This is a genomic window from Mycobacterium sp. NGS58, assembly GCF_059812385.1.
The window spans coordinates 57672-114352 of the sequence record NZ_JCALCO010000004.1 but is presented as its reverse complement, the minus strand read 5'-3'; the positions used below and the strand labels follow the sequence as shown (position 1 = coordinate 114352).

The window sequence follows — 56681 nt, the reverse complement described above, 5'->3', positions numbered from 1 at the left end:
CATCGGCATCGGCGCGCAGTCACCCGACATCGCCCAGGGCGTCGACACCGCCCACGAGGCGCGCGTGGAGGGCGCGGCGGACCCGCTGGACGCCCAGGGCGCCGGCGACCAGGGCCTGATGTTCGGCTACGCGATCAACGACACTCCCGAGCGGATGCCGCTGCCGATCGCGCTGGCCCACCGGCTGTCGCGCAAGCTCACCGAGGTCCGCAAGAACGGCACGCTGCCCTACCTGCGGCCCGACGGCAAGACGCAGGTCACCATCGAGTACGAGGACGACGTCCCGGTCCGCCTCGACACCGTGGTCGTGTCCACGCAGCACGCCGACGGCATCGACCTGGAGAAGACGCTGGACCCCGACATCCGGCAGCACGTGCTCAACACCGTGCTGGCCGAGCTGGCCCACGACACCCTGGACTCGTCGGCGACGCGGGTGCTGGTCAACCCGACCGGCAAGTTCGTCCTGGGCGGCCCGATGGGCGACGCGGGCCTGACCGGACGCAAGATCATCGTCGACACCTATGGCGGCTGGGCCCGCCACGGTGGCGGCGCGTTCTCCGGAAAGGATCCGTCCAAGGTGGACCGATCGGCGGCCTACGCGATGCGCTGGGTGGCCAAGAACATCGTCGCCGCCGGGCTGGCGGAGCGAGTCGAGGTGCAGGTGGCCTACGCCATCGGCAAGGCGGCTCCGGTCGGGTTGTTCATCGAGACGTTCGGCACCGCGACGGTCGACCCCGTCAAGATCGAGAAGATCGTTCCCGAGGTGTTCGACCTGCGGCCCGGCGCGATCATCCGCGACCTGGACCTGCTGCGCCCGATCTACGCGCAGACCGCCGCGTACGGGCACTTCGGCCGCACCGACATCGAACTACCCTGGGAGCAGCTGAACAAGGTCGACGACCTCAAGCGCGCGATCTAGGGCCGGCCGCCGGCCGGCCGCTGAACCGGTAGTCGTTCAGGTTGAACCGCCGGCTGCGCCAGTACACCTCGGGGGTGGTGCCCGGACGCAGTGGCACGTCGCCGTTCTTGTCGAAGTAGTAGCTGTTGGCGAGCTTGCAGCTGTCTTGCCAGAAGATCTGCCGGGGCCGTCGGCGCATCATCTCGGCGAAGTAGCGATCGTTGGCCTCCTCCCTGACCTCGACGCGTGTGGCGCCGAGGCGCTCGGCCCGCTTGAGGCAGCGCACGATGTGATGCGTCTGCGCCTCGATGAGCGCGAAATACGAAGAGCCGACGTAACCGTACGGTCCGAAGACCGTGAACAGGTTGGGGAAACCGGGCACCGTGACGCCCTCGTAGGCCTGCAACCGGTGTTCGTCCCAGAACCGGCTCAACGACCTTCCGCCGCTTCCGGTCACCGCGAACGTGGGCACGTTGTCGGGGTCCATCACCTTGAAGCCGGTCGCCAGGATCAGCACGTCGATCTCGTGGTTCTCGCCGTCGGTGGTGGCCACCGCGCCGGGCGTCACCTTGTCGATCGGTTCGGTGACCAGCCGCACGTTGTCGCGGTTGAAGGTGGCCAGGTAACCGTTGTGGAAGCCGGGGCGTTTGCAGCCGACGGCGTATTTCGGGGTCAGCTGTTCGCGCACGGCCGGATCCCGAACCTGTTGCCGCAGATAGGATTTCCCTAGCGCAGCCATCCTCTTGGCCAGCGGGATGACCGTGAAGTAGTGGGCCGAGATGGGGAAGGTGAGCTCCACGTAGGCCTGGCTCACTAAGCGTTGCAGGAACTTGCCGCCGGGGATGCGCATGGCCCAGCGCGCGGGCGCGGGCAGCGGGACGTCGAACTTGGGGAAGCACCAGATCGGCGTGCGCTGAAATACGGTGAGCGACGACACGATCGGCGCGATCTCGGGAATCACCTGCACCGCCGAGGCGCCGGTCCCGATCACCGCGACGCGCTTGCCGCGCAAATCCTGGCCGTGATCCCACCGGGCGGTGTGCATGGTGATGCCCCCGAAGGAGTCCACGCCGTCGATGTCGGGCAGGTTGGGCACCGTGAGCACGCCGCAGGCGCTGATCAAGAATCTTGCCGTGATTTCGCCGGCCGGGTCGGTCTGCACCCGCCACAGGCCGCGCTCGTCGTCGAACTCGGCGGTTTGCACCTTGGTGTTGAACCGGATTCGCGATCGGATGCCGTATTTGTCGGCGCAGTGTTCGGCGTAGGCCTTGAGCTCTCGGCCCGGCGCGTAGGTGCGCGACCAGTGCCTGCTCTGCTCGAAGGAGAACTGGTAGGAGAACGACGGAATGTCCACGGCGATACCGGGATAGGTGTTCCAGTGCCACGTGCCGCCGACGCCGTCGCCGGCTTCGATCACCAGGTAATCGGACAGCCCGGCCCTGTCGAGGTTGATCGCCGCACCGATGCCGGAGAATCCGGCGCCGATGATCAGGGTGTGATAGTCGGGGGCTTCCGCTTCGTTGGGGACCATCGTTGCCTGCCTAGGAGTGCAGCGCCTTGTGGAGCGCCGCCAGGCCGCGCTCGGCGGCCTCGGCGGCGGCTGGTATCGCCAGCGCGAAACTGACGAACCCGTGCACCAGGGTGGGCTCGTTGCTCAGCTCGACCGGCACGCCCGCGGCGTCCAGCAGCTCGGCGTAACGGGCCCCGTCATCGCGCAGCGGATCGTGTTGGGCGGTGGCGATGTAGGCGGGCGCCAGCCCGGACAGGTCCGCGGCGTTCGCCGGAGCCATGGTGGTGGGCAACGCCTTCGGCTTGGTGATGTCGAGGCCGGGCACGTACCAGGACAGAAACGCGTCGATGACTTCACGGTTCAGAATCGGCGCATCGGCGTTGTCGGTGTACGACGGTAGGGACAGATCCGCGGTGACCGTCGGGTACCACAGCAACTGGAAGCGCAGTTCCGGCCCACCGTTATCGGCATTGTCGCGGGCCAACAGTGCCGTCACAGCGGCGAGGTTGCCGCCCGCCGAGTCGCCGGCCACGGCGATGTTGCTCGCGTCGCCGCCGAGCTCGGCCGCGTTCTCGGCGACCCACCGCAGGGCGGCCCAGCAGTCGTCCACCCCGGCGGGGAACGGGTGCTCGGGGGCCAGCCGGTAGCCGACGGACACCACGATGGCCTCGGCGCCGACGGCATGGGCGCGGGCGACCGGGTCGTGGGTGTCCAGGTCGCCGAGGCAGAACCCGCCGCCGTGGTAGAAGACAACCACGGGCAACGGCGTGAGGTCGCTGTCGGGCCAGTAGATGCGCACCGGGATGTCGGTGAGCTCGCCGTGGGAGATTGTGCGGTTCTCAATCCGCAGCTCCGGCAGCATTTCGGTCGGCACCTTGAGCAGCCGGAGCCGCTTGCGGGCGACCTCGACGCCGTCGGCCTCGCGAAAGGTCATCGGATAGGCGTCGAGCAACGCCTTGAAGGTCGGGTCGATCCCGGGGCGGGCGGTGGTCGGCTCGCTCATGCGTTCACCGTACGCCGCGGGGTCACGGGTGCAGCGCCGTTCGCAGCGCGGTCAGCCCACCCTCGAGCGCCGCGGTGGCGGCGGGCACCACGCCGGCATAGCCGAGGTAGCCGTGCACCAGCGTCTCGGCGTTGTGCACCTCGGCGGCGACACCGGCGGCGGTCAGCAATTCGGCGTAGCGGATGCCGTCGTCGCGCAGGGGGTCGTACCCGGCGACGGCGATGTAGGCCGGCGCCAGATCGCTCAGGTCCTTCGCACGCCCCGGCGCCATGTCCGACGGCGGATCGGACACGTCGACTTCGCCCGCGTACCAACGGGAGAACGCCGCGACGGCCCCGACGTCCAGGATCGCCGCCGCGGCGTTTTCGGCGAACGACGGCAGCGACGCATCCCACATGGTCGACGGATACCACAACAGCTGGAACGCGATTTGCGGCGCGCCGTTGTCGCGCGCCCGGTGCGCCACCGCGGCGGAGATGGTGCCGCCGGCCGAATCCCCGGCCACCGCGATCCGGCCCGGATCGCCGTGCAGTTCGGCCGCGTTCTCGGCGACCCAAAGCGTTGCGGCCCAAGCGTCTTCGACTGCGGCGGGGTAGGGGTGCTCCGGGGCGAGCCGATAGTCGACGGCTACCACGATCGCGTCGGCGCCCACCGCGTGCTGGCGCGCCGTGCCGTCGTGGGTTTCGAGGTCGCCGATGACGAAGCCGCCGCCATGAAAATACAGCACGACGGGCGCGCCGGCGCCCTGCCGGTCACTGTCGAAATAGCCTGGCGGCCAATAGATCCGGAGCGCGATCGAGCCCGTGGGGCCGGTTATCGTGCGGTTCTCAACCCGCAGCTCGGGATGCATTGGCCGGCGCGGCAGGTCGCGGAACCGCTGGCGTGCTGCGCGGATTCCGTCCTCAGTGGATAGCCGGAAGGGAACCGCATCCAGTACCTTCTGCAGGATGGGGTCGATAGCGGGTTTCTCGTCGGCTGTGTTATCCAAGCTGCGCATGGACGTACCGTACGCACCACGTCTGGTGGCTGGCGCCTGGGTTGTGGCCGGCTGGGTGGCCCTCGGCTACGGCATCTACCTGACCGTGCTGGCGCTGCGCTCGCCGCCGGGAATCGAGCTCACCGGTCACTGGGTGTTGCAGCCGGCGTTCAAGGCCTCGATGGCGTTCCTGCTCGCGCTGGCCGCGGCGGGCCACGCCATCGTCCGCGAGCGGCGGTGGCTGATGCTGGCGCTGCTGCTCTCGGCCATCGGCGACTGGGTGCTGGCGATCCCGTGGTGGTCGCTCTCCTTCGAGGTGGGGCTTGGGGCATTCCTGTTGGCGCACTTGTGCTTTATCGCCGCCCTGCTGCCGCTGGTTCCGGCGTTTTCCGGCGCTTCGGAGAATGATCGCCCGTCGACGGTGCGTGTGGTTGCGGTGGTCCTGATGTGTGGGGTGTCGATCGCATTGCTGGCCTGGTTCTGGCCGCATCTGGGAGCGGAAAAACTGACGCTTCCGGTGACGGTCTACATCGTGGTGCTGACCGCCATGGTGTGCACGGCCCTGCTGACGAAACTCCCGACGATCTGGACGGCGGTGGGGGCGCTGTGTTTTGCGGCGTCGGACTCGATGATCGCCATCGGGCGCTTCATTCTCGGCAACGAGGCCCTCGCGGTGCCGGTCTGGTGGTCCTACGCGGCGGCCCAGATTCTGATCACGGCCGGCTTCTTCTTCGGCCGCGAGCTTCCCGCCGAGCCTGCCGGGGACGCCCCGGCGCCCGCCGAGAGCTGATTTGTCGCCGGTGTCCGGTACGCTGCGGACCGGACGGTAAAGCATTGAATGACAACATGATTCGCGGTCTGGGGACGCCGTGAGTCCCAGCGCGCGCACGCCCGTCGAGGTGGAGCCCATCGCCCGGGTGCTGCCGATGCTGTCGGTGCCGCATCTGGACCGGGAATTCGACTATCTGGTGTCGGCCGAACAGTCCGACGACGCCCAGCCGGGGGTGCGGGTGCGGGTGCGCTTCCACGGCCGGCTGGTCGACGGGTTCGTGCTGGAGCGCCGCACTGACACCGATCACCCCGGCAAGCTGGGCTGGCTGGATCGCGTCGTGTCGGCCGAACCGGTGCTCACCCCGGAAATCCGCCGGCTGGTCGACGCGGTCGCCGCGCACTACGCCGGCACCCGCCCCGACGTGTTGCGGCTGGCAGTGCCGGCCCGACACGCGCGGGTCGAGCGCGAACCCCTGGTCAGCCGCGATGCCGCGGTCCCGGAGCCCGTCGATCCGTCGGGCTGGGGCAATTACGGCCGCGGCGCTCAGTTCCTGGCCGCCCTGGCCGAATCGCGGGCCGCCCGGGGCGTCTGGCAGGCGCTTCCCGGCGAGTCGTGGACCGACCGGTTCACCGAGGCCGCCGCCCAGACGGTGCGGACCGGCCGCTCGGTGTTGGCGATCGTTCCCGACCAGCGCGACCTGGACGCGCTGTGGCAGGCCGCGACATTGCGGATCGACGCGGACAGCGTGGTGGCCCTGTCGGCCGGCCTGGGGCCTGCGGCCCGGTACCGGCGGTGGCTGGCGGCGCTGCGCGGCTCCGCGCGGTTGGTGATCGGCACCCGCAGCGCCGTGTTCGCCCCGCTCAGTGATCTGGGGCTGGTCATGGTGTGGGCGGACGCCGACGACAGCCTGGCCGAACCGCGCGCGCCGTACCCGCACGCGCGCGAGGTGGCGATGCTGCGCGCGCATCAAGCCCGGTGCGCGGCGCTGATCGGCGGCTACGCGCGCACGGCCGAAGCCCACGCGTTGGTGCGCAGCGGCTGGGCGCACGACATCGTCGCGGCGCGGCCGGTCGTGCGCTCCCGCACGCCGCGGGTGATCGCGCTGGACGACACCGGCTACGCCGACGAGCGCGACCCGGCGGCGCGCACGGCGCGCGTGCCGTCCATCGCGCTGCGCGCCGCCCGCTCGGCGCTGCAGGCCGGGGCGCCGGTGCTGGTTCAGGTGCCCCGGCGCGGGTACATCCCGGCGCTGGCCTGCGCGCGGTGCCGCACGATCGCCCGTTGCCGGCGCTGCACGGGCCCGCTGTCGCTGCTTGAGGGCGGCGCCGCGCTGGTGTGTCGCTGGTGCGGACGTGTCGACCCGGCGCGACGATGCGCGCGCTGCGGGTCGGATGCGGTGCGCGCCGTCGTGGTCGGTGCGCGCCGCACCGCCGAAGAACTCGGCCGCGCGTTTCCGGGCACGGCGGTGATCACGTCGTCGGGCGACGGCGTGGTCCCCGAGGTCGCGGCCGACCCGGCCCTGGTGGTGGCCACCCCGGGCGCCGAACCGCGGGCGCCGGGCGGTTATGGGGCGGCGCTGCTGTTGGACACCTGGGCGCTGCTGGGCCGCCAAGACCTGCGCGCTGCCGAGGATGCGTTGTGGCGCTGGATGACCGCCGCAGCGTTGGTGCGTGCCCGCGGCGATGGCGGTGTGGTGATGATCGTCGCCGAATCATCGCTTCCCACAGTGCAATCGCTGATCCGTTGGGATCCCGTGGGTCACGCCGAGGCCGAAGTGACCGCGCGGACCGAGGTCGGCCTGCCGCCCAGCGTGCACATCGCGGCCGTCGACGGGACGGCCGGTGCCGTCACGGCGCTGCTCGACGAGGCCCGGCTGTCGGATCAGGAGTCCCTCCACGCGGATCTGCTCGGGCCGGTGGACCTTCCAGCCGGCGTGCGCCGCCCGGCCGGAACCCCCGCCGGCGCCGCGGTGACGCGCATGCTGGTGCGCGTTCCCCGTCACCAGGGCCTGGCCCTGGCGGCGGCGCTGCGACGCGGCACCGGCGTGCTCAGCGCCCGGCAAACCCATGAGCCGGCCCGGGTGCAGATCGACCCCCTGCACATCGGTTAACCTTCACCGATCATTACCCTAGGCGACAATATGCACGTGCAATAATCTCTTTTTACGACATTAGAGTGTTGCTACACTTTCTAATCCTTAGCCGCCGAAAGGCCGGAAACCATCCGGAGAGGGGCGTTATGGCAGCGGATAACACCGCGGTTGACGAGTCGTTGGACGTCATCACGGATGCCCTACTTACGGCCTCCCGTTTGCTGATGGCCATCTCGGCCCGCTCCGTCGGGCAGGTCGACGAGACCATCACCATCGCGCAGTTCCGGACGTTGGTGATCCTGTCCAATCGCGGCCCGGTCAACCTGGCCACCCTGGCGGGTCTGCTGGGGGTGCAGCCGTCGGCCACCGGCCGGATGGTGGACCGGTTGGTCGCCGCCGGGCTGATCGACCGCCTGCCGCACCCGACGTCGCGGCGCGAGCTGCTCGCCGCGCTGACCACCCGCGGCCGCGACGTCGTCCACCAGGTCACCGCGCACCGGCGCGCCGAGATCGCGGCCATCGTGGCGAAGATGCCCCCGCCGGAGCGGCACGGGCTGGTGCGGGCCCTGACGGCCTTCACCGCCGCCGGCGGCGAGCCCGACGTCCACCTGGACGCCGACATCGACCTTTAGCAGCCCGTCCGCTTCCGGGCGGTCAGCAGCAGGTACTCCCAGCCCATCGTGCCGTTGGCCAGGTGCTGCTGCGCGAGTTCGACGAGCTGGGCGTCCAGCTCGGCCGTCAGCACGGGGTTGTGGCCGATGTTCGCGTATGCCTCGATCGTCGGGCCGTAGTGCCGCTTGAAGTACGCGTGCACGGCCTCGGCGCTGTCGAACCGGTTGACCGCCAACATGCCTCGCGCCGTGGTGATCTCGCCGATCTCGCTGCCGAGCAGCGCGGCGACGTAGCCCGGGCGCCCCCAGAGCGCAGCCGGCGGCACTGGGTGCGACAGGCTCGGCCGATAGGGGCGAATGGTGGCGAGCATGCGGCCGAAGAACCCCTCGGGGGTCCAGCTGATCACGCCGATGGTGCCGCCCGGCCGGCAGACCCGCACCAGCTCGGAGGCGGCGCGCTGTTGATCGGTGGCGAACTGCACGCCGATCGCGGACAGGACGACGTCGAACTCGCCGTTGCCGAACGGCAGCGCATGCGCGTTGGCTTCGCGGTAGTCGATCTTCAGGCCCCGCGCCTCGGCCCTGATCCGCGACCGCTGCAGCAAATCCGGGGTGAGGTCGGTGGAGACGACGGTGGCACCGGCGGCGGCGGCCGGCAGCGAGATGTTGCCCGAGCCGGCGGCGACGTCGAGGACCCGCAGGCCGGGCCGGATGCCGGTGGCTTCGACCAGCGCGGGGCCAAGGGGCGCCATCACTTCCTCGGCCATCAGGGCGTAGTCGCCCAGCGCCCATACCATGCGGGACGTTGCGGCGGCCGAAGCGTCGTTGATCGGGGTGTCGAGGGTCATGGAGACCTCCTGCAGAAGGGAAAAGGGTGGCCTTTCGACCTCGTTGCCGACATGATTTCGCGGTGCTTTCGCAACCGCTAGTTAATGGCTGTAAGAAATAATAGCCATAGGCAATAGTGTACGCACGCACATTCCCCACGCTCGGCCGGGTCGGATGCGGGTCCGCCGCTTCCTAGACTGGGCCGGTGCGTCTTGTATTCGCCGGAACCCCCGAACCCGCGCTACCCGCACTGCGCCGTCTTAGCGATTCACCGCGGCACGAGGTGATCGCGGTGCTGACGCGGCCCGACGCGGCGGCCGGTCGGCGCGGCAAGCCGGAGCCGTCACCGGTCGCCCGCGAAGCGCTCGATCGCGGCATTCCGGTGCTGCGGCCATCGCGGCCGAACTCGGACGAATTCGTCGCGGAGCTCTCGCAGTTGGCGCCCGACTGCTGCGCCGTCGTGGCCTACGGCGCGCTGCTGCGCGACGGCCTGCTGGCGGTGCCACCGCGGGGCTGGATCAACCTGCACTTCTCGCTGTTGCCCGCGTGGCGCGGCGCCGCCCCGGTACAGGCGGCCATCGCGGCGGGCGACAGCATCACGGGCGCCTCGACGTTTCAGATCGAGCCGAGCCTGGACTCCGGCCCCATCTACGGGGTCGTGACCGAGACGATCCGGCCGACCGACACCGCCGGGGAACTGCTTGAGCGGCTGGCTGTTTCGGGTGCGGCGCTGTTGTCGACCACGCTGGACGGCATTGCCGACGCGACGTTGACGCCGGTGCCGCAACCCGCCGACGGCGTCAGCATCGCGCCCAAGGTCACCGTCGAACAGGCCCGGGTGCGCTGGGACCTGCCTGCCCTGGTGGTCGATCGCCGCATCCGCGCCGTCACGCCGAATCCGGGCGCCTGGACGCTGATCGGTGACCTGCGCATCAAGCTGGGGCCGGTGCGGGTTTCCCAGGACGGCGCTCTGCCAGGGCCATCAGAACCCTTGTCGCCCGGCGCTATTCATGTCGATCGCAAGAGTGTCTGGATCGGCACGGGTTCGGATCCGGTCCGGCTGGACCAAGTTCAGCCGCCCGGAAAGAAATTCATGAATGCGGTCGACTGGGCGCGCGGCGCGCGGCTTGACGCCGCGGTGCGGGCCACATGAGCGGCGGGCGCGACCGAGCGCAGCGTGGCCGGCCGGAACGCAACCCGCAGCGCCGCGACCGCGGCCCCCGGCAACGGGACCGCCGACCACCGCGCCGGCCGCTGGACCCCGCCCGCGCCGCCGCCTTCGAGGTGCTTCGGGCGGTCAGCGAGCGCGATGCCTACGCGAATCTGGCGCTGCCCGCGCTGCTGCGTGAACGCGAAATCACCGGGCGCGACGCGGCATTCGCGACCGAGCTCACCTACGGCACCTGCCGCGCCCGCGGCCTGCTCGACGCCGTCATCGGCGCGGCGGCGGGACGCTCGCCGCAGGCAATCGATCCGGTGCTGCTCGACCTGCTGCGCCTCGGCGCGTATCAATTGCTGCGCACCCGGGTCGACGCCCACGCCGCGGTGTCCACCACCGTCGAGCAGGCTGGAATCGAATTCGATTCCGCGCGAGCGGGTTTCGTCAATGGAGTGCTTCGTGCCATCGCCGGGCGCGACGAGCAGTCCTGGGTCGCCGCGTTGGCCCCGGACCCGGCGCAGGATCCGATCGGGCACGCCGCGTTCGTACGTGCCCATCCCCGGTGGATCGCCCAGGCTTTCGCCGATGCGCTGGGTGCCGCCGCGACCGAACTCGACGCGGTACTGGCCAGCGACGACGAGCGGCCGCAGGTGCATCTGGCCGCCCGCGCGGGCGCCCTGACCACCGCCGAGTTGGCCGACGCGGTTGGCGGGACGGTCGGCCGATATTCGCCGTACGCGGTGTACCTGGCGGGCGGTGATCCCGGGCGGTTGGCGCCGGTGCGCGACGGCGTCGCGCTGGTGCAGGATGAGGGCAGCCAGCTGGTGGCCCGGGCGCTGACCCTGGCGCCCGTCGACGGCGACGGTGGCCGGTGGCTGGACCTGTGCGCCGGGCCGGGCGGGAAGACGGCGCTGCTGGCCTCGCTCGGTGCGCAGCAGCACCCGGGGTCCGGGTTCCGGCTCACCGCGGTGGAGCCCGCGCCGCGGCGCGCCGATCTGGTGGCCGAGAACACCCGTGGGTTGCCGGTCGACGTGCTGCGCATCGACGGGCGACACACGGATCTGGAACCCACCTTTGACCGGGTGCTCGTCGACGCGCCCTGCACCGGGCTGGGGGCGCTGCGCCGCCGGCCGGAGGCCCGCTGGCGGCGTCAACCCGCCGACGTGCCCCCGCTGACCAAGCTGCAGCGCGAGTTGCTCGGCGCCGCGATTGCGCTGACCCGTCCCGGCGGGGTGGTGCTGTACGCCACCTGCTCGCCGCACCTGGCCGAAACCGTCGGCGTGGTCGCCGACGCGCTGCGCCGCCACCCGGTGAGCGCCCTGGACACCCGGCCGATGTTCGCGCCCGTCGCCGACCTGGGCGACGGGCCGCACGTGCAGCTCTGGCCGCATCGGCACGGCACCGACGCGATGTTCGCGGCCGCGCTGCGCCGCGAGGCGGGGTAGCGCGCGGCCGCGCCGGATGTGAACCGGGCCGCGCGGCTCAGTAGTCTGGCGCTCATGCCTCGCAATACGGAACCGTTGAAGGGGCCTTTGATCGCGCCGTCGATCCTTTCCGCCGACTTTTCCCGGCTCGCCGACGAAGCCGCCGCCGTGACCGGCGCCGACTGGTTGCATGTCGACGTGATGGACAACCACTTCGTGCCGAACCTGACCCTCGGGCTGCCGGTGGTGGAGAGCCTGCTGGCCGCCACCACCATCCCGATGGACTGCCATCTGATGATCGAGGACCCCGACCGCTGGGCGCCCCCGTACGCCGAGGCGGGCGCCTACAACGTCACCTTCCACGCCGAGGCCACGCAGAATCCGATCGCGGTGGCCCGCGATATCCGCGCCGCCGGCGCCAAAGCGGGCATCAGCGTCAAGCCGGGAACCCCGCTGGAGCCCTACCTGGAGATTCTGCCGCAGTTCGACACCCTGCTCATCATGTCTGTGGAGCCGGGGTTCGGTGGCCAGAGCTTCATCCCCGAGGTGCTGAGCAAGGTGCGTACCGCGCGCAAGCTCATCGAGGCGGGGGAGTTGACGATCCTGGTCGAAATCGATGGCGGCATCAACGAGGACACCATCGAGCAGGCCGCCGAGGCCGGCGTCGACTGCTTCGTCGCGGGGTCGGCCGTCTACGGCGCCGAAGACCCGGAGGCCGCGATCGACGCGTTGCGCCGCCAGGCGGCCGACGCGTCCCCGCACCTGCGTCGATGACGGTCCCGCCGGGCGACAGCCTTGACGCCGCGATGCGCCTGGCGATCGACCAGTCCAATCACGTCAAGGGGACCACGTATCCGAACCCGCCGGTGGGCGCGGTCGTCTTGAACGCCGCTGGCGAGGTGGTGGGTGTCGGCGCCACCGAACCGGCAGGGGGCGATCACGCCGAGGTCCTGGCGCTGCGTCGGGCCGGTGATCTGGCGGCCGGCGGCACCGCCGTGGTCACCCTCGAGCCGTGCAACCACTACGGCAGAACCCCGCCGTGCGTGAACGCGCTGCTGGACGCGAGGGTGGGCACCGTTGTGTACGCCGTCGGCGACCCGAACCCGGAGGCCGCCGGTGGAGCGGCCCGCCTCGAGAAGGAGGGCGTGGCGGTGCACTCCGGCGTGCTGGCCGACGAGGTGAGCGGTGGCCCGCTGCGGGAGTGGCTACACAAGCAACGAACCGGGCTTCCGCATCTGACCTGGAAATACGCCAGCAGTGTCGACGGCCGCAGCGCGGCCGCGGACGGCTCCAGCCAGTGGATTTCCAGTGAGGCCTCGCGGCTGGATCTGCATCGCCGCCGCGCGGCCGCCGACGCGATCGTGGTGGGGACCGGCACCGTGCTGGCCGACGACCCGGCGTTGACCGCCCGGCTGCCCGACGGCTCACTGGCCAACCGGCAACCGCTGCGCGTCGTCGTCGGGAAGCGTGAAATACCCTCGGAAGCAAAGGTTCTCAACGACGATTCGCGAACCATGCTGATTCGCACGCACGACCCACTAGAGGTGCTCAAGGCGGTGTCGGACCGTACCGATGTGCTGCTGGAGGGCGGCCCGACTCTGGCGGGCGCGTTCCTGCGGGCCGGGCTGGTCAACCGGATTCTGGCTTACGTCGCGCCGACCCTGCTGGGCGGCCCCGTCACCGCGGTCGACGACGTGGGGGTGACCACGATCGCGCGAGCGCTGCGCTGGCAGTTCGACGGCATCGACCGGGTCGGGCCCGACCTGTTGCTCAGCCTGGTGCCGCGAAGCGCCTAGCGCTCACCCAGCGAGACCGCTTGCGGCTCGGGAATTTCCGGCTCTTCGGCGTGCTCTTTACGCCCACCGAGCAGCAGGCCCAGCAGGGCACCCGCGATACAGATCACGACCGTGGCCAGGAAGATGTCGCCGTACATCTGGGCGAAGGCCTTGAGGTACAGCGTGCCCTGCGCGGCGATGCGCTCCAACAGGGTGGCGTTGGGCGGGATCTCGGCAGTCAGGTTCGCGACGATCTGGTTGAACCGGTAGAGGCCCCACGCGCTGAGCGCGGCCACACCGATCAGCATGCCGGTCATCCGGGCCACCACCACCGCAGCCGAGGCGATGCCGTGCTGCGCGGAGGGCACCACGCGCAGCGCGGCAGAGGTGAGCGGCCCGATCACCAGGCCGAGGCCGATGCCTGCCACCAGCAGGTCGGCGTGCAGCACGGGCACGCTGAACAGCCCGAAGATGTTGTGCTTCTGGTCCATCACGTCCTGGCGCCAAAAGTGAATCAGCCAGTACCCGTAGGCGGCGATCAGCAGCCCGGCGAAGGTCATGATCCGGTCACCGACCCGGGTGGCGATCCAGCCGCCCAGCACCGCCCCGATCGGCAAAGCGATCAGGAACCACAGCAACAGCCCGGCGGCCTGGGCCTGGTCCTCGCCCAGCACGCCCTGGCCGAACAGCTCCACGTCCACCAGCGTCACCATCAGCGCGGCACCGGCGAACAGTGAGGCGCCCAGCGCGGCCAGGAAGGGGCGGAAGTGGACGCCCGCCGGTTCGATCAGCCGAGTGCGCGCGAAGCGCTCCCAGAGCAAAAACAGCACCGCCACCACGACCGCCCCGATGACCAGCGGCAACCCGTAGCTCGGGAGGATCTGCTTGCCGTCGGGTTGGGGGTTGTAGAGGCCGATCACGGCCAGACCGAGGGCGACCGCCAGCAACACGCCACCGACCAGGTCGACCTTCTCGGGCTCCTCGACCCGTTGGTGTGACGGGAGGCTGAACTGGATCATCACCATCGCGATGAGGGTCAGCGGGACGTTGATCCAGAACACGTATCGCCAGTCGTGGAACAAGAAGACGATGAAAATCCCGTACAGCGGGCCCAGCACGCTACCGAGTTCCTGGGCGGCGCCGATGCCGCCGAGCACACCGGCCCGGTTGCGCTGAGCCCACAAATCGGCCCCCAGCGCGAGGGTGACCGGCAACAGTGCGCCACTGGCCACACCCTGGATGGTGCGGCCGCCGACCAGCAGGTGGAAATCGCCCCAGTGACCGGCCAGCGCGGTGACCACGGAGCCGACCATGAACAGCGCCAGGCTGACCTGCAGCACCAGCTTGCGGCCGAATCGGTCGGAAGCGCGGCCCAACAGTGGCATGGCGGCGATGTAGCCCAGCAGGTACATCGTGATGATCCAGGTGATGCGCTGCAGCTGGTTAATCGGGATGTGAACGTCGGTCATGATGTCGCGCATGATCGTCACGACGACGTAGGCGTCCAGGGCGCCCAGCAGGACCGCAAGGCTGCCCGCGCTGATCGCTACGCGGCGTCCGGTCTGGTGCCCGGCCAGGGCCTCGGTCCCGGCGGTCACTGGCTCACCGGGGGCTTGGTGACCTGAACCTGCTCGCCCCAGTTGGACAGGGTGATCTGGGCGGTGTTGCCCGAGCTCTTCTGCAGATTGGCCTGGACCAGCTGGTGGTCACCGCTCTCTTGGATCCACACCGTGCTCGGCACCGGCTGCGTCGCGTTGAACTGCGGCACGATCTTGTTCACCGCGTCCGCGGAGACGTTCCCGCTGATCCTGACCGTGTTCTGGCCGTTGATGTTGTCGCGGCCCTCGGACTTGGCGTTGGTGAAGTTCGCGAGCACGTTACCGAGCCCGGTGTCGGGGTTCAGCAGCACCGACACGTCGTAGATGTCGGACGCCTTGCCGAAGTCACTCCACTTGTTCGGGGTGAGGGCGGCGTACAGGGTCCCGTCGACCACCACGAAGTTCGCGTCGATGTCGGACCCGCCCAGGGTGATCGTCGCGTTGCCCGATGCGGCGGTGGAAGGCGCCGTGGTGAGGTCACCGGTCAGTGTCTTGAGCGGTAGCCCCTGGATCTTGCCCTGAACGCTCAGCACGAGGTGCGCGCTCTTGACATTCTTGGTCGCGGCGGACGACTGCTTGACCAAGGTCGAGGCATCGGGAAGCGGTGCGCCGCTCTGCTTGGAGCCCGACGAACAGCCTGCGATCAAGGCGGTGGCGAGGGTCAGGGATGCGATGACGGCCGATAGACGGCGGCGGGTCTGCATACTGTGCATCGTAAAGGGTGCCGGTGACTGCTCTGGTGAACGCGGGGTGCCGGTGTCGCCGGGGCGCTGGTCTTTGCCTGCTCATCAGCGTGCATGCGGGCCAATTAGCCTAAGCAGATGTTTACCGGGATTGTCGAGGAACTCGGCGAGGTGACTGCTCGTGACGTCCTTCCCGACGCGGCGCGGCTGACCATCCGCGGCGCCGTCGTGACGGCGGACGCGGGCCACGGCGATTCGATCGCGGTCAACGGTGTGTGCCTCACGGTCGCGGAGCTGTTGCCCGACGGTCAGTTCACTGCGGACGTGATGGCCGAATCGCTCAAGCGGTCCAACTTGGGCGAATTGCAGGTCGGCAGCCGCGTGAACCTGGAGCGCGCCGCGGCCGTCAACAGCCGGCTGGGCGGACACATCGTGCAGGGGCACGTCGACGGGACGGGGCGCATCGTGTCCCGGGCGCCGTCCGACAACTGGGAAGTGGTGCGAATCGAGATGCCGGCCGAGGTGGCCCGCTACGTCGTGGAGAAGGGATCGATCACCGTCGACGGGATTTCATTGACGGTGTCCGGGCTGGGCGGCGACCCGGGGAACTGGTTCGAAGTCTCGTTGATACCCACCACCCGCGAATTGACCACCTTGGGCCGCGCTGCGGTCGGGACGCCGGTGAACCTCGAGGTCGACATCATCGCCAAGTACGTTGAGCGGCTGCTCTCGCGGCCAGAAGGGCAGGCCGGGCATGGCTCAGGCCGCCCTGGCGAGCGGGTTATTCCACTCTGATTGCGTCAAGGTCGATTGTGATGACGCCCGACGACACCAGCATCACGCCTCCGGTCAGCGCCGCGGCCAGCGCGACGGCTTTCAGCATCTTTTTGCTGCTCTTGGTCTTCAGCGGTCACACCTTCTGCTCGTGAGCTGAGGCGGCACGTTGACTGCCGCCGGGCGGCCCGACGGTATCGGCCTATTGACGGATGTGCAAATAATTGGCGCAGTCGGCGCGAATGACTTTCTTCGTGACTGAGCACGCCCCGCAGCCCTCGGAGGCGCGTCATTCGTCGGGATTGCGGGCGCCCGCTACGAGCCGAACGCCGCTGAATCGCCAACTACGTTGAGCGATTCATGAAAACAGGCCGCTGGCCGCGGCGTCTCGCACCGCGGCTGCGGCCTGTCTGGGATCAGCGGATTGCTCGGCTGATTACACGGGGCGCCAGTTGGGGCCTTCCCAGTAGCCCCAATGGTTCATGCCGGGGTCCCAGACGATCTGAGCCCACGGTGCCCACGGCGGCGGAGGCGGCGGTGGCCCCGCCCACGGCGGAGCCCCGTAGCCGGCCGGGCCGCCGTAATTGTTGTCGTCCCAGTCACGGCAGTTGTTCCAGTTCTGATAGGGGCCCCAGCCCGGGTCCCACTGCTCCCCCGGGCACCAGTGATGGTGATACATAGGTGCAGGCGGAGGCGCCGCGGCAGCGGTGCCGGTGGACAGTCCGAGCGCGGACATGGCCAAACCGCCGGCCGCGAGCGCGCCGGTACACAGGCGGACCCACGGTCGTTTTTGTGTGTTGGTATTCATGCGGGCTGTATTGCCCTTGGCAATGCGCGCGAAACCCTATTTATCCTTTGCTTGTGTCAAATTTTGGGCACAGCCAACACATATCTGGTGCAAAGGCTTTCGGTGTATAAAGCCCTGTCCTGGCGATATTTTGGCACCTAGTGACGGTATCGCCGGACGGCAAACCATTCTCGGCATCGGCATCTTGTTTGCGGGCGACCTCGGGGACAATTAGAGGCTCTGCCATTTACGGCTGCGAAAAGTATTCCGGCGCCACGGTCTGCCCCGCCCGGCCGTTGAAGCCGCGTTGGCCGTCCCGTCGGGCGAATCTGTGATTCCGGCAACGATTAGGCGACGCCTCTCACGGCGACCAACCTTGGTCCGGCACCGGGACGCCAATGGATTCCGCGGCGACGGGATCGCTGCGGGGGCATCGGAAGTGGTCAGGCCATCGGCACCGCCCACCGGCTCGGCGGCGCAATGCCTTCCGGAGCCGTCCCGCTGATCGAGCCGCGGCAATAACGGGGGCGCCCCCGTGGTTCATACTGAATGCAACACGTGGGCTTCTCGTGTGAGCGGTATCGACAGTGTTCTCCGTCGGACGGCGGGAACGGCGAGGTAGCAAAGATGACGAGGTTGGACTCCGTCGAGCGGGCGGTTGCCGACATTGCGGCCGGCAAGGCCGTCATCGTCATCGACGACGAGGATCGCGAGAACGAGGGCGATCTGATCTTCGCCGCCGAGAAGGCGACGCCGGAGATGGTGGCGTTCATGGTGCGCTACACCTCGGGCTACCTGTGCGTGCCGCTGGACGGTGCCATCTGCGACCGGCTGGGGCTGCTGCCGATGTACGCGGTGAACCAGGACAAGCACGGCACGGCCTACACCGTCACGGTCGACGCGCGGCGGGGCGTGGGCACCGGAATTTCCGCCTCGGACCGGGCCACCACAATGCGCCTGCTGGCCGATCCCACCACCGTCGCCGACGACTTCACCCGGCCGGGTCATGTGGTTCCGTTGCGCGCCAAGGACGGTGGCGTGTTGCGCCGTCCCGGTCACACCGAGGCCGCCGTCGACCTCGCTCGGCTGGCCGGGTTGCAGCCCGCGGGCGCGATCTGCGAGATCGTCAGCCAAAAAGACGAGGGCTCGATGGCGCAGACCGACGAGCTGCGGGTGTTCGCCGACGAACACGACCTTGCGATGATCACTATCGCCGATTTGATCGAGTGGCGACGCAAGCACGAGAAGCACATCGCCCGGATCGCCGAGGCCCGGATTCCGACTCGGCACGGGGAGTTCCGTGCGATCGGCTACGCCAGCATCTACGAAGAGGTCGAGCACGTCGCGCTGGTGCGCGGCGACATCGCCGGGCCCAACTCCGAGGGTGACGACGTGCTGGTGCGCGTGCACTCCGAATGCCTGACCGGCGATGTGTTCGGTTCGCGCCGCTGCGATTGCGGCCCGCAGCTAGACGCGGCGATGGCGATGGTCGCCCGCGAGGGACGCGGCATCGTGCTGTACATGCGCGGCCACGAGGGCCGCGGCATCGGACTGATGCACAAGCTGCAGGCCTACCAATTGCAGGATGCCGGTGAAGACACCGTCGACGCCAATCTCAAGCTCGGATTGCCGGCTGATGCAAGGGATTACGGCATCGGCGCGCAGATACTGGTGGATCTCGGGGTGCGCTCGATGCGGCTGCTGACCAACAACCCGGCCAAGCGGGTCGGGCTGGACGGGTACGGCCTGCACATCATCGAGCGCGTGCCGTTGCCGGTGCGCGCCAACGCGGAGAACATCCGTTACCTGATGACCAAGCGGGACAAGATGGGCCACGACTTGGCCGGGTTGGACGATTTTCACGAATCCGTCCATTTGCCAGGCGAATTCGGCGGTGCTCTGTGAGTGGTGGCGCCGGCGTGCCGGAGATGCCGGCGGTTGACGCTGCGGGTGTGCGGCTCGGCATCGTGGCAAGCACCTGGCACAGGGAGATCTGCGACGCGCTGCTCGACGGCGCACGCAAGGTCGCCGCCGAATCGGGCGTCGACGACCCTACGGTGGTCCGTGTGCTGGGCGCGATCGAAATCCCGGTGGTGGCACAGGAATTGGCCCGCAATCACGATGCCGTCGTCGCGCTGGGGGTCGTGATCCGCGGGCAGACACCGCATTTCGAATATGTCTGCGACGCGGTGACTCAGGGACTGACCCGGGTCTCGCTGGACGCCTCGACGCCGGTCGCCAATGGCGTGCTGACCACCGACAACGAGCAGCAGGCCCTGGATCGCGCCGGGCTTCCCGCGTCGGCCGAGGACAAAGGGGCCCAGGCGGCCGGCGCGGCCCTGTCCGCCGCGCTCACCCTGCGTGAGTTGCGCGCTCGGTCGTGACGTCGCCTTCGGACCGCGAGACCTGGGATGCGGTGTTGCGTCCCCATCGCACACCGCTGTTCGCCTATGGGGCGGCGTTCCTCATCGCCGCGGCGCACATCGTGGTCGGCCTGCTGCTCAAGGTGAGCTCTACCGGGGTGGTCTTTCAGACCTCCGATCAGGTGGCGATCGCGGCGCTGGGTCTAATCATCGCCGGAGTCGTGCTGTTGTTCGCGCGGCCGCGGCTGCGAGTGGGACCGGCCGGTGTTTCGGTCAGAAACCTGTTGGGCGACAAGCTGATCGAATGGCCGGATGTTGCCGGAGTGTCGTTCCCGGTGGGCCACCGATGGGCACGAATCGACTTACCCGATGACGAGTACATACCGGTGATGGCCATCCAGGCCGTTGACAAGGGCCGCGCCGTGGACGCCATGGACACGGTGCGCTCGCTGCTGGTGCGCTATCGACCGGACCTGCAGACGCGCTGAGCGCTGTACCATCGGCCGATGGCACTTCGGGCACGCGCGGCCGCGGTTGCCGTCGCCGTCGCCGCCATGCTGGCGCTCAGTGGTTGCAACGTTGTGGTGGGGGGACGGGCGGTCGGGGCGTCCGGTCAGTCGGGGCGAGCGCCGTCCGCCCCGGTGAAACACCCGACGCCCCGCGCGCAAGACCTGCTGCTGCAGACCGGGGACGACACGCCTTTCGGAGCGGCGACCGCGATGCCGGTGGGCGACGACTACTTCACCACGGCCCAGCCCCCGAATTGCGAAGCGGCCGTGGTGTTCGAGAACTCGCCCCTGCGGCCGCCGGGCGCAGCTGAGCACGCCGAATCCGCTTACCGCTTCGCCGGTTCGGCAACCTACGGTGAGTCGGTCGACATCTACGGCGACCCGTTGGACGTCCAGCACGTGGTGGTTGACGGTTTCATCGCGATCGGCCAGTGCCGCGGCGACGCCGTCGGGGTGACCCGAGACGGAAGGTCAGCGTCGATGCACCTCAGCGACGTCGATACCTCGTCGCACGTCGCCGTGGTGTGGACGATGACCCAGCCGGGATGGACCTGTGACTACGGGCTGGCGGCCCTGCCGCGAGCGGTCCTGCTGCTGTCGGCTTGTGATGCCAAGCCCGGGTTCCCCATGGCGGACTGGACTGCGAAACGCCTCGCGCAGATCAGCGGGCGTACCGCGTAGAAACCGGGGCCGGCCACGACCGCGGCTCCCCTCACGGACCGTCTGATTCCCCTTCTTCGGTCTCGGGACTCCAGCTGCTCGGCAGCAGAGGCCGATTCGGGCTGTCCGCCAATGAAGTGCCGGCAAGTGTGGTCAAGCCCGCCGGAGCGGCGTCGGCCTCGCGGGCGGTGCCGGCGAACCCCATACGCCCCGCACCCAGATCGGAAGCCCCTGAATACTCGGCGGATTCCGCGCCGGAACTTTGGTCGAGGTATTCGTAGCGGCGACCCGGGTCGATCACGCCCGGCCGGGCGCGCCGGCGCCGCCGAGCCTGTTCCCGTGCGGCCGGGACGGCGGGCGCCGCGACCGCGTCGGGGTCCGGCGACTTCTGCCCGGCGGGGGAGCCGATGGTCATGTTCGTGCCGGCCCCCAGACCGGGAGGCCCGACCACGTACGGGTAGCTGAATGCCGGGGCGCCGGGGGCGGGCGGCGCCGGTGCCGCGACCGATGGCGGCCCCGCGGCGGGGGCGGGCGCGTGCATCGGGGCGGTGGCAGGGGTCGAAGCGGGCGCGCCGAGCCCGGGAGCCATCGCGACCGGCACTCCGGTGTGTGACGGAGCCGGCGCGGGTGCCACGGCCGGCAGCGTGGGGGCGGGTTGGGTGACGCCCGCCAGCCCGGCCAGCCCGGCCAAGCCCGGGGCACCCGCGACGGGGATGAAGGGCGCGATCAGGCCGAACGAGAGTTGCGTCAACTCCGGCACTTGCGGGGCGAAGTAGAGGAGCGACTCGCCCGCCCAGTGGGGAACCTCGGTCACCAGTAGCGGGTCGGTCATCAAGTCGGAGAGGGTCGCGGACGGGTTCGAGGGCGACTGGCTCAGGTCACCGCTGATGGCCCTGGCCACTTCCTGCACGCGAGTTACCCACCAGCTCAACTGAGTTGGGTTTCCGCCGGCATCCTGGTTGGGAAGATCGGTTTTCTGAATCGCCGGCGGTGGGGCGGTGGGCGGTTTCCACGTCATCGCGGTCTCGGCCACGGCTTCGTAGATCGCCATCGTGGTAGCCGCCTGCAGCCACATCTGCAGATACTCGATCTCGTTTTGTGCGATCGGAATCGTGTTGACACCGAAGAAATTCGTCGCCACCAGTTGCGCGAAGACGGCGTGGTTGGTGGCCAGCTCCTCGAGCGTCGGCATGGCCGACAGCGCGGCGGTATAGGCTGCGGCCACAGTCTCGGACTCGCGGGCCGCCGCGGTGCTGTTGGCGCTGTTCTGCAAAAGCCATGCCAGATATGGCACATGGGCGGCCACGAAGGCCTCGGCGCTGGGGCCCTGCCACGTGCCGGCCTGCACCGCCGCCAGCAACTCGCCGAGTTCCTGTGCGGCGGAGTCATATTCGGCACTGAGTGCCTGCCACGCCTGCTCCGCGGACAGTAAGGAGCCGGGCCCGGGTCCGCTGGACAGCGCCGCCGAATGCACCTCCGGGGGAAACGCGGCCCAGATCGGCATGGTCATCGTCGGCCGCCCGCGTGCGCGCGTGCTGCCATGTTGCGCTCCTCCCGAAACGAAGGCGGTCCCGCGACAGTTGCGGGCCCGTCGAGCACATAGCGGCCGCTATCGCGTCGTGAGCGAACCGCCGCGTCGACGTGCCGCGACGGGCCGGCTAAGCGATATCGCCAACGTAGCAGCCCGCATATGCCAAATTTTACGCTGTAAACAACCGGAAATGCGGATATAAACCGGGAGATTCACCGGAGATGCGAAGCTGATTGTCAGCCATCGGACAGGCGGACGAGGAACCCGTTCAGAATCAGAGTCTGCGCCAGCCCCGTTTGCTGCGGCGCGCTCAGCCCGGGCAGATCCCCGACCCGAAAAGGCCCTGTACTGCCGGCCAGGAACAGCATCGCCGCTTCATGGTCGGCGCCGGCGCCCACCGCCAGCTGAGCGAACTGCAACACGACGCGGTCCTCGACCTGTGCCACTCGCGCATAGAGCGGCTCGTACTTCGCGACGAGCGTTTCCCCGTCGATGCCGACAGTGTCGCCGACCCGCCCGACCGGAGGGCATCGGCCGCGCCGGACCAAGACGTCGGCCAGCGCGTCGAGGCCTTCGGTGAGGACCTCGGGATCCTCGACTGCCCGCAGGCTGTCCCGCACGATGTCGCCCAGGCCCTCGCGGGCGGTTACGTCATCCAGGTGCCGCGGCGACAATCGGGCGTGCACGCGCGGGTCGCGCAGGCTCAGCGCGTACAACGCGTGCGTGACGAGCGTGAGCACGGTGGGAGCGTGGAGCCCGATCGTCAGATGGACCGACGGCTCGGAGCGCGTCTCGGCCGAATGCACTTGGCCGCGCGGCAAATACAGCACGTCGCCGGGCCGCATGCACATGTCGGTCGACGACGTGAGCCCGCCCGTCCCTACCCCCTTTCGTCGCTGGATCTCGTGTGGCGGCACGGCGGCGGTACTGGACACATGCCACGTCTTGGATCCCTGGATCTGCAAAACCAGTACGTCGTGTGGGTCGTAATGCGGGACGAAGCCGGTCGATTCCGGCGGCGTGACGTAGGCGTTGACCCGGGTCGGGAAGTTCAGCTCGACTTCGATGGAGTGAGACAACCACGCGATCGTGCGCGAGTACCGCTCGAGTCCGTTCACGACGATGGTGTAGCCGTCGGCCAGGCCGTCGCGCACCCGGACCGGATCCAGGCCGCCGTCGGCGCGGCGATAGGTCTCCGGATCCTTGTCCTCGCCGCCCTTGACGAGTCGCACGGCCGACGGTTCGGGCTGCACCTGCTCAAGGAGCCCGCCGACGACCGAAGGCCCGGGCAGCAGCCGGTCGAAGTAGCCCGGCTGGCATCGCTCGATGTGGTGGTGCCTGCTCGCCCAGATCTCGTCGAGGAAGGTGTCGACGCCGACAGGCTGCAGCAACCAGGCTAGCGAGGAATCGACGGTAATCCCCCCCAAACATCGTGGCGACCGGTATGCACCACAGTAGACCGGCACCCGCACGGGCCCCGCCTTTCTCGGCACGTCGCCGGCGGCTACTAGCCTGGATCTGTGCCCGATCCCGCCACCTACCGCCCCGCGCCCGGGTCCATCCCGGTCGAGCCTGGCGTCTACCGTTTCCGGGATCCGCACGGGCGAGTCATCTACGTCGGCAAGGCCAAGAGCCTGCGCAGCCGGCTGACGTCATACTTCGCCGATATCTCCAGCCTGCACCCGCGAACCCGGCAGATGGTGACCACCGCGGCGAAGGTCGAGTGGACGGTGGTCAACACCGAAGTCGAGGCGCTGCAGCTCGAATACAACTGGATCAAAGAGTTCGACCCGCGGTTCAACGTCCGGTACCGCGACGACAAGACCTATCCGGTGCTGGCGGTGACCCTCAACGAGGAGTTCCCGCGACTGATGGTCTATCGCGGCCCCCGCCGCAAAGGGGTGCGATATTTCGGCCCGTACTCGCACGCGTGGGCCATCCGGGAAACGCTGGACCTGCTCACCCGGGTGTTTCCGGCTCGTACCTGCTCGGCGGGAGTGTTCAAGCGGCACAAGCAGATCGACCGTCCCTGCCTGCTCGGCTACATCGACAAGTGCTCGGCGCCGTGCATCGGCAGGGTCAGTGCGGAGCAGCACCGCCAGATCGTGGACGATTTCTGCGACTTCCTGTCCGGCAAGACCGACCGGTTCGCGCGGGAGCTGGAACAGCAGATGAACGCCGCGGCCGAGCAACTCGATTTCGAGCGGGCCGCGCGGCTGCGTGACGACCTGGGCGCGGTGAAGAGGGCGATGGAAAAGCAGGCCGTCGTCTTCGGCGACGGCACCGATGCGGATGTGGTGGCCTTCGCCGACGACGAGCTCGAGGCCGCGGTCCAGGTGTTCCACGTCCGCGGCGGCCGGGTCCGCGGCCAGCGCGGCTGGATCGTCGAAAAGTCCGCAGACCCGGGCGATTCCGGTGAGGAACAATTGGTCGAGCAGTTCCTGACCCAGTTCTACGGTGAGCAGGCCGAATTGGGCGGCGCCGCAGACGAATCGGTGAACCCGGTGCCGCGCGAGGTGCTGGTGCCCTGCCTGCCGTCCAACAGCGGGGAGCTGACCAGCTGGCTGTCCGGCTTGCGCGGCTCCCGGGTGGCGCTGCGGGTGCCACAGCGTGGCGACAAGCGTGCGCTCGCCGAAACCGTGCAGCGCAATGCGAAAGACGCGCTGCAGCAACACAAACTGAGGCGGGCCGGCGATTTCAACGCCAGATCCGCTGCGCTGCAGAACATCCAGGAGGCCCTCGGCCTGTCCGACGCGCCGCTGCGCATCGAATGCGTCGACATCAGCCATGTGCAGGGCACCGACGTGGTGGGCTCGCTGGTGGTGTTCGAGGATGGCCTGCCGCGCAAGTCGGACTATCGGCATTTCGGCATCCGGGAAGCAGCCGGACAGGGGCGCTCCGACGACGTCGCGTCCATCGCCGAGGTGACCCGTCGCCGCTTCGCGCGGCACCTGAGTGAGCAAAACGACCCCAATATGCTTTCCCCGGAAGGAAAGTCGCGCCGTTTCGCGTACCCGCCGAACCTCTACGTCGTCGACGGCGGTGCGCCACAAGTCAACGCGGCCAGTGCGGCGCTCGAGGAACTCGGCGTCACCGACGTCGCGGTGATCGGCCTGGCCAAGCGGCTGGAAGAGGTGTGGGTGCCCTCCGAGCCCGACCCCGTGATCATGCCGCGCAACAGCGAGGGGCTTTATTTGCTGCAACGGGTCCGTGACGAAGCGCACCGGTTCGCGATCACCTACCATCGCAGCAAGCGGTCCAAGCGAATGACGGCGTCGGTGCTGGATTCGGTGCCAGGATTGGGAGAACATCGCCGCAAGGCATTGGTAAGCCATTTCGGATCGATAGCCCGCCTCAAGGAGGCCACCGTCGACCAGATCACCGCGGTTCCCGGCATCGGGGTGGCAACCGCCACCGCCGTCCTGGAGGCGCTGCGACCCGAGCAATCCGAGGCTGCCCCATGACGGGCCAAGGTGAGTTCGCGGGCGGTCACTCGGTGGACGCCCCGGCCGGTATCGACGTCGTTCTGGTGACCGGGTTATCCGGCGCCGGGCGGGGTACCGCAGCCAAGGTGCTCGAAGACCTCGGCTGGTACGTGGCCGACAACTTGCCCCCGCAGCTGATTACCCGGATGGTCGATTTCGGTCTGGCCGCCGGCTCGCGGATCACCCAGCTGGCGGTGGTGATGGACGTGCGGTCGCGTGGCTTCACCGGCGATCTGGACTCGGTGCGCACCGAACTGGCTACCCGAAACATCGCCCCGCGCGTGGTGTTCATGGAAGCATCTGACGACATGCTGGTGCGCCGCTACGAACAGAATCGTCGCAGCCATCCGCTGCAGGGCGATCAGACCCTGGCCGAGGGCATCGCCGCGGAGCGCCGGATGCTGGCATCGGTTCGCGCCACCGCCGACCTGATCATCGACACCTCGACGCTGTCGGTGCGCGGCCTCCGCGAGACCATCGAGCGGGCGTTCGGCGGCGCCGCCAGCGCGACCACTAGCGTCACGGTCGAGTCGTTCGGCTTCAAGTACGGCCTGCCGATGGACGCCGACATGGTGATGGACGTGCGGTTCCTGCCGAACCCGCACTGGGTCGACGAGTTGCGTCCGCTGACCGGGCGGGACCCGGCGGTGCGGGACTACGTGTTGAGCCAGCCCGGCGCGGCCGAGTTCCTCGACGCATACCATCGATTGCTGTCTCTGGTCGTCGACGGCTACCGCCGGGAGGGCAAGCGCTATATGACGGTCGGCATCGGCTGCACCGGCGGCAAGCATCGCAGCGTTGCGATCGCCGAGGCATTGATGCAGTTGCTGAACGCCCAGAAGGGGGACGCGCAACTGTCGGTGCGGGTGCTGCACCGGGATCTGGGCCGCGAATGACCGAGCCGATGAACCGGGGCATCGTCGCGCTGGGCGGCGGACACGGCCTGTACGCGACGCTGTCGGCGGCCCGCCGGCTGACTCCTCATGTGACCGCGGTGGTAACCGTCGCCGACGACGGTGGCTCCTCCGGCCGGCTGCGCAGCGAACTGGACGTCGTGCCTCCCGGCGATCTGCGAATGGCATTGGCGGCCTTAGCATCTGACAGCCCTCACGGGCGGCTGTGGGCGACCATCCTGCAGCACCGGTTCGGCGGCAGCGGCGCCCTGGCCGGGCATCCGATCGGCAACCTGCTGCTGGCCGGCCTGTCCGAAGTCCTCGCCGATCCGGTGGCCGCACTTGACGAGCTGGGGCGCATCCTGGGTGTCAAGGGGCGGGTGCTGCCGATGTGCCCGGTCGCGCTGCAGATCGAGGCCGATGTCTCCGGTCTGGAAAGTGACCCGCGGATGTTCCGGCTGATCCGCGGCCAGGTGGCGATCGCGACCACGCCGGGCAAGGTGCGCCGCGTGCGTCTGCTACCCGACAACCCCCCGGCGACACGGCAGGCCGTCGACGCCATCATGGCCGCGGATTTAGTCGTGCTGGGCCCCGGCTCGTGGTTCACCAGCGTGATCCCGCATGTTCTGGTGCCGGGACTGGCCGCCGCGCTACGGGCAACCACCGCGCGGCGCGCCCTGGTGCTCAATCTGGTGGCCGAGCCGGGGGAGACGGCCGGCTTCTCCGTCGAGCGTCATCTGCACGTGCTGGCGCAGCACGCGCCGGAATTCGGCGTGCACGACATCATCATCGACGCCGAACGGGTGCCCAGTGAGCGCGAACGCGATCAACTGCGCCGCACCGCCACACTGCTCTCGGCCGAGGTCCACTTCGTCGATGTGGCCAGACCTGGTACACCTTTACATGATCCAGGCAAGCTCGCGGCGGCCCTGGACGGGGTCCGGGCGGCCCGTAAAGCTCCGGGAGCGTCTCCGGTCACGGCCTCCGCGGATATTCGGGTGGGCGGTGCAAACCCACAAGCCGGGGGTGGACCGGCCGGCAGCGGACCAAGGGGTGACGACGCGTGGCGATGACGACCGAAGTCAAGGACGAACTGAGCCGCCTCATGGTGAAATCGGTCAGCGCGCGCCGGGCGGAAGTGACTTCCCTGCTGAGGTTCGCCGGCGGGCTGCACATCGTCGGCGGCCGCGTCGTGGTCGAGGCCGAGGTGGACCTCGGCAACGTCGCCCGGCGGCTGCGCAAGGACATCTTCGAGCTCTACGGATACAACGCCGTCGTGCATGTGTTGTCGGCCAGCGGGATTCGCAAGAGCACCCGATACGTGCTGCGGGTGGCCAATGACGGTGAGGCGCTGGCCCGCCAGACCGGCCTGCTCGACAATCGCGGCCGCCCGGTTCGCGGTCTGCCGGCGCAGGTGGTGGGGGGCAGCGTCGGTGATGCCGAGGCCGCATGGCGGGGAGCCTTCCTGGCGCACGGGTCGCTGACCGAGCCGGGACGTTCGTCGGCGCTGGAAGTCAGCTGTCCCGGCCCGGAGGCGGCGCTGGCGTTGGTGGGGGCCGCGCGCCGGCTCGGTGTCAGCGCCAAGGCCCGCGAGGTGCGTGGCGCCGACCGGGTGGTGGTGCGCGACGGCGAGGCGATCGGCGCATTGCTCACCCGGATGGGCGCCCAGGACACCCGGCTGGTGTGGGAGGAGCGCCGGATGCGGCGCGAGGTCCGGGCCACGGCCAACCGGCTGGCCAACTTCGACGATGCCAATCTGCGCCGATCGGCCCGGGCGGCGGTCGCGGCGGCCGCCCGGGTGGAACGGGCGCTGGAGATCCTGGGCGACACCGTTCCGGACCATCTCGCGTCGGCCGGGAAGTTGCGCGTCGAGCACCGGCAGGCATCACTTGAGGAACTCGGCCGGCTCGCCGATCCTCCGATGACGAAAGATGCTGTGGCGGGCCGTATTCGGCGGCTGCTGTCGATGGCCGATCGCAAGGCGAAGGTCGAGGGCATCCCCGACACCGAGTCAGCGGTCACGCCGGATTTGCTGGAGGACGCCTGATCGCGTCCCGCTGATTGTTGGGCATTCGCTGGTGGGGACGGGCTTGGGGGGACTACGTTCAGGGAATGAAACGGCTTTCGAGTGTCGACGCGGCATTTTGGTCGGCAGAAACCGCGGGCTGGCACATGCACGTGGGGGCGTTGGCGATTTGCGACCCGAAGGAGTCCTCCGAGTACAGCTTTCAACGCCTCCGTCAATTGCTGATCGAGCGCCTGCCGGAGGTGCCGCAATTGCGGTGGCGGGTCACCGGCGCGCCACTGGGCCTGGACAGGCCCTGGTTCGTCGAGGACGAAGAACTCGACGTCGACTTCCACGTTCGCCGAATCGGTGTTCCCGCGCCGGGCGGTCGCCGCGAGCTCGAGGAGCTGGTGGGCCGGCTGATGTCCTACAAGCTGGACCGCTCCCGGCCGCTGTGGGAGATGTGGGTGATCGAGGGCGTCGAGGGCGGCCGGATCGCCACGCTGACCAAGATGCACCACGCCATCGTCGACGGAGTCTCGGGTGCCGGCCTGGGTGAAATTCTGTTGGACGTCACTCCGGAACCGCGTGCGCCGCAACAGGAAACGGTCGGATCACTGGTGGGTTTCAAACTGCCGGGACTGGAGCGGCGCGCCGTCGGGGCCCTCATCAACGTCGGGGTCAAGACGCCGTTCCGCATCGCGCGGCTGATGGAGCAGACCGTGCGTCAGCAGGTCGCCACCCTGGGTGTGCGCAGCAGGCCGCCGCGCTATTTCGAGGCGCCCAAAACCCGCTTCAATGCGCCGGTCTCGCCGCACCGGCGCATCACCGGCTGCCGCGTCGAACTGGCCCGCGCCAAAGTCGTCAAGGACGCCTACGGCGTCAAGCTCAACGACGTCGTGCTGGCGCTGGTGGCCGGCGCCGCGCGCGACTACCTACAGAAGCGCGGTGAGCTGCCCGCCAAACCGCTGATCGCGCAGATCCCCGTGTCCACCCGCACCGACGAGAACAAGGACGACATCGGCAACAAGGTGAGCTCGATGACCGTCTCGTTGGCCACCGACGTCGACGACCCGGGGGAGCGGCTGCGGACCATCCACGAAAGCACCCAGAGCGCCAAGCTGATGGCCAAGGCGTTGTCGGCGCATCAGATCATGGGGCTGACCGAGACCACCCCCCCGGGGTTGCTGGGGCTGGCCGCGCGGGCCTACACGGCCAGCGGTCTGTCACGAAACCTGGCTCCCATCAACCTGGTCGTCTCGAACGTCCCCGGCCCGCCGTTCCCGCTGTACATGGCGGGCGCCAAGCTGGATTCGCTGGTGCCGTTGGGACCGCCGGTGATGGACGTCGCGCTGAACATCACCTGCTTCTCCTATACCGACTACCTGGACTTCGGTTTCGTGACGACGCCCGAGGTGGCCAACGACATCGACGACATGGCCGATCGGATCGAGCCGGCGCTGACCGACCTGGAGAAGGCCGCCGCGCGGGAGAGCAGCTAGTCGCGCTCGGGCGGATTCGTCGCGTACACCCACGACAGGAATCGACCCACCGCCTCGGCGGACCGATGAGCCCGCGGGGAACTGAATATGTCGAAAGCGTGTTGGGCGTGCGGTAATTCGGCGTAGGCGACCGGGTTCTTGGATACCCCACGCAGTTCCTGGACGAACTCTTCGGCCTCGCCGACCGGGATGAGCGAATCGTCGTGGCCGTGCAGAACGAAGAAGGGCGGCGCGTCGGCGCGCAGCCGCCGGATCGGTGAGGCGTCGACGTAGGTGTCGCGGTGTGTGGCGAATTTCTTTTTGACAACGAACTTTTGGAGCAGATCCACGAATTCGCGCCGGCCTTCGCCCTCGGTGGAGAACCAGTCGTAGCGCCCGTACACCGGCACGGCGGCGACCACCGAGGTGTCGGCGTCCTCGAAGCCGGGCTGGAACTTCGGGTCGTTGGGCGTCAACGCCGCGAGCGAGCAGAGGTGGCCGCCGGCGGATCCGCCGGTGATCGCCACGAAGTTGGGATCCCCGCCGTAGCGGGAGATGTTCTCCTTGACCCAGGCCAGCGCGCGTTTGACGTCGACGATGTGGTCGGGCCAGGTGTGTCGCGGCGACACCCGGTAGCCGATCGACACGCAGACCCAGCCGCGCGCGGCCAGGTGGCTCATCAGCGGGTAGGCCTGGGGGCGGCGCATGCCGATCACCCAGGCGCCGCCGGGCACCTGCAGCAGCACCGGCGCCTTGCCGTCGCGCGGCAGATCGTGGCGGCGCCAGATGTCGGCGAGGTTGGCCCGGCCATGCGGACCGTAGGACACCACGTTGGTCTTCTCGACGTAGCGGCGGCGCGCGATGGTGTTGCCCAGCGGCAGAGTGCGCCGTCCGCTGCGCGTCGGTGTTGTCTGGGGCAGCTTGCTCAGCGCCTCTTCGTAGTCATCGCCCAGTTGGTCGCGCAGCCCCGCCTCCAGCACCGGCCCGGGAGTGGTGACGCCGCGATACTTGATCACGCCCAGGACGGCCCAGGAAGCCACGGTCAGCGCCAGGGCGGCCCTTCCGCGCCGTCCCGTGAAGTCGCCGCGGCGACCGCGCCGCAGCGCGTCGAGCAGCGAGGCGGAGAAGTAGACGCCGGGCACCTCCGAGGCCGGCCAGCCGAACCAGAAGACCAGCACGGTGCTGTATCCCTTGCGGGCCAGCGGACGTAATCCGTTGGCCGCGTTGGCCAACTCGAGAGCGGCCCGCGCCAGCGGCCGGGGCTTTCTGATCGTCCGCGCCAGCCGCGTCACCCCTGCACCCGCGCTTGCAAATCGGCGCGCAGGATCTTGCCGGTGCTGCTGCGTGGAAGTTCGTCCAGCACAGTGATTTCGCGGGGGGTTTTGTAGTTGGCCAGGTTCTCCCGCACGTGCTGCTTGAGCGCCTCGGGAGCGGCGGCCGCGTCGAGCGTGGCGCCGGGCTCCAGCACCACGAAGGCCGCCAGCCGCTGCCCGTATTGTTCGTCGTCCACGCCGATCACCGACGCCTCCGCCACGTCGGGGTGCGCAGCCAAGGTCTTCTCCACCTCGATCGGGTACACGTTCTCGCCGCCGGACACGATCATCTCGTCATCGCGTCCGACGACGAACAGGCGACCCGCCTCGTCCAGGTAACCCACGTCGCCCGACGACATGAATCCAGCGTGGAAGTCCTTCCCTTTGCCGGTGGAGCCCTCGGTGTAACCGTCGAACTGGGTGTTGTTGCGCACGTAGATGCTGCCGACCTCGCCGGTCGGCAGCTCGTTGAATTCCGGGTCCAGGATTCGTATTTCGGTTCCCCCCGCGGGCCGGCCCGCGGTGTCGGGCGCGGCCCGCAGGTCCTGCGGGGTTGCGGTGGCGATCATGCCGGCCTCGGTGGCGTTGTAGTTGTTGTAGATCACGTCGCCGAACTCGTCCATGAACGCGATGACCACGTCGGGCCGCATCCGCGATCCCGATGCCGCGGCGAATCGCAGGGACCGGCCGTTGTAGCGGCGTCGCACCTCGGCCGGCAACTCCATGATGCGGTCGAACATCACCGGCACCACGGCAAGCCCGGTGGCCTGGTGGCGGTCGATGAGATCCAGGGTCGCCTCGGGGTCGAATTTGCGCCGGGTGATCACCGTGCAGGCCATGGACGCGGCGAAGATCAACTGGGAGAAGCCCCAGGCGTGGAACATGGGCGCGACGATCACGACGTTTTCCTCGGCCCGCCACGGCGTGCGGTCCAGGATCGCCTTGAGGGTGCCTATTCCGGCGTTGCCCCCGGTTTGGTTGGCGCCCTTGGGCGTTCCGGTGGTGCCGGAGGTGAGCAGGATCATCCTGCCCTTGCGGCCCGAGCGCTGCGGCTGTTGCCCGGAGTGCCTCGCGATCATCTCCTCGACGGTGAGATCGTGCTGCCCATCGGTCCACGCCACGATGCGGCCGGCGTCCGGCCTGTCGGCCAGCGCGCGGTCCACCGTCGGGGTGAACTCCTCGTCGTACACCACGGCGTCCACGCCCTCGCGGTTGACCACCTCGGCCAGCGCCGGCCCCGCGAACGACGTGTTGAGCAGCACGACGTCGGAGCCGATCCGGCTGGCAGCCACCACCGCCTCGACGAAGCCGCGGTGGTTGCGGCACATGACGCCCACGACCTTCGGCTGGCCCGCGGGCAGGCGTTGCAGCGCGGCGCCGAACGCGTTGATCCGTTCGTCGAGTTCCCGCCAGGTCAGCGTGCCGCGTTCGTCGATCAGCCCCGGACGGTCGGGGCAACGCTGCGCCGCACTGGCGAAGCCCACGGTCATGCCCATGCCCTCGCGGCGCATGGCCGCGGCCATCTTGAGGTAGCGGTCGGGCCGCATCGGCGCGATCATGCGGGCGCGGCTCAGCGTGGTGACCAGTCCGAGGGTCTCGCTCAACGGATTCGGCATCGCTCAGCCCAGGATCGGGAAGCGGCGCTTGGCGGCCAGCTCGGTCAGGGCCTCCTGCATCACCGACCGCACGTATGCGTCGACCTCATCGACGTCGGGGTCGTCGCCGAACTGCTGGGCGATGTCGATGGGTGGGAGCACCTGGGTCACGATCTTGGTGGGCAGCGGCAGGTTCGGCGGGATCACCGCGCTCAGGCCGAAGGGGAAGCCGAACGACAACGGCAGTATCGCGCTGCGCAGCAAGCGTTTAATGCCCAGCCGCTCGGCCAGCCAGGTGCCCCGGGTCAGATACAGCTGGGTCTCCTGCCCGCCGATGGACACCGCCGGCACGATCGGGACGCCCGCCTCGATCGCCGTGCGGATGTATCCCTTGCGGCCGTTGAAGTCGATGACGTTCTCCGACAGGGTGGGCCGGTAGGCGTCGTAGTCTCCGCCGGGAAACACGATCACCACCCCGCCGGACCGCAGCGCCTGGGCGGCGTTCTCCCGGTTGGCGCGGATGTATCCGGTGCGCCGGAAGAAGTCTCCGGTGGGCCCGGTCATGAGAATGTCGTGGCTCAGCGTGTAGACGGGGCGGTCATAACCGAGCTTGTCGTAGAAGTGGACGCTGAAGATCGGGACGTCCATGGGGAACATGCCGCCGGAGTGGTTGCCGACCACCAGCGCCCCGCCGGGCGGGAACGCGTCCAGGCCGTGCACCTCGGACCGGAAATAGGTTTTCAGGACCGGGCGCATGACCGCCATCAGTCGCTGGGTCAGGCCGGGGTCGAATTTGCCGATGTCCCCGCCGCCGGGTTTGCCGTTGTCGGTCACGTTCCTCCCTTGACGCTCGCGGGGCCGCTTCGCCGAGTCGAATCGATGGTAGCGACCGGGGCCCGGCCGCTGTCATGGTGTTTCGTCTTTGAAGGTCCGAAGGTGTGGTGTGGGTCGGGCGGGGGCGCTATCGTTACGGCGCCCTAAGCAATCCTCGAGCAAAGGGGATCCCGATGGACGTAGCCGGTCTGTCACCCGAATCTGGCGCGCGCTCGAGCGTTACACGCAGACCTGGCGCCGTCCGCGACCGCCGCAGACGGCGCTCGCATGCCACGGTCCGGGCGGAGGCGGCTCGCCGGAGCCAAGTACCGTCCCGGCGCGCACCGGCCGTCGAACGGGCCGCGGGTGCGCTCGCGGAGGCCGCCCCGGAGACGGCGGACCGGTTGCAGGCCGAATACTTCGTGCGACTGCTGACTAGGCGGCGCGGCCTCATCGATCAGCGCATCGACGAGTATCAGCGCAAGATCGCCGCCGCGGAAGCCAAGGGCGACGCCGACGCCGTGGCTGATTTCCGCCGCCTGGTGCGCGTCGCCGACCAGGATCGGGAGACCCTGGACGTCCTGATCGACAAGCTGCGTCTGCGCTTTGTCCGCCCGGCACCGGCGTAGGCACCCCCTGCGGTCCGCCGGGCCCCGCTGGCGTGTGCTGAATCATCGGTTGCAGCAGCTAGTTTCGTGATCGCTCCGCTGACGGCTAGCCCGGCGCAGATCGCCGGCACGGGCAAATCGGCCCGCCCGCATGGTGATGCCGATACATTTTATGGGCCAGCTGGTTTCTAGACAGGAACGAGGCCGCCCATGGGATTCATGGCTCCGCAACTTCCGGACGTCGATCACGAAACCTGGCCGACCCTGCCCCGGGCCATCCGACTGCAAGTGGTGACGCGGCACTGGGCGGAGCACGGCTTCGGGACGCCGTACGCGGTGTATCTGCTGTACCTGCTCAAGATTCTGCTTTACATCGCGGCGCCCGCCGCCATCATCTCGCTGACCCCCGGCTTCGGCGGGCTGAGCCGCATCGGCGACTGGTGGACGCAACCCATCGTGTACCAGAAGGTCGTCGTCTTTACGCTGCTGTTCGAGGTCATCGGCCTGGGCTGCGGATCCGGGCCGCTGACCGGGCGGTTCATGCCTCCGATCGGAGGCATCCTTTACTGGTTGCGGCCCAACACGATTCGTTTGCCGGCCTGGCCAGGCAAGGTTCCCTTCACCAGCGGCGACAGCCGTACCGTCGTCGACGTCGCACTGTATGCCGTCGTGCTGGCCGGTGGGGTATGGGCACTGCTGTCACCCGGTCACGGCGGGCCGGTCACCGCCACCGGCGACGTCGGCCTGATCGACCCCGTCCGAATCATCCCGACGATCGTCGCCCTGGCGCTGCTGGGTCTGCGCGACAAGACGATCTTCTTGGCCGCCCGCGGCGAGCACTATTGGCTGAAGCTGTTCGTGTTCTTCTTCCCGTTCACCGACCAGATCGCGGCCTTCAAGATCATCATGCTGTGCCTGTGGTGGGGGGCGGCGACCTCCAAGCTCAACCACCACTTCCCCTACGTGGTCGCGGTGATGACGAGCAACAACGCGCTGCTGCGGCCCAAGCTGTTCGCCCCGATCAAGCACCTGCTCTACCGCGACCACGTCAACGACCTAAGGCCCACGTGGTTGCCGAAGTTGATGGCTCATGTCGGTGGCACGACAGCGGAATTCATCGTTCCCACGGTTCTGGTGTTCTTCGCAGGCGATCAACCGTGGCGGTGGTTCCTGATCGGGTTCATGGTGGTCTTCCACCTCAACATCATTTCCAACCTCCCGATGGGAGTGCCGTTGGAGTGGAACGTGTTCTTCATCTTCTCGCTGTTCTACCTGTTCGGGCATTACGGCGGGATTCGTGCTACCGACCTTTCCTCGCCGCTGCTGCTGACGCTCGTGGTGGTCGTGGTGGCGATCGTGATCGCGGGAAACATGTTCCCCGAGAAGATTTCGTTCCTGCCTGCCATGCGCTACTACGCCGGCAACTGGGCCACCAGCCTGTGGTGCTTCCGGGCGGGCTCCGAGGAAAAGGCGGACGCCGAGATCGTCAAAAGCTCCGCGCTCGTGGTCAATCAGCTGGCCCGGCTCTACGACCCGGAAACCGCCGAGATCATGGCGGACAAGGTAGCGGCGTTCCGCGCGATGCATATTCACGGCCGGGCGCTCAATGGCCTGTTGCCGCGGGCGATCGGCAACGAGGCCGACTACAAGGTGCGCGAGGGCGAGATCGTGGCCGGGCCCCTGGTCGGGTGGAACTTCGGTGAAGGCCATTTGCACAACGAGCAGCTGCTCGAGGCGGTACAGCGGCGCTGCAACTTCGAGGACGGCGACCTTCGCGTGATCGTCCTCGAGGGTCAACCGATCCATATCCAAAAGCAGTGGTACCGCATCCTGGACGCCAAGACCGGATTGATCGAGGCGGGCTACGTCACCATCGAGGACATGGCGTCGCGTCAGCCGTGGCCCGAGCCGGGTGACGAATTTCCGGTTCACCTCACCACGCAACCCGTCGTTCACGGAGAGTCGTGACGACGGCGGTGGTGGTCGGTGCCGGGCCCAACGGCCTGGCCGCCGCGCTCCGGCTGGCCCGGGAAGGCATCGACGTCCAGGTGCTGGAGGCGCGCGAGACCGTCGGTGGCGGGGCACGCTCCGGTGAGCTGACGGTGCCCGGCGTCATCCACGACCACTGCTCGGCGTTTCACCCGCTGGGTATCGGTTCGCCGTTCTGGAAGCAGGTGGACCTGCAGCGCTACGGGCTGGCGTGGAAGTGGCCGGAGGTCGATTGCGCGCACCCACTCGACGACGGGACCGCCGGCGTGCTGTACCAGTCCCTCGATGAGACGACGGCCGGCATGGGACCCGACGCCTCCCGGTGGCGCCGCGCGGTCGGGGACCTTGCGGCCGGATTCGATGCCCTGGCCGAAGACCTGCTGCGTCCCGTGATCAACATTCCGCGTCACCCGGTTCGCCTCGCCGCCTTCGGGCCGCGCGCAGTGCTGCCGGCCACCGTGATGGCCCGGTGGTTCCGTACCGAGCAGGTGCGCGCGCTGTTCGGCGGATCGGCCGCGCACGTCTACACCCGCCTGGACCGCCCGCTCACCGCGTCGCTCGGGCTGATGATCCTGGCCAGCGGCCACCGATATGGGTGGCCGGTCGCCGAGGGAGGATCGGGTTCGATCACCAAGGCGCTCACCGCCGCCCTCGACAAGCACGGCGGGGCCGTGACCACCGGAGTGACGGTCACCCGCCGCGATGACATTCCCGACGCCGACATCGTCATGCTCGACCTGACTCCGGCCGCGACGCTGAAGATCTACGGCGACGCCATGCCCGGGCGCATCAAACGCTCGTATGCGCGCTACCGCCAGGGCTCCTCGGCGTTCAAAGTCGACTTCGCCATCGAGGGCGACATCCCGTGGACCAACGCCGACTGCGGCCGAGCCGGCACCGTCCATCTGGGCGGCACGTTCGCCGAGGTCGCCGACACCGAACGTCAACGCGCGCAAGGCAAGATGGTGCGGCGGCCCTTTGTGCTCGTCGGGCAGCAATACCTGGCCGATCCCTCCCGGTCGGCGGGCGGCATCAATCCGATCTGGGCTTACGCGCACGTGCCGTTCGGCTACACCGGCGACGCCACCGGGGCGGTGGTCGACCAGATCGAGCGATTCGCGCCGGGATTCCGCGACCGAGTGGTGGCGACCGTCAGCAAGGGCACCGCGGACCTGGAGGCCTATAACCCCAACTTCATCGGCGGCGACATCATCGGCGGCGCCAACGACAGGCTCCAGGTGATGTTGCGGCCGCGCATCTCCGTCAACCCGTACGCCACCGGGGTGCCGGGCGTCTACCTGTGTTCGCAGTCCACGCCGCCGGGAGCGGGCATCCATGGCCTGTGCGGGTACTACGCCGCCGAGGCGGCGCTGGGCTGGCTGCGCGAGCGCCGTCGATAGCCCCGGCCGCGTGTGGTCGACGTCACGGGTGATGTACCGGCGCGGCAACGGAAGGCGTCACTGATCTAGGCTGGCGACGAGCGCAGATCAGCGGACGCAGGAAAGACAGGGAGAGACAAGTGACGGTCCGAGTAGGTATCAACGGCTTCGGTCGAATCGGGCGGAACTTCTACCGGGCCCTACTGGCTCAACAGGAGCAGGGCACCGCTGACATCGAGGTGGTCGCGGTCAACGACCTCACCGACAACGCCAGCCTGGCGCACTTGCTGAAATTCGACTCCATCCTGGGCCGTCTGCCCCAAGACGTCAGCCTCGAGGGTGACGACACGATCGTCGTCGGCAGCAAGAAGATCAAGGCGCTCGAGGTCAAGGAAGGCCCGGCGGCGCTGCCCTGGGGCGACCTGGGCGTCGACGTCGTCGTCGAGTCCACCGGCATCTTCACCAACGCCGCCAAGGCCAAGGGTCACCTGGACGCCGGCGCCAAGAAGGTGATCATCTCCGCGCCCGCCACCGACGAGGACATCACCATCGTGCTGGGCGTCAACGACGACAAGTACGACGGCAGCCAGAACATCATCTCCAACGCCTCGTGCACCACGAACTGCCTGGGCCCGATCGCCAAGGTCCTCAACGACGAATTCGGCATCGTCAAGGGCCTGATGACCACCATCCACGCCTACACCCAGGACCAGAACCTCCAGGACGGGCCGCACAAGGATCTGCGCCGGGCGCGTGCCGCCGCGCTGAACATCGTGCCGACCTCCACCGGCGCCGCCAAGGCCATCGGTCTGGTGCTGCCGGAGCTGAAGGGCAAGCTGGACGGGTACGCGCTGCGGGTGCCGATCCCCACCGGCTCGGTCACCGACCTCACCGCCGAGCTGCGTAAGCCCGCCACCGCCGACGAGATCAACGCCGCGATGAAGGCCGCCGCCGAGGGGCCCATGAAGGGCATCCTGAAGTACTACGACGCGCCGATCGTGTCCAGCGACATCGTCACCGACCCGCACAGCTCGATCTTCGACTCCGGCCTGACGAAGGTGATCGACGACCAGGCCAAGGTGGTGTCCTGGTACGACAACGAATGGGGTTACTCCAACCGCCTCGTCGACTTGGTCGCCCTGGTCGGCAAGTCGCTGTAAACCGTGGCTGTCCACAACCTGAAAGACCTGCTCGCCGAAGGGGTTTCCGGGCGCGGCGTGCTGGTGCGCTCCGACCTGAACGTGCCGCTTGATGACGGCAAGATCACCGACGCCGGCCGCATCACCGCCTCGGTGCCGACGCTGAAGGCGTTGGTGGACGCGGGCGCCAAGGTGGTGATCACCGCACATCTGGGGCGGCCCAAGGGCGGTGCCGACCCGAAGTTGTCGCTGGCGCCCGTCGCCGCGGCGCTCGGTGAGCAGCTCGGCCGGCACGTCCAGCTGGCCGGCGATGTCGTCGGCACCGACGCGCTGGCGCGCTCCGAGGGCCTCACCGACGGCGACGTCCTACTGCTGGAGAACATCCGCTTCGACGCCCGGGAAACGAGCAAGGACGATGGCGAGCGGCTGGCACTGGCCAAGCAGCTAGCCGAGTTGGTCGGGCCGACAGGCGCTTTCGTCTCTGACGGCTTCGGCGTGGTGCACCGCAAGCAGGCCTCCGTGTACGACATCGCCACCCTGCTGCCGCACTACGCCGGCACCCTGGTGGCCGAGGAGATCGGCGTGCTGGAGCAATTGACCAGCTCCACCAAACGCCCCTATGCGGTGGTGCTCGGCGGGTCGAAGGTATCCGACAAGCTCGGCGTCATCGAGTCGCTGGCCACCAAGGCCGACAGCATCGTCATCGGCGGCGGCATGTGCTTCACTTTCCTTGCCGCTCAAGGCCTCTCGGTAGGCACCTCACTGCTGGAAACCGAGATGATCGACACCTGCCGGCGGTTGCTCGACACCTACGGCGACGTGCTGCGCCTGCCGGTGGACATAGTGGTGGCCGACGAGTTCGCCGCCGATTCGCCGTCGAAGAGTGTTCCCGCATACCGCATCCCGAACGACAAGATGGGGCTGGATATCGGTGTGGGTTCGGTGACGCGGTTCACCGCGTTGCTGTCCAACGCCGAGACCATCTTCTGGAACGGCCCGATGGGCGTGTTCGAGTTCCCGGCGTTCGCCGCGGGCACCAAGGGCGTCGCCGAGGCAATCGCCGCGGCGACCCGCAAGGGCGCCTTCAGCGTGGTCGGCGGCGGGGACTCCGCGGCCGCGGTGCGCGCGCTGGGCATCCCGGAGGGCGACTTCTCGCACATCTCCACCGGCGGGGGAGCGTCGCTGGAATACCTTGAGGGCAAGACGCTTCCGGGTATCGAGGTGTTGGCCCGACCCCAGCCCGACCACAACTAGGGAGGCCCAGAGCCGTGAGCCGCAAGCCGCTGATCGCCGGCAACTGGAAGATGAACCTCAACCACTTCGAGGCCATCGCGCTGGTGCAAAAGATCGCATTCGCCTTGCCCGACAAGTACTACGACAAGGTTGACGTGACGGTTCTGCCGCCGTTCACCGATCTGCGCAGCGTGCAGACCCTGGTCGACGGCGACAAGCTGCGGTTGACCTACGGCGGGCAGGACTTGTCCCAGCACGACTCGGGCGCCTACACCGGCGACGTCAGCGGCGCCTTCCTGGCCAAGCTGGGCTGCACATTCGTCGTCGTCGGGCACTCCGAGCGGCGGAGCTACCACCACGAGGACGACGCGCTGGTGGCCGCCAAGACGGCGGCGGCGCTCAAGCACGAATTGACCCCGATCGTCTGCATCGGTGAGCACCTCGACGTCCGCGAGGCGGGGAATCACGTCGGCCACTGCGAGGAGCAGTTGCGCGGCTCGCTGGCCGGGCTGTCCGCCGAACAGATCGGCAAGGTCGTCATCGCCTACGAACCGGTGTGGGCCATCGGCACCGGGCGGGTGGCCAGCGCGCGCGACGCCCAGGAGGTGTGCGCGGCGATCCGCAAGGAACTGGGCGTGTTGGCCTCACCGCAGGTCGCGGAGGGCGTGCGCGTGCTCTACGGCGGATCGGTGAACGCCAAGAACGTCGGCGAACTGGTCGGCTGCGACGACATCGACGGCGGTTTGGTCGGGGGCGCGTCGCTGGATGGGGAGCAGTTCGCCACGCTGGCGGCGATCGCCGCCGGTGGGCCTCTTCCGTAGGGCGCTGCCCTGATAACGACTCCGCCCCGGTAGGCTGGCCGTCATGCAGTTGGCTTTGCAGATCACCCTGGTCGTCACCAGCATCCTGGTGGTGCTGCTGGTGCTGCTGCACCGCGCCAAGGGTGGCGGCCTGTCCACGCTGTTCGGTGGCGGCGTGCAGTCCAGCCTGTCGGGCTCCACCGTGGTGGAGAAGAACCTGGACCGGCTGACGTATTTCATCACCGCCATCTGGCTGGTGTGCATCGTCGCCATGGCGCTGTTGATCAAATACCGCTGACGGCCGATCACCTCGACGGGCGGACGGTGACATCCGCATCGATACTGGGTCACATGGTTGAGGCTTCCGAGAGCACGCTGGAACCGATTGGCGCCGTGCAGCGCACCCCGGTGGGTCGTGAGGCGACGGAGCCCATGCGGGCCGACATCAGGCTGCTGGGCGCCATTTTGGGCGACACCGTGCGCGAGCAGAGCGGGCAGGAGGTGTTCGAACTCGTCGAGCGGGCCCGTGTGGAATCGTTTCGGGTGCGGCGCTCCGAGATCGACCGGGCCGAGTTGGCGCGGATGTTTGACGGCATCGACATTCATCGGGCCATCCCGGTCATCCGGGCGTTCAGCCACTTCGCGTTGCTCGCCAACGTCGCCGAGGACATCCATCGCGAGCGGCGCAGGGCGATTCACATCGCCGCCGGCGAAGCGCCGCAGGACAGCAGCCTGGCCGCGACCTATGCCAAACTCGACCGGGCGCAGCTGGATTCGGACTCCGTCGCCGACGCACTGAAGGGCGCGGTGGTGGCTCCCGTGATCACCGCGCACCCCACCGAGACTCGCCGGCGCACTGTCTTCGTCACCCAGCACCGGATCACCGAACTGATGCGGCTGCGGGCCGAGGGACACAAGGAGACCGACGAGGGCCGCAACATCGAACTCGAGCTGCGCCGCCAGGTCCTGACGCTGTGGCAGACGGCGCTGATCCGGTTGTCCCGCCTGCAGATCACCGACGAGATCGAGGTGGGGCTGCGCTATTACGCCGCCGCGTTCTTCCACGTGGTCCCGCAGGTCAATGCCCAGGTGCGCGACGCGCTGCGGACCCGCTGGCCCGACGCCGGCCTGCTGAACCAGCCGATCGTGCAGCCCGGGTCCTGGATTGGCGGTGACCGCGACGGCAATCCGAACGTGACGGCCGACGTGGTGCGTCAGGCCACCGGCAACGCCGCGTTCACCGCGCTGGCGCACTACCTGGCCGAGCTGACCGCCCTGGAACAGGAGCTGTCGATGTCGGCGCGCCTGGTGGCGATCACTCCCGAATTGAGCGAGCTGGCAGACGGTTGTGCCGAGAAAGCCCGCGCCGACGAGCCGTATCGGCGCGCGGTGCGGGTGATCCGCGCCCGCCTGACCGCGACGGGCGCCGAGATCCTGGACCGGCGACCGCAGCACGAGCTGGACCTCGGTTTGACGCCATACGTCTCGCCGGCCGAACTGCAGGCCGACCTGGACACCATCGATGCGTCGCTGCGCGCGCACGGTAGCGCACTGCTGGCCGACGATCGCCTGGCGCTGCTGCGAGAAGGTGTGCGGGTCTTCGGGTTTCATCTGTCCGGCCTGGACATGCGGCAGAACTCCGACGTGCACGAGGAAGTGGTCGCCGAGCTGCTGGCCTGGGCGGGGGTGCATCCCGATTACGGTTCGCTGTCCGAAGACGAGCGCGTCGAGCTGTTGGCCGCCGAGCTCGGCACCCGCCGTCCGCTGGTCGGCGACCGGGCGGAACTGTCCGAGCTGGCCCACAAAGAGCTGGGCGTGGTCCGCGCGGCCGCACACGCGATCGAGCGCTACGGGCCCTCCGCCGTGCCGAACTACGTGATCTCCATGTGTCGATCGGTTTCCGACGTCCTGGAGGCCGCGATCCTGCTCAAGGAGGCGGGCCTGATCGACACGTCCCGGGACGCGCCGTACTGCCCGGTGGGCATCTCACCGCTGTTCGAGACCATCGACGACCTGCGCAACGGCGCGACGATCCTGCACGCGATGCTCGAACTCCCGATCTATCGCGCGCTGGTGGCCGCGCGCGACGACAGCCAGGAAGTGATGCTGGGCTATTCCGACTCCAATAAGGACGGCGGGTACCTGGCCTCCAGTTGGGCGGTGTACCGAGCCGAGCTGGCCCTGGTGGAGGTGGCGCGCAAGACCGGGATCCGGTTGCGCCTCTTCCACGGCCGCGGCGGCACCGTCGGCCGCGGTGGCGGGCCGAGCTACGAAGCCATCCTGGCGCAGCCGCCCGGGGCGGTGAACGGTTCGCTGCGGCTCACCGAACAGGGCGAGGTGATCGCCGCGAAATACGCCGAACCGCAAGCGGCGCAACGCAATCTGGAGACATTGCTGGCCGCCACGCTGGAGTCCACGCTGCTGGATGTGGAGGGACTCGGCGATGCCGCGGAACCGGCGTATGCGGTGCTCGACGAGGTGGCCGAGCTGGCGCAGCATGCCTATGCCGAATTGGTGCACGAGACACCGGGTTTCGTCGACTACTTCATGGCCTCCACGCCGGTCAGCGAGATCGGGTCGCTGAACATCGGCAGCCGGCCCACCTCGCGCAAACCCACCGAATCCATCTCGGACCTGCGCGCCATCCCGTGGGTGCTGGCGTGGAGCCAGTCGCGCGTCATGCTGCCCGGCTGGTACGGCACGGGGTCGGCGTTCGAGCAATGGATCGCGGCGGGCCCGGAAAGCGAAAGCGAGCGGGTGGAAGTCCTGCACGACTTGTACCAGCGCTGGCCGTTTTTCCGCAGCGTGCTGTCGAATCTGGCCCAGGTGCTGGCCAAGAGCGACCTCGGCCTGGCGGCGCGCTACGCCGAACTGGTGGACGACGAGGAATTGCGGAACCGCGTCTTCGATAAGATCGCCGACGAGCACCGGCGAACCATTGCGATGCACAAGCTCATCACCGGCCAGGACAACCTGCTCGCCGACAACCCGGCGCTGGCGCGTTCGGTGTTCAACCGCTTCCCGTACCTCGAGCCGCTCAATCACCTGCAGGTGGAGTTGCTTCGCCGCTACCGTTCCGGCGATGACGATGAGCTGGTGCAGCGCGGCATTTTGCTGACGATGAACGGGCTGGCGAGCGCGCTGCGAAACAGCGGCTGATTACCCGCGATTCGGTCACCGGGCCGGGCCGCTCGCGAATACCCTGGATCGACGCCACGCCGACCGAGGAGACCAGTGAACGGATCCGGACTACCCCTGTGGCTATTTCTGGTTTCGGTTGTGGCGGTCGCGATCGCGATCGCGGTGGGCTCCATCTGGCTGGGCAACCGCGTCCTGCGACGGTACGACAGTGAGCAGAATCCGCCGATCGCGTCGTTCCTCACCGTCGTCGGATTCATCTACGGTGCTCTGCTGGGCTTTACCGTGGTGGCCACCTGGGAGCACTTCTCGTCGACTCAGGTCGTCGTGTCCGGCGAGGCGTCGGCCCTGACGACGATGTATCGGCAGACCGTCGCGATGCCCGAGCCCGAGCGCACCGAGGTTCAGGAGTTGTTGCGCAAGTACGCCGGCGCGGTGGCCGGCCCGGAGTGGAACAAACAGCACAACGACGGCGCGCGCGCCGCGATCACCAGGATGTATCGCACCGTGGGCCGCCAGCAGCCCAACGTCGCGGCCAAGCCGATCAATCAGCAATTCCTCAACCAGCTGAGCGAGCTGGCGTCCGACCGGAACGAGCGGATCGTGGGCACCAAGCCCCGGATACCCGCCCTGATGTGGGCGGGCCTCATCTTCGGTGCGGTTGTGCTGGTTGCGTTTACGGGTTTCCTGCGCATGGGCAGCACCGTCGGTCACGTCATCGTGTCGAGTACGGTCGCGGTTCTGTTGGGCCTGCTGCTGTGCGTCGTGTTCCAGCTCGACCACTCGTATGCGACCGATCAACGGATTACGTCGGGGCCGTTTCAGCACGCTTTGGACATCTTCGATTCCGTCGACAACGACAGCCGATATTTTCCGCGCTGAGCGTTGACGTTGCGGGCCGAAACGAGTTGGCTCAGCCCTTCAGCAACTCGCCGACGTGCGCGGTGACCGAATCGGTGAGGCCTTGCAGGTCGTAGCCGCCTTCGAGCACCGCCACCAGCCGGCCGTCGCACAGCTTTTCGGCCGACGTCATCAACTCCCTTGTGACCCAGGCGAAGTCGGCGGCCGTCATGGTCAGTGAGCCGAGCGGGTCACGTTCGTGGGCGTCGAAACCGGCCGACACGATGATCAGCTCGGGCGAAAATGCCTGCAGCGCAGGCATGATCCGGTCCTGGAATGCCGCGCGCAGTTCGGCGCCGCCATCACCGGGAGCCAGCGGCGAATTGAAGATGTTGCCGACGCCGGTTTCCCGCACCGCACCGGTCCCGGGAAACAGCGGCATCTGATGCGTGGACGCGTAGAGCACACTCGGGTCGGAGTAGAAGATCTGCTGGGTGCCGTTGCCGTGGTGGACGTCGAAATCGACGATCGCGACGCGTGCCAGCCCATGTTTGCGCTGCGCATGACGCGCGCCGATGCTGATGTTGTTGAACAGGCAGAAGCCCATGGCGCGTTCGGTCTCGGCGTGATGGCCCGGCGGGCGGCTCGCGACGAACGCGTTCTGCGCGTCACCGGCCAGTACCCGGTCCACGGCCTGCAGCGTCGCACCCACCCCGCGCAGCGCCGTCTCCCAGGACGAGGGCTCCATCATGGTGTCGCCGCCGTCGAGGTAGACGTACCCGTCCTCGGGACGCGCGGCTTCCAGTGCGTCCACGTAGCGGTTGGAGTGCACGTAGCGCGTCGTCGCGAGGTCGGCCGGCTCGGCCTCCTCGCGCACCAGGGCATCGAACCGCGGCCGGCTCAGCGCCGCTTCCACCGCGCGGTAGCGGTCCGGCCGTTCCGGGTGGCCTGGAGCGGTCCGATGGGCGGCGAAGGCGGGGTGGTGCAGCAGCAACGTGGCCATCGGAATCCTTGACCGCCTAGTGCACGGTTCGGTTGCGCAGCCTGTCCACCAAGCCGCGCACGGCGTGCTCGGTGACCGCCAGCGGAGAGATCATGGTCTCGCCCACCCGCACCATGTCGTCGACCCGCGCGACGATGGCCTCCACCGGTTCGACCAGCGCGATCAGCCGCTTGGCCAGGTCGTCCAGGCTGGCCATGGTGCCATCCAGGTGGTCCAGCCCGGTTTCCAGGCGTTCGACCGTGGCGTTCAGGCTGGACAGTGAACTGCTGAGCTCCTTCATGGTGGTGCTCAAACCGTCGAGGACGTCTTCGACCTGCTCCACCGTTTTGTCGGCGTTCAGCGCGGCCTGGGTGAGCGTTTTGATCCGGCTTCGCTCTTGCCCTCCGCGCACGGTTCTGTCTGCCATGTCCGTCATTATGACCCGGCCCGGGCCCGCGGGAACCCGAAGGGATCGACGAGCTCGAAAGCGCTGGCGAATCGCGCGAGCGGGTCGCCGGGCCGGACGCCGGTCAGTCGCGCTCTGAAGAGCGCGACGGCAGCTTGGCCGCGGCGTCCTCGTCGAGCAGCCACAGCGTGGTGTCCCGCCCGACCGCCCCGGCCGCCGGCACCGAGACGGGTGCGGCGCCACCGATCGCGGCCGCCACCGCATCCGCCTTGCCGCCGCCGGAGACCATCAGCCAAACCTCGCGGGACCGGGTAACGGCGGGCAGCGTCAAGGTGATTCGCTGCGGCGGCGGTTTGGGGGAGTCGTCGACCGACACCACCATGCGGGTGGTTTCGAGCACGGCCGGGGTGTCGGGGAACAGCGAGTTGATGTGGCCCTCGGGGCCCATCCCCAGCAGGTGCACGTCGAAATTCGGAACCGGTTCGCCGGGCGGGGCATTGGCCGCGAGCAGCTGCTCGTAGGCCAGCGCCGCCGCGGCGAGATCACTGCCGAATTCCCCGTCGCTGGCCGGCATCGGATGCACCTGGCTGGACGGGATGTCGACGTGGGAGAGCAACGCGGCCCGTGCCTGCTTGTCGTTGCGCTCGTCGTCGTCCTCGGGGACGTAGCGTTCGTCGCCCCAGAACAGATGCACGGATGCCCAGTCGATCTCCCGTCCCACCAACGACTGCAGCAGCCCGATGCCGTTGCCGCCGCCGGTCAGCACGACGAGCGCTCGGCCGCGCGCCGCCACGGCGTTGGCGATGGTGTCGGTCAGTCGCGCTGCGGCGGCGTCGACCATGGTCTGGCTGTCCGGGAAAATTTCGATGCTGGTGCTCACACGTACTGCACTTTCTCAATGCCTTCGAGCGCTGATTGGTATATCTCGTCGGGATCCAGTCGGCGCAGGTCTTCGGCGAGGCACTCACCGGTTTCCCTGCGCGCCAACGGGAGCAGGGCGTCCGGCCGGGCCGTCCGGCTCAACGTGGCCGTCCTTCCTTCCTGCGGCCGGCTCAAGACGATGGTCTCGCTCTTGCGTACCAGTTCGATCTTGAGCTCGCCGACGGCCCGGCGCACCGGGCCGTCGATGCGGCTGGCCAGCCACCCCGCCAGGACGTCCAGGGCGGGCTCGGTCCCCAGGCCCGACACCAGCGCCGACTCGATGGGTTCGTGCGGCGTCAGATCCACGGCCGAGGTGAGCAGCGCCCGCCAATAGGTGATGCGCGCCCAGGCGAGGTCGGTGTCACCCGCGGTGTATCCCGGCAGCCGGCTCTTGATGGCGGCCAACGGCTCAACCCCGTTGGTCGCGTCGGTGATGCGTCGAATAGCCAACCGGCCCAACGGATCCTGCGCCGGGACCGCCGGCGCGACGTCGGGCCACCAGACCACCACCGGGATGTCGGGTAACAGGAAGGGGGTCACCACGCTGGCGGCGTGCCCGGACAGCGGCCCGGACAGCGAAAGCACCACGACTTCGCTCGCGCCGGTGTCACCGCCGGCGCGCAGCTGCGCATCCAGCCGCGGTTTATCCGCGTACGGATCGCCCCTCATCGTCACGATGATCCGGCTGGGGTGCTCACGGCTGGCGTCGTTGGCGGCTGCCAGCGACTCCTCCAAGATCTCTTCGCTGTCCGGCGCGATGATCAGGGTCAGCACCCGGCCCATCGCGACGGCGCCGACCTTTTCCCGCAGTTCGTCGAGCTTCTTGTTGACCGCCGTGGTCGTGGTGTCGGCCATGTCGATGATCATCAGGGCCGCCGCCATTCCCGGCCGGTGCGGCGCAGCATCTCGAAGGCGGAGTCCGGACCCCAGGTGCCCGACTCGTACGGTTCGGGTTTACCGCCGGCCGCCCAGTTGTTGAGGACGGGATCGAGTATGTCCCAAGCCAATTCGACCTCTTCGTTGACCGGGAACAGGGACGGCTCGCCCAGCAGCACGTCAAGGATCAGCTGCTCGTAGGCCTCCGGCGATTCCTCGGCGAACGCCGAGCCGTAGGAGAAGTCCATGTTGACGTCGCGGACCTCCATCGCGGTGCCCGGCACCTTGGAGCCGAACCGCAGCGTGACGCCCTCGTCGGGCTGCACCCGGATCACCATGGCATTGGTACCCAGCTCGTCGGTCATGGTCGCGTCGAACGGCAGGTGCGGCGCCCGCTTGAAGATCAATGCGATCTCGGTCACCCTGCGGCCCAGGCGTTTTCCGGTGCGCAGGTAGAAGGGAACACCGGCCCAGCGGCGGGTGTCCACCTCCAGCGTGATGGCGGCGAACGTCTCGGTGGTCGAGTCCTTGGCGAACCCCTCCTCGTCGAGCAGCCCGACGACCTTCTCGCCGCCCTGCCAGCCCGCGGCGTACTGTCCGCGGCTGGTGGTCTCGTCGAGGGGTTCGGCGAGGTGGGTGGCCGAGAGCACCTTGATCTTCTCGGTCTGCAACGCCGTCGGGTTGAAGCTGACCGGTTCCTCCATCGCGGTGAGCGCAAGCAGCTGCATCAGATGGTTCTGGATCACGTCGCGCGCGGCGCCGATGCCGTCGTAATAGCCGGCGCGACCGCCCAACCCGATGTCCTCGGCCATGGTGATCTGCACGTGGTCGACGTAGTGCGCGTTCCAGATCGGGTCGAACAACTGGTTGGCGAACCGCAGGGCCAGGATGTTGCGGACGGTCTCCTTGCCCAGATAGTGGTCGATGCGAAACACCGCCTCCTCCGGGAAGACGGCGTTGACCGCGTGGTTGAGCGCCTGCGCGCTCTCCAGGTCGTGTCCGAACGGCTTCTCGATGACCACCCGGCTCCACCGCTCGCCCTGCGGACGCGCCAGGCCCGACTTGTGCAACTGCTCGCACACCACCGGGAAGGACTTGGGCGGGATGGCCAGATAGAAGGCGTGGTTGCCGCCGGTGCCGCGCTCGGCGTCGAGTTTGTCCAGGGTCTCGGCGAGCCGGCCGAACGCGTCGTCGTCGTCGAAAGCTCCCGGCACGAAACGGAATCCCTCGGCCAGCCGATCCCAGTTCTCCTGCCGAAAGGGCGTGCGGCAGTGTTCCTTGACGGCCTCGTGTACCACCTTGCCGAAATCCTGGGTGCTCCAGTCCCGGCGGGCGAAGCCCACCAGGGAGAAGCTGGGCGGCAGCAGGCCGCGGTTGGCCAGGTCGTAGATCGCCGGCATGACCTTCTTGCGGGCCAGGTCGCCGGTGACGCCGAAGATCACCATCCCGCACGGTCCCGCGATCCGCGGGAGCCGCTTATCGCGCTTGTCCCGTAACGGGTTATGCCATTGTTGCGCGGTGCGGGCTGGGCTCATGTGGAGGTGGAATCCAGCTGCTTCTGGGTTTCCTCCATCAGCTCGGTCCAGGAATCCACGAACTTCTCCACGCCCTCGTTCTCCAGCACCTTGAAGACGTCGGTGAGGTCGATGCCGACTCCCGAAAGCTTGTCGAACACCTCCTGCGCGGCGTCGGCGGTGCCGGTCACGGTGTCACCCTTGATCTCGCCGTGGTCGGCGACCGCGTCAATCGTCTTCTCCGGCATGGTGTTCACCGTGTTCGGCGCGACCAGTTCGGTGACGTAGAGGGTGTCGGAGTAGTCCGGGTTCTTGACGCCCGTCGACGCCCACAGCGGACGCTGGACGCGGGCCCCGTCGGCCTTGAGCGCCTCGAAGCGATCGCCGCCCTCGAACACCTCCTGGTAGGCCGCGTAAGCCAGGCGGGCGTTGGCCACACCGGCCTGGCCCGCCAGCGCCTTCGCCTCGTCCGAGCCGATCTTCTCGAGCCGCTTGTCCACCTCGGTGTCCACCCTCGACACGAAGAACGAAGCGACGGAATGGATCTTGGACACGTCATGGCCCGCCTCGCGGGCCTTCTCCAGGCCGGCCAGGTAGGCGTCCATCACCTGGCGGTGCCGCTCGACCGAGAAGATGAGCGTGACGTTGACCGAGATCCCTTCGGCCAGAACGGCGGTGATGGCCGGGATGCCGGCCTTGGTGGCCGGGATCTTGATGAACAGGTTCGGGCGGTCGACGATCTTCCACAGCTCGACGGCCTGCGCGACGGTCTTGTCGGTCTCGGCCGCCAGGCGCGGGTCGACCTCGATGGACACCCGGCCGTCCACACCGTCGGACGCCTCCCACTCGCGCTTCAAGACATCGCAGGCGTTGCGGACGTCGTCGGTGGTGACCGTGCGGATCGTGGCGTCGACGTCGGCGCCGCGCTCGGCGAGCTCGGCGATCTGACCGTCGTAGGAATCGCCCTCCGCCAACGCTTTCTGGAAGATCGACGGGTTGGTGGTCACGCCGACGACGCTCCTGGTGTCGATCAGCTCTTGCAGGTTGCCCGACTCCAGTCGCTGGCGCGACAGGTCGTCAAGCCAGACGGATACGCCGGCGGCGGACAGCGCCGCCAGATTCGGGTTCTGAGCGGTCATGTGAATTACCCTTTCCTCAGTTATCCACTACTTCTTCCGCGGCGGCCGCGACGGCTTCGGCGGTGAAGCCGAATTCACGGAATAAGGTCTTGTAGTCGGCCGATTCGCCGTAGTGCTCGATCGAGACGATCTTGCCGGTGTCACCGACCAGCTTGTGCCAGCTCTGCGCGACGCCGGCCTCGACGGCCACCCTGGCCGACACGGTCGGCGGCAGCACGCTGTCGCGGTAGTCATCAGGCTGGGACTCGAACCATTCGACGCACGGCATGGAGACCACCCGCGCCACGATATCCTTATCCGCCAACAACTTCTGTGCCTCAACCGCGAGCTGGACCTCCGAGCCGGTCGCGATCAGCACCACATCGGGGTCTTGGCCCGCTTCCTCGCCGTCCGAGCCCAGGATGTAACCGCCGCGGGCGACACCGTCGGCGTTGGTGCCCTCGAGGGTCGGCACATTCTGGCGGGTCAGGATCAGTCCGACGGGGCCGCTGCCGTTGCCGCGGGCCAGGACGGTCCGCCAGGCATAGGCCGTCTCGTTCGCGTCGGCCGGGCGCACCACCGACAGGTTCGGGATGGCCCGCAGCGCCGCGAGGTGCTCGATCGGCTGGTGCGTCGGGCCGTCCTCGCCCAGACCGATGGAGTCGTGCGTCCACACGTAGATGGTGTCGATGTCCATCAGCGAGGCCAACCGCACCGCCGGCCGCATGTAGTCGGAGAACTGCAGGAAGGTGCCACCGTACGCCCGCGTCGGGCCGTGCAGCACGATGCCGGACAGGATGGCGCCCATCGCGTGTTCGCGAACACCGAAGTGCAGCGTGCGACCGTACCAGTGCGCCGTGTAGTCCTTGGTCGAAATGGACGGCGGGCCAAAGGAATCGGCGCCCTTGATCGTGGTGTTGTTGCTGCCCGCCAGGTCCGCCGAACCGCCCCACAGCTCCGGCAATTTCGGGCCTAGCGCGTTGAGCACCTCGTTGGAGGCCTTGCGAGTGGCGATCGGGTCGGAGCCCGGTTCCCAATGCGGCAGGTCGGCGTCCCAACCGTCCGGCAGCTCCTCGGCGGTCAACCGGTCCAGCAGCGCCTTGCGCTCCGGTTGGCCCTGCGCCCAGGCGTCGAAATCCGCCTGCCATTTCTCGTGGGCTTCCTTGCCGCGGTCCACCAGCTTGCGGGTGTGGGCGATCACCTCGTCGCGCACCTCGAACTTTTTGTCCGGGTCGAAACCGAGGATTTCCTTGACGGCGGCCACTTCCTCGTCGCCCAGTGCCGCGCCGTGCGCCTTACCGGTGTTCATCAGCTTGGGCGCGGGATAGCCGATGATGGTGCGCAACTCGATGAACGACGGGCGGTCGGTGGCCGCCTTGGCGTTGGCGATGGCCTCCTCGATGCCGACTACGTTTTCGCCGCCTTCGACCCTCTGCACGTGCCAGCCGTAGGCCTCGTAGCGCGCGGCGGTGTCCTCGCACAAAGCGATGTTGGTGTCGTCCTCGATCGAGATCTCGTTGTGGTCGTAGAACACGATGAGATTGCCCAGCTGCTGGACCGCCGCCAGCGACGAGGCCTCGGAGGTGACACCCTCTTCGATGTCGCCGTCGGAGGCGATCACGTAGATGAAATGGTCGAACGGGCTGTCGCCCGGGGCGGCGTCGGGATCGAACAGGCCGCGCTCGTAGCGGGCGGCCATCGCCATGCCCACCGCCGAGGCCAGGCCCTGGCCGAGCGGGCCGGTGGTGATCTCAACGCCCTTGGTGTGCCGGAACTCCGGGTGCCCTGGTGTCTTGGATCCCCACGTGCGCAGCGACTCGATGTCGGAGAGCTCCAGGCCGAAACCACCCAGGTACAGCTGCAGGTACAGCGTCAGGCTGCTGTGCCCACAGGACAGGACGAACCGGTCGCGGCCCAACCAGTAGGTGTCGCTGGGGTCGTGGCGCATCGCCCGCTGGAACAAGGTGTAAGCCAGGGGCGCCAGGCTCATCGCCGTCCCGGGATGGCCATTGCCGACCTTCTGCACCGCATCGGCGGCCAGCACCCGAATGGTGTCGACGGCGGCCGAGTCGAGCTCGGACCAGTCGTCGGGAAGGTGCGGTTGGGTCAGCGTGGAGATCTCTTCGAGTGTCGTCACAGACTCTGTCCTTGGGTCATCGAGCTGATCAATCCCACCCTAGTGCGGGAGGGCCGGCTCTTGCAGCGCAGGATTTCGGGTACCCACGGCCGGCAGATGTGAAAATTACGCGCCCGTGGAAAGCGTTTAACATTCAGTTCGGAAATCTGGGAAAAGGCTGCGGAATGGACCCGCGGGCGGGCCATCGCCACAACCCGGTCTACCATCGTGTGTAGTAGATGCTGCGCGCCGCTGCGACCCCGAGGAGTTATTGCGTGAGCGTTCGCGGGCGCGTCGCGCCGAGCCGATTGCCAAGCCGAATACAAGGCACCGCCCGACGACGATCCATTCCGGGTACCGGGATGGTGAGGAGCCGGGCAATTCAGCCGGTGCTGGCTTATCTGGCGCTGACCAAGCCGCGGGTCATCGAGTTGCTGCTCGTCACGGCGATCCCGGCGATGTTGCTGGCCCAGCGCGGCACGGTGAACCCGCTGCTGATCGTCAATACGTTGATCGGCGGGATGCTCGCCGCCGGGGGCGCGAACACCCTCAACTGTGTGGCCGACGCGGACATCGACAAGGTGATGAAGCGGACGGCCCGCCGGCCGCTGGCCCGCGCCGCGGTGCCCACCCGCAACGCCCTGGTGCTCGGCCTGGTGCTGACGGTGGCCTCGTTCTTCTGGCTGTGGTGGACGACGAACCTGCTGTCCGGGCTGCTGGCCCTGGCCACGATCGCGTTCTACGTGTTCGTCTACACGCTGCTGCTCAAGCGCCGCACCTCGCAGAACGTGGTGTGGGGCGGCGCGGCCGGCTGCATGCCGGTGATGATCGGCTGGTCGGCGGTCACCGGCACCATCGGTTGGCCCGCGCTGGTGATGTTCGCCATCATCTTCTTCTGGACGCCGCCGCACACGTGGGCACTGGCGATGCGCTACAAGGACGACTACAAAGCGGCGGGCGTGCCCATGCTGCCGGCCGTGGCGACCGAGCGTCAGGTGACCAAGCAGATTCTGATCTACACCTGGCTGACGGTGCTGGCCACGCTGGCGCTGGCGCTGGCGACGGGCTGGCTGTACGCGGCGGTCGCCGTGGTGGCCGGGGTGTGGTTCCTGGCGATGGCGCACCAGCTGTACGCCGGGGTCCGCGCCGGCGAGCCGGTCAAGCCGTTGCGGTTGTTCCTGCAGTCGAACAACTACCTGGCGGTGGTGTTCTGCGCGTTGGCCGTGGACTCGGCCATCGGCCTGCCGCACCTGTTCTGAGCCGGTCGCCGACTTACCCTCGGCGCCGCCAACGCGTCACCCGGCGAGAGAAGTGATTCCGATTTGGGATCGGTAGCCGGTGCACGGGATCACACTTAGGCATGGCAACTGACCGCATTGTCAGGACATTGATCGCCGGGGCGCTGCTTTCGGCCGGATTGTCGTTCTGCGACACGGGCATCGCCACGGGTATCGCCGAAGCTCAGCCCGGACCGATGCCGCTGGACGCCTGGCCCGGCTGTCCCAACGACCACCCCCAAGGGCCGTGCCGCTGGTGCCCCGGGCAACCGTTGCCGCCGACTGGCAACCATGTCACCAACCCCGTCGTCTGGGACAACAACATCTGCCACACCTACTACTACGTCTGGTTCGGGCAGGGCAACGTCGCTCAGAACATCTGGGACGGCGACAACCCGCCGGCGCCGCCGCCACCACCGCCGCCGGGCCTTATCAACAGAGACAACTGCCAGCAGATTCTCGGAATCTTCTGCCCGCACGCATAGCGGACTCGAAGTTAGGGCAGCAGCACGATCGAGCCCGCGGTCTTGCGGCCCTGCAGATCTTGGTGGGCGCGGGCGGCTTCGGCCAGTGGGTAGCGCCCGCCCACCTCTACGGTGATGTCGCCGCCCGCGATCGCGGCGAACAATTCCTCTGCCCGCCAGCTGAATTCCTGCGCGGTGCGGACGAAATGCGCCAGCGACGGCCGGGTCAAAAACACCGAACCGGCCGCGTTGAGGCGCTGCGGGTCGAACGGCGCAACCGGTCCGCTGGCCGCTCCGAAGAGCGCCAGTGTGCCCCGGACGGCCAGGCTGGCCAGGCTGGCGTCAAAGGTGGCCGCGCCCACGCCGTCATACACCGCGGCCACCCCGGCACCGTCGGTCAAAGAGCGGATCCGCTCGCCGAACGCCGCGGCACCGTCAGGGTAGGGGAGCACCTCGTCGGCGCCCGCCCGGCGGGACAGTCGCTCCTTGTCCGGGGTCGAGACCGTGGTGATCACCCGCGCACCGAGCAGGTGGGCCCACTGCGTCAAGATCAGGCCGACGCCGCCCGCGCCGGCGTGTACCAGCACCGTGTCGCCCGCCTGCACCGGATACACCGACCTCGACAGATAATGGGCCGTCAACCCCTTCAGCAGGGCCGAGGCCGCCACGTCGGCGGTCACGCCGTCGGGTATCTCGGCGGTCAAATGCGCTGGGGCCGTGGCGTATTCGGCATACCCGCCGGATGCCGCGGCGCTGACCACGTGATCGCCGAGGTTGAACCCGTCGACGCCGTCGCCCAGGGCTTCGACGGTGCCGGCCAACTCCGAACCGAGGATGAACGGCAACTCCCGCGGGTACTGCCCGGAGCGGAAATAGGTGTCGATGTAGTTGACGCCGATGGCTTCCGCCTTGATGAGCACCTCACCCGGTCCGGGCGTGGGCGTGGCCGCATCGACGTAGCGCAGCACCCCGGGGCCGCCGGTCTCGCTGACTTCGATTGCGTGCATCTGCTTATCATGCCCGGGCATGAAACTCGCTCGCCCGGACGTCTTCCATCCCCGCATCGTGCTGGCGGGGCCGGGCGGCGATGCGGGCACGACAGCGGACGACGCCGGGCTCCTGCGCGCGCTACGCCTGCGTGGGCTGCACGCGCGCTGGCTGCCCTGGGACGACCCGGCGACCGCCGGCGCGGATCTGGTGATCCTGCGAGCCGCCGCGGGCGACCCGGGTCGGCGCGACGAATTCCTGGCCTGGGCACGACGCATGCGCCACCTGCTCAACCCGCCCGGCGCGGTGGCGTGGAACCTCGGCGAGCGATATTTGCGCGACCTCGAGGACGACGGGGTGCCGACGACGACCGGGCCGCACGCAACGGCCGAGGCGGCGTTGATCTTCCTGGGGGGCGAGCGGTCGCACGCCTGGCCGGTCGAGCCGGAGTTCGAATCGTGGGACCTCGGCCATGCCGCGCTCGCCGCCGCCGCCCGGCGGGCCGGCATCGCCGCGCGGGACCTGCTCTACGCGCGTGCCGACGTGGCCGGCGAACGGCTCGTCGGGCTCGACCTGGTCGCGCCGTCATTGGGCTGGCGCCGGCTTGACGCAGCGGCCCGCGACCTCGCGCAGCGCAGGTTCGCGCTGGCAATGGAGTCAGCTTGCGAGCGCCTCGGGCTTGGCCCGCTCTCGCATCGACGCCCATAGCGCCGCGGTGGCCGCCGTACAGGCCGCGGCCCCGGCCACGTGCAGGGCGACGAGCACGGCCGGAACTCCGGTGTAGTACTGCGCGGTGCCGACCGCGGCCTGGGCGAACACCAGTACCAGCAGCACCGCGAGCCGCAGCACGACGGGTCGGGCGGCACGCACCGCCAGCAGCCCGAAGCCGAGCCCCACCAGTAGCGACAGGTAGGCGATCAGCAGCGACGAGTGCAGGTGTACCAGAGTGTCGACCTCGACCTTTAGCCGCGGCACCGTCCGGGAGGGGCTGCGGTCGCCCGCGTGCGGGCCGGCGGCCGTCACCAGCGTGCCGGTGACCAGCACCGCGGCCAGATTCAGGCCGGACAGCGCGGTCAGGGCGCGCAGCGGCCTGGCAACTCGCTGCCGAACCGCTCCGTCGTCGGGCTCGCCGATCTTCACGTACAGCAGCACCGCCAGCCACACCATCGTCATCGACGTCAGCAGGTGGATGGCCACCGTCCACCACAGCAGCCCGGTGCGCACGGTGATGCCGCCGATCACCGCCTGCACGACGGTGGACACCGGCATCAGCCAGGCATAGACCAGCACCTCGCGTCGCCGCCGGGCCCGGGTCACGGCCAGCACGGCCAGCGCCGCGGTGATCACCACGGCGAA

General features: G+C 68.5%; 51 protein-coding genes (2 of these 51 cut by a window edge). 30 read left to right on the top strand and 21 right to left on the bottom strand.

What is annotated here, in order from left to right; genetic code table 11:
* Window positions 1-919, top strand: partial view of a methionine adenosyltransferase gene (gene metK, locus AC5Y4H_RS05760; RefSeq protein WP_499979336.1) — the 3' portion only. Its footprint begins 293 nt before the window's first position; only the last 919 of its 1212 coding nucleotides appear in the window; its start codon lies beyond the left edge, outside the window; the stop codon is at window positions 917-919.
* Here the strand turns inward: metK and AC5Y4H_RS05755 are convergent.
* Genes AC5Y4H_RS05755 through lipI form a run of 3 tightly spaced genes read right to left on the bottom strand, consistent with a single transcriptional unit; the run spans window position 903 to window position 4408 of the window.
* On the bottom strand, window positions 903-2429 hold the full coding sequence (locus AC5Y4H_RS05755) for a flavin-containing monooxygenase (RefSeq protein WP_499979334.1): 1527 nt from the start codon (window positions 2427-2429) through the stop codon (window positions 903-905). The two genes, metK and AC5Y4H_RS05755, sit on opposite strands and share 17 nt — an antisense overlap.
* A gap of 10 nt (window positions 2430-2439) precedes the next feature.
* The gene (locus tag AC5Y4H_RS05750) at window positions 2440-3411 is read right to left on the bottom strand and encodes an alpha/beta hydrolase (protein WP_499979333.1); all 972 of its coding nucleotides are present in this window, start codon (window positions 3409-3411) and stop codon (window positions 2440-2442) included.
* A gap of 22 nt (window positions 3412-3433) precedes the next feature.
* Window positions 3434-4408 carry an esterase LipI gene (gene lipI, locus AC5Y4H_RS05745; RefSeq protein WP_499979330.1) on the bottom strand — a complete coding sequence of 325 codons (975 nt, stop codon included), beginning with the start codon at window positions 4406-4408 and terminating at the stop codon, window positions 3434-3436.
* Between lipI and AC5Y4H_RS05740 the strand changes: the two genes are divergently transcribed.
* The 3 genes from AC5Y4H_RS05740 (at window position 4407) to AC5Y4H_RS05730 (ending at window position 7883) form a co-directional block, all read left to right on the top strand.
* On the top strand, window positions 4407-5177 hold the full coding sequence (locus AC5Y4H_RS05740; RefSeq protein ID WP_499979324.1) for a lysoplasmalogenase: 771 nt from the start codon (window positions 4407-4409) through the stop codon (window positions 5175-5177). The two genes, lipI and AC5Y4H_RS05740, sit on opposite strands and share 2 nt — an antisense overlap.
* Window positions 5178-5313: 136 nt before the next feature.
* Window positions 5314-7269, top strand: coding sequence for a primosomal protein N' (locus AC5Y4H_RS05735; protein ID WP_499979578.1), 1956 nt, complete (start codon window positions 5314-5316; stop codon window positions 7267-7269).
* Window positions 7270-7397: 128 nt separating this feature from the next.
* On the top strand, window positions 7398-7883 hold the full coding sequence (locus AC5Y4H_RS05730) for a MarR family winged helix-turn-helix transcriptional regulator (RefSeq protein WP_499979321.1): 486 nt from the start codon (window positions 7398-7400) through the stop codon (window positions 7881-7883).
* Here the strand turns inward: AC5Y4H_RS05730 and AC5Y4H_RS05725 are convergent.
* A complete protein-coding gene (locus AC5Y4H_RS05725) occupies window positions 7880-8710 on the bottom strand; it encodes a class I SAM-dependent methyltransferase (protein ID WP_499979319.1) in 831 nt (276 codons plus the stop codon). The two genes, AC5Y4H_RS05730 and AC5Y4H_RS05725, sit on opposite strands and share 4 nt — an antisense overlap.
* Before the next feature lie 185 nt (window positions 8711-8895).
* Between AC5Y4H_RS05725 and fmt the strand changes: the two genes are divergently transcribed.
* Genes fmt through ribD form a run of 4 tightly spaced genes read left to right on the top strand, consistent with a single transcriptional unit; the run spans window position 8896 to window position 13069 of the window.
* Window positions 8896-9843, top strand: a complete 948-nt coding sequence (gene fmt / locus AC5Y4H_RS05720) for a methionyl-tRNA formyltransferase (protein ID WP_499979317.1) — start codon at window positions 8896-8898, stop codon at window positions 9841-9843.
* On the top strand, window positions 9840-11294 hold the full coding sequence (locus AC5Y4H_RS05715) for an RsmB/NOP family class I SAM-dependent RNA methyltransferase (protein WP_499979316.1): 1455 nt from the start codon (window positions 9840-9842) through the stop codon (window positions 11292-11294). The genes fmt and AC5Y4H_RS05715 overlap by 4 nt, the downstream gene beginning before the upstream one ends.
* Window positions 11295-11348: 54 nt before the next feature.
* The gene (rpe, locus tag AC5Y4H_RS05710) at window positions 11349-12047 is read left to right on the top strand and encodes a ribulose-phosphate 3-epimerase (RefSeq protein ID WP_499979314.1); all 699 of its coding nucleotides are present in this window, start codon (window positions 11349-11351) and stop codon (window positions 12045-12047) included.
* The gene (gene ribD, locus AC5Y4H_RS05705) at window positions 12044-13069 is read left to right on the top strand and encodes a bifunctional diaminohydroxyphosphoribosylaminopyrimidine deaminase/5-amino-6-(5-phosphoribosylamino)uracil reductase RibD (RefSeq protein WP_499979313.1); all 1026 of its coding nucleotides are present in this window, start codon (window positions 12044-12046) and stop codon (window positions 13067-13069) included. Before rpe ends, ribD begins: the two co-directional genes overlap by 4 nt.
* On the opposite strand, the gene AC5Y4H_RS05700 is transcribed toward ribD, so the two are convergent.
* Window positions 13066-14625, bottom strand: coding sequence for an MFS transporter (locus tag AC5Y4H_RS05700; RefSeq protein WP_499979577.1), 1560 nt, complete (start codon window positions 14623-14625; stop codon window positions 13066-13068). The genes ribD and AC5Y4H_RS05700 overlap by 4 nt on opposite strands.
* Window positions 14626-14642: 17 nt before the next feature.
* Entirely contained in the window at window positions 14643-15350 is a 708-nt protein-coding gene (locus AC5Y4H_RS05695) for an LppX_LprAFG lipoprotein (protein ID WP_499979312.1), read from the bottom strand.
* A gap of 117 nt (window positions 15351-15467) precedes the next feature.
* On the opposite strand from AC5Y4H_RS05695, the gene AC5Y4H_RS05690 reads away from it, so the two are divergent.
* The gene (locus AC5Y4H_RS05690) at window positions 15468-16124 is read left to right on the top strand and encodes a riboflavin synthase (protein WP_499979310.1); all 657 of its coding nucleotides are present in this window, start codon (window positions 15468-15470) and stop codon (window positions 16122-16124) included.
* 415 nt (window positions 16125-16539) lie between these two features.
* Here AC5Y4H_RS05690 and AC5Y4H_RS05685 read toward each other — a convergent pair whose 3' ends face one another.
* Window positions 16540-16839: an Mtp family mycobacterial-type pilin gene (locus tag AC5Y4H_RS05685; RefSeq protein WP_499979307.1), complete on the bottom strand. Its 300-nt coding sequence runs from the start codon at window positions 16837-16839 to the stop codon at window positions 16540-16542.
* A 678-nt stretch (window positions 16840-17517) separates the two neighbouring features.
* Here AC5Y4H_RS05685 and AC5Y4H_RS05680 point away from each other — a divergent pair.
* From AC5Y4H_RS05680 to AC5Y4H_RS05665, 4 genes are read left to right on the top strand one after another with little or no spacing between them, the layout of a single operon-like run.
* Window positions 17518-18795 carry a bifunctional 3,4-dihydroxy-2-butanone-4-phosphate synthase/GTP cyclohydrolase II gene (locus tag AC5Y4H_RS05680; RefSeq protein ID WP_499979306.1) on the top strand — a complete coding sequence of 426 codons (1278 nt, stop codon included), beginning with the start codon at window positions 17518-17520 and terminating at the stop codon, window positions 18793-18795.
* Window positions 18792-19274, top strand: coding sequence for a 6,7-dimethyl-8-ribityllumazine synthase (gene ribH / locus AC5Y4H_RS05675; RefSeq protein ID WP_499979304.1), 483 nt, complete (start codon window positions 18792-18794; stop codon window positions 19272-19274). The genes AC5Y4H_RS05680 and ribH overlap by 4 nt, the downstream gene beginning before the upstream one ends.
* Window positions 19271-19741, top strand: coding sequence for a PH domain-containing protein (locus AC5Y4H_RS05670; RefSeq protein ID WP_499979302.1), 471 nt, complete (start codon window positions 19271-19273; stop codon window positions 19739-19741). Before ribH ends, AC5Y4H_RS05670 begins: the two co-directional genes overlap by 4 nt.
* Before the next feature lie 18 nt (window positions 19742-19759).
* The gene (locus AC5Y4H_RS05665; protein WP_499979301.1) at window positions 19760-20443 is read left to right on the top strand and encodes a hypothetical protein; all 684 of its coding nucleotides are present in this window, start codon (window positions 19760-19762) and stop codon (window positions 20441-20443) included.
* A gap of 31 nt (window positions 20444-20474) precedes the next feature.
* Here AC5Y4H_RS05665 and AC5Y4H_RS05660 read toward each other — a convergent pair whose 3' ends face one another.
* Together AC5Y4H_RS05660 and AC5Y4H_RS05655 are read right to left on the bottom strand one after the other, a co-directional pair.
* On the bottom strand, window positions 20475-21932 hold the full coding sequence (locus tag AC5Y4H_RS05660; RefSeq protein ID WP_499979298.1) for a PPE family protein: 1458 nt from the start codon (window positions 21930-21932) through the stop codon (window positions 20475-20477).
* Between the two features lie 257 nt (window positions 21933-22189).
* Window positions 22190-23371 (bottom strand): cupin domain-containing protein, encoded by a 1182-nt coding sequence (locus tag AC5Y4H_RS05655; protein ID WP_499979575.1) that lies wholly within the window; start codon window positions 23369-23371, stop codon window positions 22190-22192.
* Window positions 23372-23473: 102 nt separating this feature from the next.
* Here AC5Y4H_RS05655 and uvrC point away from each other — a divergent pair, with 102 nt between their 5' ends.
* The 5 genes from uvrC to AC5Y4H_RS05630 all read left to right on the top strand — a co-directional run bounded on the left by uvrC (window position 23474) and on the right by AC5Y4H_RS05630 (window position 29838).
* The gene (gene uvrC / locus AC5Y4H_RS05650) at window positions 23474-25417 is read left to right on the top strand and encodes an excinuclease ABC subunit UvrC (protein WP_499979295.1); all 1944 of its coding nucleotides are present in this window, start codon (window positions 23474-23476) and stop codon (window positions 25415-25417) included.
* Window positions 25414-26334 carry an RNase adapter RapZ gene (gene rapZ / locus AC5Y4H_RS05645; RefSeq protein WP_499979294.1) on the top strand — a complete coding sequence of 307 codons (921 nt, stop codon included), beginning with the start codon at window positions 25414-25416 and terminating at the stop codon, window positions 26332-26334. Before uvrC ends, rapZ begins: the two co-directional genes overlap by 4 nt.
* Window positions 26335-26342: 8 nt before the next feature.
* A complete protein-coding gene (gene yvcK, locus AC5Y4H_RS05640) occupies window positions 26343-27404 on the top strand; it encodes a uridine diphosphate-N-acetylglucosamine-binding protein YvcK (RefSeq protein ID WP_499979571.1) in 1062 nt (353 codons plus the stop codon).
* Window positions 27401-28378 (top strand): DNA-binding protein WhiA, encoded by a 978-nt coding sequence (gene whiA / locus AC5Y4H_RS05635; RefSeq protein WP_499979293.1) that lies wholly within the window; start codon window positions 27401-27403, stop codon window positions 28376-28378. Before yvcK ends, whiA begins: the two co-directional genes overlap by 4 nt.
* 65 nt (window positions 28379-28443) lie before the next feature.
* Window positions 28444-29838, top strand: coding sequence for a WS/DGAT/MGAT family O-acyltransferase (locus AC5Y4H_RS05630; RefSeq protein WP_499979291.1), 1395 nt, complete (start codon window positions 28444-28446; stop codon window positions 29836-29838).
* Here the strand turns inward: AC5Y4H_RS05630 and AC5Y4H_RS05625 are convergent.
* From AC5Y4H_RS05625 to AC5Y4H_RS05615, 3 genes are read right to left on the bottom strand one after another with little or no spacing between them, the layout of a single operon-like run.
* Entirely contained in the window at window positions 29835-31100 is a 1266-nt protein-coding gene (locus AC5Y4H_RS05625) for an alpha/beta hydrolase (protein ID WP_499979569.1), read from the bottom strand. The two genes, AC5Y4H_RS05630 and AC5Y4H_RS05625, sit on opposite strands and share 4 nt — an antisense overlap.
* 5 nt (window positions 31101-31105) lie before the next feature.
* Window positions 31106-32746 carry an acyl-CoA ligase FadD12 gene (fadD12, locus tag AC5Y4H_RS05620; RefSeq protein ID WP_499979290.1) on the bottom strand — a complete coding sequence of 547 codons (1641 nt, stop codon included), beginning with the start codon at window positions 32744-32746 and terminating at the stop codon, window positions 31106-31108.
* A gap of 3 nt (window positions 32747-32749) precedes the next feature.
* Window positions 32750-33490, bottom strand: coding sequence for a lysophospholipid acyltransferase family protein (locus AC5Y4H_RS05615; protein ID WP_499979566.1), 741 nt, complete (start codon window positions 33488-33490; stop codon window positions 32750-32752).
* A gap of 452 nt (window positions 33491-33942) precedes the next feature.
* Here AC5Y4H_RS05615 and AC5Y4H_RS05610 point away from each other — a divergent pair, with 452 nt between their 5' ends.
* From AC5Y4H_RS05610 to AC5Y4H_RS05570, 9 genes are all read left to right on the top strand, one after another.
* A complete protein-coding gene (locus AC5Y4H_RS05610) occupies window positions 33943-34167 on the top strand; it encodes a hypothetical protein (RefSeq protein ID WP_499979289.1) in 225 nt (74 codons plus the stop codon).
* Between the two features lie 189 nt (window positions 34168-34356).
* Window positions 34357-36114, top strand: coding sequence for a DUF3556 domain-containing protein (locus AC5Y4H_RS05605; RefSeq protein WP_499979287.1), 1758 nt, complete (start codon window positions 34357-34359; stop codon window positions 36112-36114).
* Window positions 36111-37535 (top strand): phytoene desaturase family protein, encoded by a 1425-nt coding sequence (locus tag AC5Y4H_RS05600; protein WP_499979285.1) that lies wholly within the window; start codon window positions 36111-36113, stop codon window positions 37533-37535. The genes AC5Y4H_RS05605 and AC5Y4H_RS05600 overlap by 4 nt, the downstream gene beginning before the upstream one ends.
* Before the next feature lie 119 nt (window positions 37536-37654).
* Entirely contained in the window at window positions 37655-38674 is a 1020-nt protein-coding gene (gap, locus tag AC5Y4H_RS05595) for a type I glyceraldehyde-3-phosphate dehydrogenase (protein ID WP_499979284.1), read from the top strand.
* A gap of 3 nt (window positions 38675-38677) precedes the next feature.
* Window positions 38678-39907, top strand: coding sequence for a phosphoglycerate kinase (locus tag AC5Y4H_RS05590; protein ID WP_499979282.1), 1230 nt, complete (start codon window positions 38678-38680; stop codon window positions 39905-39907).
* Between the two features lie 14 nt (window positions 39908-39921).
* Window positions 39922-40707, top strand: a complete 786-nt coding sequence (gene tpiA, locus AC5Y4H_RS05585) for a triose-phosphate isomerase (protein WP_499979280.1) — start codon at window positions 39922-39924, stop codon at window positions 40705-40707.
* Window positions 40708-40750: 43 nt separating this feature from the next.
* A complete protein-coding gene (secG, locus tag AC5Y4H_RS05580) occupies window positions 40751-40984 on the top strand; it encodes a preprotein translocase subunit SecG (RefSeq protein ID WP_064950377.1) in 234 nt (77 codons plus the stop codon).
* A 53-nt stretch (window positions 40985-41037) separates the two neighbouring features.
* Window positions 41038-43845 carry a phosphoenolpyruvate carboxylase gene (gene ppc, locus AC5Y4H_RS05575; RefSeq protein WP_499979279.1) on the top strand — a complete coding sequence of 936 codons (2808 nt, stop codon included), beginning with the start codon at window positions 41038-41040 and terminating at the stop codon, window positions 43843-43845.
* Window positions 43846-43920: 75 nt separating this feature from the next.
* A complete protein-coding gene (locus AC5Y4H_RS05570) occupies window positions 43921-44706 on the top strand; it encodes a bestrophin-like domain (protein ID WP_499979276.1) in 786 nt (261 codons plus the stop codon).
* Window positions 44707-44737: 31 nt separating this feature from the next.
* Here AC5Y4H_RS05570 and AC5Y4H_RS05565 read toward each other — a convergent pair whose 3' ends face one another.
* The 7 genes from AC5Y4H_RS05565 to tkt form a co-directional block, all read right to left on the bottom strand.
* Entirely contained in the window at window positions 44738-45667 is a 930-nt protein-coding gene (locus AC5Y4H_RS05565; protein ID WP_499979275.1) for a histone deacetylase family protein, read from the bottom strand.
* A 16-nt stretch (window positions 45668-45683) separates the two neighbouring features.
* Entirely contained in the window at window positions 45684-46082 is a 399-nt protein-coding gene (locus AC5Y4H_RS05560; RefSeq protein ID WP_499979274.1) for an ATPase, read from the bottom strand.
* A gap of 94 nt (window positions 46083-46176) precedes the next feature.
* Window positions 46177-46932, bottom strand: coding sequence for a 6-phosphogluconolactonase (pgl, locus tag AC5Y4H_RS05555; protein WP_499979273.1), 756 nt, complete (start codon window positions 46930-46932; stop codon window positions 46177-46179).
* Window positions 46929-47840, bottom strand: coding sequence for a glucose-6-phosphate dehydrogenase assembly protein OpcA (gene opcA, locus AC5Y4H_RS05550; RefSeq protein WP_499979565.1), 912 nt, complete (start codon window positions 47838-47840; stop codon window positions 46929-46931). The genes pgl and opcA overlap by 4 nt, the downstream gene beginning before the upstream one ends.
* Window positions 47840-49384 carry a glucose-6-phosphate dehydrogenase gene (gene zwf, locus AC5Y4H_RS05545; RefSeq protein ID WP_499979271.1) on the bottom strand — a complete coding sequence of 515 codons (1545 nt, stop codon included), beginning with the start codon at window positions 49382-49384 and terminating at the stop codon, window positions 47840-47842. The genes opcA and zwf overlap by 1 nt, the downstream gene beginning before the upstream one ends.
* A complete protein-coding gene (tal, locus tag AC5Y4H_RS05540; protein ID WP_499979270.1) occupies window positions 49381-50502 on the bottom strand; it encodes a transaldolase in 1122 nt (373 codons plus the stop codon). Before tal ends, zwf begins: the two co-directional genes overlap by 4 nt.
* A 16-nt stretch (window positions 50503-50518) precedes the next feature.
* Window positions 50519-52618, bottom strand: coding sequence for a transketolase (tkt, locus tag AC5Y4H_RS05535; RefSeq protein WP_499979268.1), 2100 nt, complete (start codon window positions 52616-52618; stop codon window positions 50519-50521).
* Between the two features lie 254 nt (window positions 52619-52872).
* Here tkt and AC5Y4H_RS05530 point away from each other — a divergent pair, with 254 nt between their 5' ends.
* Both AC5Y4H_RS05530 and AC5Y4H_RS05525 read left to right on the top strand, forming a co-directional pair.
* Window positions 52873-53856, top strand: coding sequence for a heme o synthase (locus tag AC5Y4H_RS05530; RefSeq protein ID WP_499979266.1), 984 nt, complete (start codon window positions 52873-52875; stop codon window positions 53854-53856).
* Window positions 53857-53957: 101 nt separating this feature from the next.
* The gene (locus AC5Y4H_RS05525) at window positions 53958-54359 is read left to right on the top strand and encodes a hypothetical protein (RefSeq protein ID WP_499979265.1); all 402 of its coding nucleotides are present in this window, start codon (window positions 53958-53960) and stop codon (window positions 54357-54359) included.
* An 11-nt stretch (window positions 54360-54370) separates the two neighbouring features.
* Here the strand turns inward: AC5Y4H_RS05525 and AC5Y4H_RS05520 are convergent, their stop codons facing one another.
* A complete protein-coding gene (locus AC5Y4H_RS05520) occupies window positions 54371-55345 on the bottom strand; it encodes a quinone oxidoreductase family protein (protein WP_499979264.1) in 975 nt (324 codons plus the stop codon).
* Between the two features lie 19 nt (window positions 55346-55364).
* On the opposite strand from AC5Y4H_RS05520, the gene AC5Y4H_RS05515 reads away from it, so the two are divergent.
* Entirely contained in the window at window positions 55365-56033 is a 669-nt protein-coding gene (locus tag AC5Y4H_RS05515; RefSeq protein WP_499979262.1) for a DcsG N-terminal domain-containing protein, read from the top strand.
* Here the strand turns inward: AC5Y4H_RS05515 and AC5Y4H_RS05510 are convergent.
* On the bottom strand, window positions 55983-56681 hold the 3' portion of the coding sequence (locus AC5Y4H_RS05510; protein ID WP_499979564.1) for a COX15/CtaA family protein. The gene runs 243 nt beyond the window's last position; 699 of the gene's 942 nt are visible here — the last part of the coding sequence; its start codon lies off the right edge, out of view; the stop codon is at window positions 55983-55985. The genes AC5Y4H_RS05515 and AC5Y4H_RS05510 overlap by 51 nt on opposite strands.

What these genes read in the sequence shown, in the direction of transcription:
- AC5Y4H_RS05680 (WP_499979306.1), top strand. Translation starts at nt 17,518, where the DNA reads ATGACGAGGTTGGACTCCGTCGAGCGGGCGGTTGCCGACATTGCGGCC.
- zwf (WP_499979271.1), bottom strand. Translation starts at nt 49,384, where the DNA reads ATGAGCCCAGCCCGCACCGCGCAACAATGGCATAACCCGTTACGGGAC.
- whiA (WP_499979293.1), top strand. Translation starts at nt 27,401, where the DNA reads ATGACGACCGAAGTCAAGGACGAACTGAGCCGCCTCATGGTGAAATCG.
- AC5Y4H_RS05715 (WP_499979316.1), top strand. Translation starts at nt 9,840, where the DNA reads ATGAGCGGCGGGCGCGACCGAGCGCAGCGTGGCCGGCCGGAACGCAAC.
- AC5Y4H_RS05690 (WP_499979310.1), top strand. Translation starts at nt 15,468, where the DNA reads ATGTTTACCGGGATTGTCGAGGAACTCGGCGAGGTGACTGCTCGTGAC.
- AC5Y4H_RS05685 (WP_499979307.1), bottom strand. Translation starts at nt 16,839, where the DNA reads ATGTCCGCGCTCGGACTGTCCACCGGCACCGCTGCCGCGGCGCCTCCG.
- AC5Y4H_RS05560 (WP_499979274.1), bottom strand. Translation starts at nt 46,082, where the DNA reads ATGACGGACATGGCAGACAGAACCGTGCGCGGAGGGCAAGAGCGAAGC.
- AC5Y4H_RS05665 (WP_499979301.1), top strand. Translation starts at nt 19,760, where the DNA reads ATGGCACTTCGGGCACGCGCGGCCGCGGTTGCCGTCGCCGTCGCCGCC.
- rapZ (WP_499979294.1), top strand. Translation starts at nt 25,414, where the DNA reads ATGACGGGCCAAGGTGAGTTCGCGGGCGGTCACTCGGTGGACGCCCCG.
- rpe (WP_499979314.1), top strand. Translation starts at nt 11,349, where the DNA reads ATGCCTCGCAATACGGAACCGTTGAAGGGGCCTTTGATCGCGCCGTCG.
- AC5Y4H_RS05735 (WP_499979578.1), top strand. Translation starts at nt 5,314, where the DNA reads ATGCTGTCGGTGCCGCATCTGGACCGGGAATTCGACTATCTGGTGTCG.
- AC5Y4H_RS05630 (WP_499979291.1), top strand. Translation starts at nt 28,444, where the DNA reads ATGAAACGGCTTTCGAGTGTCGACGCGGCATTTTGGTCGGCAGAAACC.
- secG (WP_064950377.1), top strand. Translation starts at nt 40,751, where the DNA reads ATGCAGTTGGCTTTGCAGATCACCCTGGTCGTCACCAGCATCCTGGTG.
- AC5Y4H_RS05750 (WP_499979333.1), bottom strand. Translation starts at nt 3,411, where the DNA reads ATGAGCGAGCCGACCACCGCCCGCCCCGGGATCGACCCGACCTTCAAG.
- AC5Y4H_RS05660 (WP_499979298.1), bottom strand. Translation starts at nt 21,932, where the DNA reads ATGACCATGCCGATCTGGGCCGCGTTTCCCCCGGAGGTGCATTCGGCG.
- lipI (WP_499979330.1), bottom strand. Translation starts at nt 4,408, where the DNA reads ATGCGCAGCTTGGATAACACAGCCGACGAGAAACCCGCTATCGACCCC.
- tal (WP_499979270.1), bottom strand. Translation starts at nt 50,502, where the DNA reads ATGACCGCTCAGAACCCGAATCTGGCGGCGCTGTCCGCCGCCGGCGTA.
- AC5Y4H_RS05520 (WP_499979264.1), bottom strand. Translation starts at nt 55,345, where the DNA reads ATGCACGCAATCGAAGTCAGCGAGACCGGCGGCCCCGGGGTGCTGCGC.
- AC5Y4H_RS05730 (WP_499979321.1), top strand. Translation starts at nt 7,398, where the DNA reads ATGGCAGCGGATAACACCGCGGTTGACGAGTCGTTGGACGTCATCACG.
- AC5Y4H_RS05565 (WP_499979275.1), bottom strand. Translation starts at nt 45,667, where the DNA reads ATGGCCACGTTGCTGCTGCACCACCCCGCCTTCGCCGCCCATCGGACC.
- ribD (WP_499979313.1), top strand. Translation starts at nt 12,044, where the DNA reads ATGACGGTCCCGCCGGGCGACAGCCTTGACGCCGCGATGCGCCTGGCG.
- AC5Y4H_RS05515 (WP_499979262.1), top strand. Translation starts at nt 55,365, where the DNA reads ATGAAACTCGCTCGCCCGGACGTCTTCCATCCCCGCATCGTGCTGGCG.
- AC5Y4H_RS05695 (WP_499979312.1), bottom strand. Translation starts at nt 15,350, where the DNA reads ATGCAGACCCGCCGCCGTCTATCGGCCGTCATCGCATCCCTGACCCTC.
- AC5Y4H_RS05755 (WP_499979334.1), bottom strand. Translation starts at nt 2,429, where the DNA reads ATGGTCCCCAACGAAGCGGAAGCCCCCGACTATCACACCCTGATCATC.
- AC5Y4H_RS05605 (WP_499979287.1), top strand. Translation starts at nt 34,357, where the DNA reads ATGGGATTCATGGCTCCGCAACTTCCGGACGTCGATCACGAAACCTGG.
- AC5Y4H_RS05725 (WP_499979319.1), bottom strand. Translation starts at nt 8,710, where the DNA reads ATGACCCTCGACACCCCGATCAACGACGCTTCGGCCGCCGCAACGTCC.
- AC5Y4H_RS05525 (WP_499979265.1), top strand. Translation starts at nt 53,958, where the DNA reads ATGGCAACTGACCGCATTGTCAGGACATTGATCGCCGGGGCGCTGCTT.
- ppc (WP_499979279.1), top strand. Translation starts at nt 41,038, where the DNA reads ATGGTTGAGGCTTCCGAGAGCACGCTGGAACCGATTGGCGCCGTGCAG.
- yvcK (WP_499979571.1), top strand. Translation starts at nt 26,343, where the DNA reads ATGAACCGGGGCATCGTCGCGCTGGGCGGCGGACACGGCCTGTACGCG.
- fadD12 (WP_499979290.1), bottom strand. Translation starts at nt 32,746, where the DNA reads ATGCCGAATCCGTTGAGCGAGACCCTCGGACTGGTCACCACGCTGAGC.
- AC5Y4H_RS05740 (WP_499979324.1), top strand. Translation starts at nt 4,407, where the DNA reads ATGGACGTACCGTACGCACCACGTCTGGTGGCTGGCGCCTGGGTTGTG.
- AC5Y4H_RS05615 (WP_499979566.1), bottom strand. Translation starts at nt 33,490, where the DNA reads ATGGCGGTCATGCGCCCGGTCCTGAAAACCTATTTCCGGTCCGAGGTG.
- opcA (WP_499979565.1), bottom strand. Translation starts at nt 47,840, where the DNA reads ATGATCATCGACATGGCCGACACCACGACCACGGCGGTCAACAAGAAG.